Annotated in this window: 53 protein-coding genes, 1 tRNA gene, 1 other RNA gene and 3 pseudogenes (2 of these 58 running past the window's edge); 38 read left to right on the plus strand and 20 right to left on the minus strand. The window is 38.5% G+C overall.

Translation table 11 applies throughout. The features are described from left to right. The 11 genes and pseudogenes from surE to PSF67_RS00830 form a co-directional block, all read left to right on the plus strand. A protein-coding gene (surE, locus tag PSF67_RS00780) for a 5'/3'-nucleotidase SurE (RefSeq protein WP_272676386.1) crosses the window boundary here: on the plus strand, window positions 1-62 show its end. 820 nt of this gene lie to the left of the window's left edge; only the last 62 of its 882 coding nucleotides appear in the window; its start codon lies off the left edge, out of view; the stop codon is at window positions 60-62. 476 nt (window positions 63-538) lie between these two features. Next, window positions 539-943: pseudogene (locus PSF67_RS00785) on the plus strand (thiamine pyrophosphate-dependent enzyme); the annotation flags it as partial. Between the two features lie 1,150 nt (window positions 944-2,093). Further along, window positions 2,094-2,675, plus strand: coding sequence for a fimbrial protein (locus tag PSF67_RS00790; protein ID WP_272676390.1), 582 nt, complete (start codon window positions 2,094-2,096; stop codon window positions 2,673-2,675). A 65-nt stretch (window positions 2,676-2,740) separates the two neighbouring features. After that, window positions 2,741-3,424 carry a fimbrial biogenesis chaperone gene (locus tag PSF67_RS00795; RefSeq protein ID WP_272676391.1) on the plus strand — a complete coding sequence of 228 codons (684 nt, stop codon included), beginning with the start codon at window positions 2,741-2,743 and terminating at the stop codon, window positions 3,422-3,424. 105 nt (window positions 3,425-3,529) lie between these two features. Next, window positions 3,530-5,607, plus strand: a pseudogene (locus tag PSF67_RS00800) (fimbria/pilus outer membrane usher protein); the annotation flags it as partial. Window positions 5,608-5,721: 114 nt separating this feature from the next. Continuing rightward, window positions 5,722-5,928, plus strand: coding sequence for a FimD/PapC C-terminal domain-containing protein (locus tag PSF67_RS00805; protein WP_272676418.1), 207 nt, complete (start codon window positions 5,722-5,724; stop codon window positions 5,926-5,928). A 14-nt stretch (window positions 5,929-5,942) separates the two neighbouring features. Beyond that, window positions 5,943-6,473, plus strand: a complete 531-nt coding sequence (locus tag PSF67_RS00810; protein WP_272676392.1) for a fimbrial protein — start codon at window positions 5,943-5,945, stop codon at window positions 6,471-6,473. Next, the gene (locus PSF67_RS00815) at window positions 6,466-6,990 is read left to right on the plus strand and encodes a fimbrial protein (RefSeq protein WP_272676393.1); all 525 of its coding nucleotides are present in this window, start codon (window positions 6,466-6,468) and stop codon (window positions 6,988-6,990) included. Before PSF67_RS00810 ends, PSF67_RS00815 begins: the two co-directional genes overlap by 8 nt. After that, a complete protein-coding gene (locus PSF67_RS00820; RefSeq protein ID WP_272676394.1) occupies window positions 6,983-7,390 on the plus strand; it encodes a fimbria/pilus periplasmic chaperone in 408 nt (135 codons plus the stop codon). The genes PSF67_RS00815 and PSF67_RS00820 overlap by 8 nt, the downstream gene beginning before the upstream one ends. Before the next feature lie 367 nt (window positions 7,391-7,757). Beyond that, entirely contained in the window at window positions 7,758-8,849 is a 1,092-nt protein-coding gene (locus PSF67_RS00825; protein WP_272676395.1) for a fimbrial protein, read from the plus strand. 479 nt (window positions 8,850-9,328) lie between these two features. Then, window positions 9,329-9,835: a YagU family protein gene (locus PSF67_RS00830; protein ID WP_272676396.1), complete on the plus strand. Its 507-nt coding sequence runs from the start codon at window positions 9,329-9,331 to the stop codon at window positions 9,833-9,835. 918 nt (window positions 9,836-10,753) lie between these two features. On the opposite strand, the gene PSF67_RS00835 is transcribed toward PSF67_RS00830, so the two are convergent. Further along, window positions 10,754-11,068, minus strand: a complete 315-nt coding sequence (locus PSF67_RS00835; RefSeq protein WP_272676397.1) for a helix-turn-helix domain-containing protein — start codon at window positions 11,066-11,068, stop codon at window positions 10,754-10,756. 595 nt (window positions 11,069-11,663) lie between these two features. Between PSF67_RS00835 and PSF67_RS00840 the strand changes: the two genes are divergently transcribed. Beyond that, window positions 11,664-12,065: a hypothetical protein gene (locus PSF67_RS00840; RefSeq protein ID WP_272676398.1), complete on the plus strand. Its 402-nt coding sequence runs from the start codon at window positions 11,664-11,666 to the stop codon at window positions 12,063-12,065. A gap of 717 nt (window positions 12,066-12,782) precedes the next feature. Beyond that, window positions 12,783-13,887 (plus strand): annotated as a pseudogene (locus tag PSF67_RS00845) (IS3 family transposase). A 1,316-nt stretch (window positions 13,888-15,203) separates the two neighbouring features. Here the strand turns inward: PSF67_RS00845 and PSF67_RS00850 are convergent. Next, a tRNA-Ile gene (locus tag PSF67_RS00850) sits at window positions 15,204-15,280 on the minus strand. A gap of 359 nt (window positions 15,281-15,639) precedes the next feature. On the opposite strand from PSF67_RS00850, the gene PSF67_RS00855 reads away from it, so the two are divergent. Continuing rightward, on the plus strand, window positions 15,640-16,713 hold the full coding sequence (locus tag PSF67_RS00855) for an NAD(P)H-dependent amine dehydrogenase family protein (RefSeq protein ID WP_272676399.1): 1,074 nt from the start codon (window positions 15,640-15,642) through the stop codon (window positions 16,711-16,713). Window positions 16,714-16,758: 45 nt separating this feature from the next. Here PSF67_RS00855 and PSF67_RS00860 read toward each other — a convergent pair whose 3' ends face one another. Then, on the minus strand, window positions 16,759-17,355 hold the full coding sequence (locus PSF67_RS00860) for a GNAT family N-acetyltransferase (protein WP_272676419.1): 597 nt from the start codon (window positions 17,353-17,355) through the stop codon (window positions 16,759-16,761). A gap of 223 nt (window positions 17,356-17,578) precedes the next feature. On the opposite strand from PSF67_RS00860, the gene PSF67_RS00865 reads away from it, so the two are divergent. Continuing rightward, complete coding sequence (locus PSF67_RS00865) at window positions 17,579-19,600, plus strand: NADPH-dependent 2,4-dienoyl-CoA reductase (RefSeq protein WP_272676400.1); 2,022 nt, start codon at window positions 17,579-17,581, stop codon at window positions 19,598-19,600. A 105-nt stretch (window positions 19,601-19,705) separates the two neighbouring features. Here PSF67_RS00865 and sstT read toward each other — a convergent pair whose 3' ends face one another. Beyond that, window positions 19,706-20,959 carry a serine/threonine transporter SstT gene (sstT, locus tag PSF67_RS00870; protein WP_102137892.1) on the minus strand — a complete coding sequence of 418 codons (1,254 nt, stop codon included), beginning with the start codon at window positions 20,957-20,959 and terminating at the stop codon, window positions 19,706-19,708. Window positions 20,960-21,232: 273 nt separating this feature from the next. Then, the gene (locus PSF67_RS00875) at window positions 21,233-22,192 is read right to left on the minus strand and encodes a TerC family protein (protein ID WP_102137893.1); all 960 of its coding nucleotides are present in this window, start codon (window positions 22,190-22,192) and stop codon (window positions 21,233-21,235) included. A gap of 614 nt (window positions 22,193-22,806) precedes the next feature. Here PSF67_RS00875 and PSF67_RS00880 point away from each other — a divergent pair. From PSF67_RS00880 to PSF67_RS00900, 5 genes are all read left to right on the plus strand, one after another. Continuing rightward, entirely contained in the window at window positions 22,807-23,475 is a 669-nt protein-coding gene (locus PSF67_RS00880) for a DedA family protein (RefSeq protein WP_102137894.1), read from the plus strand. Between the two features lie 236 nt (window positions 23,476-23,711). Then, the gene (locus PSF67_RS00885; protein WP_102137895.1) at window positions 23,712-24,017 is read left to right on the plus strand and encodes a DUF883 family protein; all 306 of its coding nucleotides are present in this window, start codon (window positions 23,712-23,714) and stop codon (window positions 24,015-24,017) included. A 6-nt stretch (window positions 24,018-24,023) separates the two neighbouring features. Beyond that, a complete protein-coding gene (locus PSF67_RS00890; RefSeq protein WP_166264347.1) occupies window positions 24,024-24,431 on the plus strand; it encodes a phage holin family protein in 408 nt (135 codons plus the stop codon). Continuing rightward, window positions 24,418-24,717 carry a YqjK-like family protein gene (locus tag PSF67_RS00895; RefSeq protein ID WP_102137897.1) on the plus strand — a complete coding sequence of 100 codons (300 nt, stop codon included), beginning with the start codon at window positions 24,418-24,420 and terminating at the stop codon, window positions 24,715-24,717. The genes PSF67_RS00890 and PSF67_RS00895 overlap by 14 nt, the downstream gene beginning before the upstream one ends. Window positions 24,718-24,955: 238 nt before the next feature. Further along, window positions 24,956-25,351 (plus strand): DoxX family protein, encoded by a 396-nt coding sequence (locus PSF67_RS00900; RefSeq protein WP_102137898.1) that lies wholly within the window; start codon window positions 24,956-24,958, stop codon window positions 25,349-25,351. Between the two features lie 296 nt (window positions 25,352-25,647). Here the strand turns inward: PSF67_RS00900 and PSF67_RS00905 are convergent, their stop codons facing one another. Continuing rightward, window positions 25,648-26,541 carry a LysR family transcriptional regulator gene (locus PSF67_RS00905; protein WP_102137899.1) on the minus strand — a complete coding sequence of 298 codons (894 nt, stop codon included), beginning with the start codon at window positions 26,539-26,541 and terminating at the stop codon, window positions 25,648-25,650. Between the two features lie 124 nt (window positions 26,542-26,665). On the opposite strand from PSF67_RS00905, the gene PSF67_RS00910 reads away from it, so the two are divergent. The 10 genes from PSF67_RS00910 to dagF all read left to right on the plus strand — a co-directional run bounded on the left by PSF67_RS00910 (window position 26,666) and on the right by dagF (window position 35,570). Further along, entirely contained in the window at window positions 26,666-27,367 is a 702-nt protein-coding gene (locus PSF67_RS00910) for a pirin family protein (RefSeq protein WP_166264343.1), read from the plus strand. 141 nt (window positions 27,368-27,508) lie between these two features. After that, entirely contained in the window at window positions 27,509-29,479 is a 1,971-nt protein-coding gene (locus tag PSF67_RS00915) for a BglG family transcription antiterminator (RefSeq protein WP_210848197.1), read from the plus strand. Between the two features lie 481 nt (window positions 29,480-29,960). After that, window positions 29,961-30,299, plus strand: a complete 339-nt coding sequence (locus tag PSF67_RS00920; protein WP_102137902.1) for a transcriptional antiterminator — start codon at window positions 29,961-29,963, stop codon at window positions 30,297-30,299. 32 nt (window positions 30,300-30,331) lie between these two features. After that, window positions 30,332-30,697 (plus strand): SFCGS family glycine-rich protein, encoded by a 366-nt coding sequence (locus PSF67_RS00925; protein ID WP_004258177.1) that lies wholly within the window; start codon window positions 30,332-30,334, stop codon window positions 30,695-30,697. Then, entirely contained in the window at window positions 30,697-30,993 is a 297-nt protein-coding gene (locus PSF67_RS00930) for a DUF4312 family protein (protein ID WP_004258180.1), read from the plus strand. The genes PSF67_RS00925 and PSF67_RS00930 overlap by 1 nt, the downstream gene beginning before the upstream one ends. A 26-nt stretch (window positions 30,994-31,019) precedes the next feature. Continuing rightward, complete coding sequence (locus PSF67_RS00935) at window positions 31,020-31,811, plus strand: DUF4311 domain-containing protein (RefSeq protein ID WP_102137903.1); 792 nt, start codon at window positions 31,020-31,022, stop codon at window positions 31,809-31,811. A gap of 2 nt (window positions 31,812-31,813) precedes the next feature. Then, window positions 31,814-32,464 (plus strand): DUF4310 family protein, encoded by a 651-nt coding sequence (locus tag PSF67_RS00940; RefSeq protein ID WP_206276423.1) that lies wholly within the window; start codon window positions 31,814-31,816, stop codon window positions 32,462-32,464. Between the two features lie 128 nt (window positions 32,465-32,592). Then, complete coding sequence (locus PSF67_RS00945) at window positions 32,593-33,732, plus strand: amidohydrolase/deacetylase family metallohydrolase (protein WP_195697711.1); 1,140 nt, start codon at window positions 32,593-32,595, stop codon at window positions 33,730-33,732. Then, the gene (locus tag PSF67_RS00950; protein WP_239979028.1) at window positions 33,716-34,828 is read left to right on the plus strand and encodes a DgaE family pyridoxal phosphate-dependent ammonia lyase; all 1,113 of its coding nucleotides are present in this window, start codon (window positions 33,716-33,718) and stop codon (window positions 34,826-34,828) included. The genes PSF67_RS00945 and PSF67_RS00950 overlap by 17 nt, the downstream gene beginning before the upstream one ends. 1 nt (window position 34,829) lies before the next feature. Further along, window positions 34,830-35,570 (plus strand): 2-dehydro-3-deoxy-phosphogluconate aldolase, encoded by a 741-nt coding sequence (dagF, locus tag PSF67_RS00955; RefSeq protein ID WP_102137907.1) that lies wholly within the window; start codon window positions 34,830-34,832, stop codon window positions 35,568-35,570. A 126-nt stretch (window positions 35,571-35,696) separates the two neighbouring features. Here dagF and PSF67_RS00960 read toward each other — a convergent pair whose 3' ends face one another. The 3 genes from PSF67_RS00960 to rsmI all read right to left on the minus strand — a co-directional run bounded on the left by PSF67_RS00960 (window position 35,697) and on the right by rsmI (window position 38,522). Then, on the minus strand, window positions 35,697-36,773 hold the full coding sequence (locus PSF67_RS00960) for a 4Fe-4S binding protein (RefSeq protein ID WP_272676401.1): 1,077 nt from the start codon (window positions 36,771-36,773) through the stop codon (window positions 35,697-35,699). A gap of 408 nt (window positions 36,774-37,181) precedes the next feature. Further along, window positions 37,182-37,555, minus strand: an RNA gene (gene rnpB, locus PSF67_RS00965) — RNase P RNA component class A. A 94-nt stretch (window positions 37,556-37,649) separates the two neighbouring features. Beyond that, window positions 37,650-38,522 carry a 16S rRNA (cytidine(1402)-2'-O)-methyltransferase gene (rsmI, locus tag PSF67_RS00970; RefSeq protein WP_272676402.1) on the minus strand — a complete coding sequence of 291 codons (873 nt, stop codon included), beginning with the start codon at window positions 38,520-38,522 and terminating at the stop codon, window positions 37,650-37,652. 61 nt (window positions 38,523-38,583) lie between these two features. Here rsmI and PSF67_RS00975 point away from each other — a divergent pair, with 61 nt between their 5' ends. The 4 genes from PSF67_RS00975 (at window position 38,584) to dolP (ending at window position 42,007) form a co-directional block, all read left to right on the plus strand. Beyond that, complete coding sequence (locus PSF67_RS00975) at window positions 38,584-40,296, plus strand: penicillin-binding protein activator (RefSeq protein WP_272676403.1); 1,713 nt, start codon at window positions 38,584-38,586, stop codon at window positions 40,294-40,296. Window positions 40,297-40,335: 39 nt separating this feature from the next. Beyond that, complete coding sequence (locus PSF67_RS00980) at window positions 40,336-40,716, plus strand: YraN family protein (RefSeq protein ID WP_195697715.1); 381 nt, start codon at window positions 40,336-40,338, stop codon at window positions 40,714-40,716. 115 nt (window positions 40,717-40,831) lie between these two features. Then, complete coding sequence (diaA, locus tag PSF67_RS00985; protein WP_004908326.1) at window positions 40,832-41,422, plus strand: DnaA initiator-associating protein DiaA; 591 nt, start codon at window positions 40,832-40,834, stop codon at window positions 41,420-41,422. A 9-nt stretch (window positions 41,423-41,431) separates the two neighbouring features. Then, window positions 41,432-42,007 (plus strand): division/outer membrane stress-associated lipid-binding lipoprotein, encoded by a 576-nt coding sequence (gene dolP / locus PSF67_RS00990; RefSeq protein WP_102137912.1) that lies wholly within the window; start codon window positions 41,432-41,434, stop codon window positions 42,005-42,007. A 63-nt stretch (window positions 42,008-42,070) separates the two neighbouring features. On the opposite strand, the gene mtgA is transcribed toward dolP, so the two are convergent. The 3 genes from mtgA to arcB all read right to left on the minus strand — a co-directional run bounded on the left by mtgA (window position 42,071) and on the right by arcB (window position 46,030). Then, entirely contained in the window at window positions 42,071-42,793 is a 723-nt protein-coding gene (gene mtgA / locus PSF67_RS00995) for a monofunctional biosynthetic peptidoglycan transglycosylase (protein WP_102137913.1), read from the minus strand. An 8-nt stretch (window positions 42,794-42,801) separates the two neighbouring features. After that, the gene (gene elbB / locus PSF67_RS01000; protein ID WP_102137914.1) at window positions 42,802-43,452 is read right to left on the minus strand and encodes an isoprenoid biosynthesis glyoxalase ElbB; all 651 of its coding nucleotides are present in this window, start codon (window positions 43,450-43,452) and stop codon (window positions 42,802-42,804) included. 232 nt (window positions 43,453-43,684) lie between these two features. Next, complete coding sequence (gene arcB / locus PSF67_RS01005) at window positions 43,685-46,030, minus strand: aerobic respiration two-component sensor histidine kinase ArcB (protein WP_102137915.1); 2,346 nt, start codon at window positions 46,028-46,030, stop codon at window positions 43,685-43,687. 300 nt (window positions 46,031-46,330) lie between these two features. Here arcB and PSF67_RS01010 point away from each other — a divergent pair, with 300 nt between their 5' ends. Further along, window positions 46,331-47,737 carry an FAD-dependent oxidoreductase gene (locus PSF67_RS01010; protein WP_272676404.1) on the plus strand — a complete coding sequence of 469 codons (1,407 nt, stop codon included), beginning with the start codon at window positions 46,331-46,333 and terminating at the stop codon, window positions 47,735-47,737. Window positions 47,738-47,822: 85 nt separating this feature from the next. Here PSF67_RS01010 and sspB read toward each other — a convergent pair whose 3' ends face one another. From sspB to zapE, 5 genes are all read right to left on the minus strand, one after another. Next, window positions 47,823-48,314 (minus strand): ClpXP protease specificity-enhancing factor, encoded by a 492-nt coding sequence (gene sspB, locus PSF67_RS01015; RefSeq protein WP_442959142.1) that lies wholly within the window; start codon window positions 48,312-48,314, stop codon window positions 47,823-47,825. Between the two features lie 7 nt (window positions 48,315-48,321). Next, on the minus strand, window positions 48,322-48,963 hold the full coding sequence (gene sspA, locus PSF67_RS01020; RefSeq protein WP_004258227.1) for a stringent starvation protein SspA: 642 nt from the start codon (window positions 48,961-48,963) through the stop codon (window positions 48,322-48,324). Window positions 48,964-49,509: 546 nt separating this feature from the next. After that, complete coding sequence (rpsI, locus tag PSF67_RS01025; RefSeq protein ID WP_004258235.1) at window positions 49,510-49,902, minus strand: 30S ribosomal protein S9; 393 nt, start codon at window positions 49,900-49,902, stop codon at window positions 49,510-49,512. A gap of 14 nt (window positions 49,903-49,916) precedes the next feature. Further along, window positions 49,917-50,345, minus strand: a complete 429-nt coding sequence (gene rplM / locus PSF67_RS01030; protein ID WP_004258237.1) for a 50S ribosomal protein L13 — start codon at window positions 50,343-50,345, stop codon at window positions 49,917-49,919. 304 nt (window positions 50,346-50,649) lie between these two features. Next, complete coding sequence (gene zapE, locus PSF67_RS01035) at window positions 50,650-51,780, minus strand: cell division protein ZapE (protein ID WP_210843468.1); 1,131 nt, start codon at window positions 51,778-51,780, stop codon at window positions 50,650-50,652. Window positions 51,781-52,126: 346 nt separating this feature from the next. Between zapE and zapG the strand changes: the two genes are divergently transcribed. The 3 genes from zapG (at window position 52,127) to degS (ending at window position 55,483) form a co-directional block, all read left to right on the plus strand. Beyond that, complete coding sequence (gene zapG / locus PSF67_RS01040; protein ID WP_004908297.1) at window positions 52,127-52,531, plus strand: Z-ring associated protein ZapG; 405 nt, start codon at window positions 52,127-52,129, stop codon at window positions 52,529-52,531. Window positions 52,532-52,909: 378 nt separating this feature from the next. Then, on the plus strand, window positions 52,910-54,304 hold the full coding sequence (locus PSF67_RS01045) for a Do family serine endopeptidase (RefSeq protein ID WP_102137919.1): 1,395 nt from the start codon (window positions 52,910-52,912) through the stop codon (window positions 54,302-54,304). A gap of 114 nt (window positions 54,305-54,418) precedes the next feature. Continuing rightward, window positions 54,419-55,483: an outer membrane-stress sensor serine endopeptidase DegS gene (gene degS, locus PSF67_RS01050; RefSeq protein WP_272676406.1), complete on the plus strand. Its 1,065-nt coding sequence runs from the start codon at window positions 54,419-54,421 to the stop codon at window positions 55,481-55,483. Window positions 55,484-55,591: 108 nt separating this feature from the next. Here the strand turns inward: degS and murA are convergent, their stop codons facing one another. From murA to mlaB, 3 genes are all read right to left on the minus strand, one after another. Then, the gene (gene murA, locus PSF67_RS01055) at window positions 55,592-56,854 is read right to left on the minus strand and encodes a UDP-N-acetylglucosamine 1-carboxyvinyltransferase (protein WP_102137921.1); all 1,263 of its coding nucleotides are present in this window, start codon (window positions 56,852-56,854) and stop codon (window positions 55,592-55,594) included. Between the two features lie 52 nt (window positions 56,855-56,906). Further along, complete coding sequence (gene ibaG / locus PSF67_RS01060; protein WP_004258269.1) at window positions 56,907-57,161, minus strand: BolA family iron metabolism protein IbaG; 255 nt, start codon at window positions 57,159-57,161, stop codon at window positions 56,907-56,909. A 222-nt stretch (window positions 57,162-57,383) separates the two neighbouring features. After that, a protein-coding gene (mlaB, locus tag PSF67_RS01065; RefSeq protein WP_102137922.1) for a lipid asymmetry maintenance protein MlaB crosses the window boundary here: on the minus strand, window positions 57,384-57,671 show its 3' portion. 3 nt of this gene lie beyond the right edge of the window; the window shows 288 of its 291 coding nt (coding positions 4-291); the start codon falls outside the window, past its right edge — the gene reads right to left on this strand; its stop codon occupies window positions 57,384-57,386.

Here is a 57,671-nt window from a genome sequence, read left to right on the forward strand (position 1 = left end):
GTGATTGGAATGCTCCTGAAGAAAAAGTAAAAGAATATAAAAATGATTTCAACACAAAATAACCTTATCATTTTAATAAATAGAGGCGTAAGGCATGAGCAATGCAAATCGAAAATTCCAATTAATGGCTAACCCCTCCGGTTCAGTGTGCAATATTGATTGTTCTTATTGCTTCTATTTAGAAAAATCAAAGCGTTACCCTAATAGAAAAAACAATGGCGAATGAATGATGATGTTCTAGAAAAGTATATTCTCACCAATATAGAGCAGTAACCTGCTGATGTAATTGACTTTATTTGGTAAGGAGGCGAGCCAACCCTGCTTGGACTCGGCTTCTACAAAAAAGCGGTTGCGTTTCAGCAAAAATATGCAGGTAAGAAAAGGATCAATAATTCATTTCAAACAAATGCATTAAATCTTGATAATGACTGGTGCCAATTCTTTAAGCAGCATAATTTCTTATTAGGGATTTCCATCGATGGCGATCAATCTTGCAACGATCAATACCGACTAACACGATCAGCAAAAAGCACTTTTGATCGCTATGGCAATTGGTAGCGCCAAAGCAAACCCGAATGTACCCGTTATTGACTTAGTGGGTGATGGCGGGTTGATGTTAGGCGTCTGTGAATTGGCCACTATGACACAAGAGCAGCTCCCTATTGTTCTGGTTATTATGAATGACCAGGGCTATGGCGTAATGCGAGGTATTAAGGAAAAATATTTCTCAGGCCGCCAATTCTATAATGAGTTACTCACTCTTTCATTTAGCCAGCTAGCTCAATCTATGGGAATTCAATCATTTACAATAGATAAAGCCACCGATTTCCAATCAACGCTACGTCAAGCAGTCGATTTGAAGCAACCGGTTGTCGTTGAAGTATTAATGAATAGCATTGGCAAAATGAATTTCTCAGGCCCCCCACAGAAAAAACTGTTTTAACTTTCAAACTGATATGGGTGGCACAAGCCACCCTACTTTATTGATAGATAATGATACAAGTGATTAAAGCCATCGACTTTTTAAATTATTATAGTTAGGGACTAGAGCACCCTACTAAGGTTATAAATAAAAGTTCGCCTCCAGAAATGAGAGGTGGGACAGATCGCCATCGCAATTACAGTATCTGATTCAACTGAAATATAGTATCTAGCAATTTCTGGCAAGATATTTTTCTGTTCCAAGCAATGGAACCATCAATCATCCAAATACATACTTGAAAAACAGATTTGGCGATATAATTCTCACCTTATCCCATGCGCCGTAAAGTCCCGAACTTCAGCGCGGGGAGGATGTCAGCTTTAAAGGTGAATATATATTGAGGCACGATAGGATAAGCATCGGAAATATAGGATTAAATATAAATTGACATCATGCCATGACATCTACAACGTCGAGCACTGAATAATTGTAAAATTTTTATTATAATCCCCACAAAATATCTCTCGTTTACTTATCAGTTTAGTCATATTGTTTATAATTTTCAGATAAAATTAACTACAATCATTTATACCGATCAAATTTCCACAACATAAATTGTGTCAAATTGTAAAATTATTGCAATCACCCTACTAAATAATATAAATTCACTTAACCTATAACTCCCAAACAGTGTACTCACAGTAAAAGTATTAATGCAACGCCATGTTTTTATTGAAAATAACAAAAACAAGAAAATACTCACCCTTTAATAAAAAATTAGCACTACTTACTTAATAATTATTGCCTATCAATAAGCCACGATATGTTCGAAATAAACAATTGTAGTTTATAATTAAAAACCCTTTTAATTAGTAACGTTAAATTTGATTCTATTATAGCAAATAGTTATATTCTAAATTAACTTGAGGTTACATTTAATAAATAATACTAAATAATTAGCCACCAATATCCCTTACTATAAATTAAAGGATATAGAATCCACTAAACTGAGTTCCATATAAATAATATATGCACATTCCTTTAGATGCGCAAAAATTATAAAAAATTAAAATAACCATTTTATATAAATAGTTATTTTAATGTATTAATAATATATATCACTAACTAAAGATAAATGAGCAACTATTGCTCTTAATTAAGGAGGTCTCTAATGAGAAAGATGAATAAAAAGTTAATTGCAATATCCTTAGCAAGTTCTTCGCTTATATGCGGTACAGCACTTGCTGAAGGTGAGGTTGTAAATCCAGCCCCGACCCCAATAACTCCAATTTCTGTAAATGGAGGTAAAGTTACTTTTAATGGAGAAGTGACAGCTGGTGCATGCGCCGTATCCGGTAGTGATACTGATAAAATTGTTACTCTAGATACTGTTCGCGCAAATTCCTTTACTGCCGCAAATCAATTGGGTAATGCTAAAAAAGCATTCGATATTAGCCTAGTAGATTGTGATACTTCAATTCGTAAAACTGTACAAATTTCATTTAATGGACAAACTATCGAAGGAAACCCAAATCTATTAGAAAATACTGCTGGTGCAGGCTCAGCGACTAATGTTGGTTTACAATTATTTGGCCCTGATGGCGCAGCGTTAGATATCGGTGCAATGAGCTCCACAGTTACCCTAGCAGATAGCACTACTATTCCATTATCTGTTGATTACAAATCTACTGCAGCTAATGTAACAGCAGGTAAAGTGCAATCAATAGCTAATTTCCAATTAACGTATAATTAATAGTGTTCTAATTATTGATTGGCCATTCTTATGGTCAATCATTTTAATTTATGTGGTTATATATCATGTTCAGAAAATATTTTTTAATTTCATTGTTTCTATTACATTGCCAGCAAACTTATGCTGGGGGGGTTGCTCTTGGTGCAACTCGACTAGTTTATCCTAGAGACCAAGGCCAAGCAACGCTAAAAATATATAATAGTGATGAGACAAGTAATTATCTTGTCCAATCATGGATTTCTGATGATCAGGGTAGAAAAATAAATGACTTTATTGTTACCCCTCCTCTTTTTGTGATCAAGGCAAATACTGATAATATAATAAAAGTTGTTTATACAGGTAATAAAGAAAACCTACCAAATAACAAGGAAAAATTGTACTTTTTAAATGCTAAAGTTATTCCTTCTTTAACAGAAGAAGAGCAAAGCATCAGTAATGCATTACTAATATCTACAACAACTAAAATAAAATTATTTGTTAGACCAAGTTCTATAAGTGATAATCCATTAGAAGCTTATAAAAATATGGAATGTAGTTATTCTAATAGCACAGTAAAAATAAATAACCCTACACCTTTTTATCTTAATTTAGTTTCATTGAAAATTGATGGTAAAGATGTTTCAAATTCTGAAACTATCTCTCCAAAATCATCAATATTTCTAAAAAACAAATTAAATGGTAAGGTCTTAACATATAACTTTATTAATGACTATGGAGTTCAAATAAAAGATAGACAATGTAATTTATAGCAGATTTTAACCTGAAGTATTTTTATGCGAATATCTAAAATTACTTATTTAATTATTTTATACCTTAATGTACAACCTACATATTCGCAGGATTATTTCAACCCTATGTTTTTAGGTAAAGATGTTGCATCAATTGATGGATTATCATATATAGCATCAGGAAATGACATTCCTCCAGGAAGTTATTACCTAACGGTCTATGTCGGAAATGATTTAATCAAAAATGTTAACGTTGATTTCAAACAATCAAAAATAGATGATAAGGTCGACGCTTGTTTAACAAAAGAAATCATTGACCTAATTCCTTTTAATGAGAAAACAAAAAATGAATTTAAATTTTCTGATGCTAATAAAAATCAATGTATAGATATAAAAAGTCATATTAAGAATTTTACCTATGATGTTGAGTTATCGAAATTAATTCTTAGACTATCAATCCCTCAAATATACTTGGATTCAACAAGAACAACCTTAGCAGCGGAAGATAGTTGGGATGATGGAATTCCATTTTTTTTGATTAATTATAATTTCAATGGTTCAAATTCAAAAATTAAGAATATGAAAGGGTATTCATCATACTACTTGAACCTTAATAATAGAGTTAACTTGGGTCCTTGGAGATTAAACTCCAATGTGTATTTCAATCAAAATAAATCGGGTTCTCAAACAAATACAAATATAAAAATGAATAATAATTATCTTTCTAGGAATATAAATTCAATAAAAAGTTTTCTAGTTTTAGGCCAAAGCACAATAGGATCCAATTTATTTGATCAAATACCTTATATAGGTTTGACATTGGCCACTTCTGAAGAAATGTTGCCTGACAGTGATAAAGGATATAGCCCTTCTATTCGGGGTATTGCTGATACTAGATCTAAGCTTACAATAAAACAAAATGATAATATCATTTATCAAACTTATGTAAGTCCTGGTCCTTATGATATTAGTAACCTAAATTCTGTCGGTACTAGTGGTGATTATGAAGTTGAACTCACTTCGGTTGATGGTGAGGTAAAAAAATACACTGTTCCTTATTCATCATTACCCAATTTGCTTAGAACAGGAAAATATAACTACTCTGTTACAGCAGGTAAGCTAGATTTAAGCTCAGCGAAAAATAATAATTTTTTCCAAAGCACTTTTGCTATGGGAATGCCATTAGAATCGACATTTTTTATCGGTACACAACTTGCAATTGATTATAAGTCAATTGCATTAGGTGTTGGTAAAGATTTAGGGTACTTTGGTGCTTTATCATTAGATACAACCCACTCTAATGCAAAAATTAATAATTATGTGCAAACTGGTGAATCTTATAGAATACTTTATTCTAAAGCATTCAGTGATACAGGGACAAATATTCAACTGACTGGTTTTCGTTATTCAACATCGAACTTCTATTCTTTCAGTGAAGCAAGTTATAGAAATAATACAATGAATGACAACATTATGTATTTATATAGTGGCCGTAGAAAAGATAGTTTTCAAATAAACCTATCACAAAGGTTGAATGATTATGGTAATTTATATATTTGGGGTAATGTAAATTCCTACTGGGGACAAGAAAAAAATCCAGAAATATCCAGATTGGTTGGAACAAAACAATTAGACAGCTGAATAACGTTGTTGTTTCAGCAAGTTATAATAAAAACAACAATGGTAACATTAATGATGATGTATTTTATTTATCGTTAAGTTTACCCTTAACTAATGGAATGGATAAAAATTCAATATATTTATCCAATAATACAAGTTATAATAAATCAGGATATAACAATCTAACAAGCATGTCTGGTCGATTATTAGACAATAAGTTAGACTATAATGTATATCAAGTGATAAATAAAGACTCAGATAATAACAACACTAGCTTAAATATTAATTACAAAGCTAACTCAATAAATTTAAATGCAGGAACTTCATATTCAGCCAGTACAAAACAAATTAATTATGGAGCAAGTGGTGGTATTTTATTTCATCACGATGGTATTCTATTCACTAAGGAAGCAAATGATACTGCTATATTGGTTGAAGCTGAAGGTGCAACAGGTGCTAAAATTAACAAGTCAGGTGAGAATATTATTATTAATAATAGTGGCTATGCATTAATACCATACGCCACACCTTATCATTATAATGATGTCGAGCTTGACTCTTCAACATTTAATAATAGTTATGATATTGAAAATAAAATATTAAAAGTTTCACCAACTAGAGGAGCAATTAGCAAAGCCACCTTTGACGTTAGAAAAGGATTTAATTTTTTAGTTAAAGTAAAATATAAAGGAAAAATTATTAAATTTGGCTCATTAGTCAAAAATAATAAAGACAAAACGATTTATATTGCAAATGATGATGGTACTGTTTATTTGACTGGAGTTACTAACAAGTCAAATTATAGTGTTGACTGGGGAGATGGAATAACGTGCAAATTCACAGTGAATTATGATGAAAATTCAATTTTAGATATCGTTAATAAAACAGAAACCGATTGTGTATAAAACTTGGAGAAACAATGAAATTAATACATAGTTATTTATTTTTTGCTTATTTTTTTTGTTACTCAGAAAATGCAGCAGATGTTCAAGTTCAAATAAATGGTTCAATATTATCTCAAAGTTGCAATGTTAAAAGTACCGATTTAACTAAAAATGTTATTTTCAATGATCTTAATTTAGGCGAATTTCCTTATACAGGTTCTGTTAGCGAACCAGAGGAAGTTAATATTAGATTAGAGAACTGCACTGGGAATGTAGAGCAAATTTATTACATATTTTCCGGAGAACAGGACTTAAATGCTCCTAATTTACTTAAAATCACTGGCCAATCAGGCAGTTCATATGATGATTTAGCTAAAGGCATTGCAATAGAGATACTTGATGAAAACAAAAAAGCTGTACCACTAAATGAGAAAATAAATCTCAACAAGGCAATAACGGAAAAGACATATGATTTTAAATTTTTTTTAAGGTATAAATCAACAAGTCCTACAGTTACCTCTGGAGATGCTTCATCTTTACTTTACTTGGATTTTTATTATGAATAAAATTTCAATACTTTGTTTTTCTTTACTATATCTATTTACGTCATTTTTTTCGTATTCTGATCAAGTAAGCATTAATATAAAATCTAAGGTGGTTGAGTCAACTTGTATTATTTCAAGTGACTCAACTGATTTTGTAGTTAATATGGTAAGTACTAATTTAAGAGGACAAGACACAAACATTCCTTTTGGTAAATCCCCGTTTTCTATTACTCTTGATAATTGTCCTAATAGTATTAATATTGCTAATATTAAGTTCATTGGAGATCCTGACCATGTCATGCCTAATCTATTGAAAATATTAGATAATAACGAGTCAAGCGCTAAGGGAATTGCAATTGGGTTATATGACGAAAATAATAACATTATTAATATATCAAATAATAATATGAGTTATTCAATAAATCATGATGCAAATAAATACACTTTTCACTTCTCAGCAGCTTATGTAAAAACAAGAGAAGATGCAGTTCCCGGTCAAGTTCAAGCTATTTCTTATTTTGATATATATTATGATTAAAATTTTATTTACTATGCTATTCTTTATTTCACTAAGTTCATTTTCAGGCACTTCAGTTGTAGGCACTCGATTTTTTATCTCACCTGATACAAAAGTGTTAAATATTAAGATAATGAATGATAACGAAAGTGATTACTTAATAAAATCATCAATAAATAGCAATGAATTTATTGTAGCCCGGCCTTTATTTATTTTACCTAAAAACAAAAGTAACATCATAACAATAATTCCGAATAATATAAAATCAGTTAATAAAGATAAAATTTATAAACTAGTCATCACGGCCATCCCTAAGTCAAATAAAAATAGCGAGGGAAATATTATATCACTAGCAACAAGATCTCACTTTAATATTATCTATCAATATAAAAAAATAATGATAGCGATTTTAATGGCGTAAAATTAATAAGAGATAGCGATAAAAAATATTGGTTAAAAAATTATACCAATAGAATTTTCAATCTTGAAATATTAAACAATGAAAATTTAAAAAAATATCAAAGATACACATTAAGTCCAGAAAATAAAATTTACATTAAAAATTGTCAATCAGAAACCAGTTGTCAAGTATGGGTTAATTTTTTAACAAATAACGATATGATCATAAAAAAAATTAGGGTAGATTTTAATAAGTGATATTATATATCAGTAAGGATAATCTAAAATTCATGTGCTCATTAAAATAATTTAATAGTAATAAACTATATCAATTTAACTCCTATAATTGATTTAATATTTTGAATAAATAAACATATTAGAGGCTCATTATGAAATTAGTTTTATTATATTGTATTTTCCCACTAGTTATTTTTTTAACAATCCCTAGCGTTTGGTCACTTCCTAATAAAGATATTTTTATGAACACAAGTGGTATTCTTACCCTATCAGGTCCCGCTGATAGTGCAGCTTATTCATTTAGACAATTACTTACAACAATATCTTCCGGTACTCCAGCGAATCAAATTTCATTATGTAATAATGGAACCAAAACTTATGACCTAGCCAAGATTGAGTACTCCCCTATGCTGAATTTTTCTGGGTATTACGCTTCTAGCCCCTGGAAGTCCACCTTATTCGAAACTAACACTAGCGGAATATTACTATCAGCAACAATATGGTCGAGGGGGTCAATAACATTTCCATCTAATATCGATAACTCCAGCATACCAAATGAAACAAAAGTATTCTGGACTGGTACCGTTTCAAATACTGCTAGAATTGCGGGGGCATTTAAATTTGATACTTCAGGTAATTTATATCGAGGAGTCGGAATATTAGAAAACACATCAGTTATACCGAATCAACCCTTATATAGGTTTACTTGTTTTGATGCGAATAATGTAGCCCAAGAAACAGCAACTATCATACTTAGAGAAACAGTTGTTAGTTTTAATTTTACAACCTGTACACCTGATGCTAATACAAATATTATTAATATGGATGCAATTCCAGTTTCAACTATTGAAAATACAGATGCATCTACTTTAATCGCAACTAAAATACAAAAATTTTCACTTAAATGTGACCCTAATATTTACGTACAATATTCCATCGTTGATTTAAATGATCCAACAAATACGACATCTATATCAACGCTAACTGATGACTCAACCGCAACTGGTGTTGGCTATGGGGTCACCTCTTCAAATGGAGCTAGGCTATTATTTGGTCCTGATGGTTCAGCGCTAGGCATTCCTAACCAAACCAAATACCCTATAGGTTCATCTGGAACGATAGAGGGAAACAAAAACAATCCATTATCATTTCAATTAGGATTTAGTTATGTTCGAAAATCAGAAGAACCAATAGGAACAGGTTCAGCTAAATCATTGATTGCTATAACTTACTCATACCAATAAAATCACATGGATTGTTTTAATTCGCTAACTGATAAAATTCAAGGAATACATAAAATGAGTTCAAGGTTGCGCGATCTTAAAACAAAGAACCATTTAATTTTGATAAGGTGTCATATATTTCCTTACCTAACACCTATTAACCACGACACAAAAATCCTATATCATCTTGAACAATAGTATTTTTTTCAATATTTCGTATTTTTTGTGGTACAGGCGGACAGAGCAACATTTGAGATCCTTATAATCTATATTCGAAGTCAGTTTACGCACTACTGATTTTGAAAGTCCTTTAAACATTTTGTCTTAAATCACCTAACCAAGGATGAAAAATTACAATACAGATTACTAAACTGGATTTATAATTAACCAATTAGTGAACCATATTTTTATACACAGAATATCAACAAAATGATTTTTAATTTTGTTTTTAATTAAATAATCAGTATTATTAGTTTTTAAATTTATCAGTGAATTTTACAATGATTAATCTTTTTGAATTAAGAATTAAAACTGACAGGCATATAAGTACAGCAGTTTTAATAGGAATTATTGCCGGAGTATTCTCTGCTTTAGTAAAATCAGGCTTTGAAACACTCCTGCCCCCAAGAACATTAGATACAACGCCACCTCCGATTATATTATTGGAGAAATTAGGAATAAACGTTGATTCAATGAATTATCACTGGATGGGATATAGTATTAATTGGGGAGGGAATGGTGTACACATCTTATTCTCTATCGTTATCGCCATTCTTTATTGTCTTATTACTGAATATTTACCTCGTGCAAAATTACTGCACGGTATCGTATTCGGTATCGGCGTTTCCATCCTCGCACATGGTCTGATAGTTCCTTTATTAGGGCTATCTGGATGGTTATGGTCCGCAGGGCCAGAGGCAATGATCTCTGAGTTTGTTGGAACAGCCTTCTGGATATGGTCAATAGAAGCGATAAGACAAGATCTACGACCATTATTGATTAGATAAAAGCATGAACCTTTTTGCATTAACTGTAAATTTAACTTACAGTTAATGCAAACAATCATAAAATTAAATATGTTCTAATAAATGATTAACTTAATATTATTCATCTAGAAATCTAATAAATTAAAAAAATAAAAGCCAATATTAGTTTAAATATACATCGTGATAATGAAAATTAATAATGATAAATATATTCTTTACTTATGATATATTTATCATAAGATTCAGTTACCCAATAAATAATTAAGAAGATTGCTCTAGAGTTGGAGTAAGACTACTATCTCAAGTTGCAGCAAGCTGAACTTTTACATCACCCCCCAATGTACCGTCAGATTCAGATAGAGAATTAAAATCTGTTGCTACACCACTATAATAACAAAGGTGAATTCACTATGCTCTGTGGCATGATCAGAACCATTATAAATGCCATCCGCTGCTAAATTATCTAAGCCTGAAGTTAAATCTCTATATGTATCATTAAATACGTATTCTTTATTAGAACTTACCTAAACTACTTAACGCCAACGGTTAATTTAGAATCATCCGTTGTTCTTGCTAACGCACAGAAAATAATTTTTGATACTAATTTAAAATCTGTTTCCCCTGATTGTCCTTGAGTCTAAATATCAAATACCCTATTCTGTTGGTTAAAGATTTTTTGCATTCTGCATAATTAAAAGTTAACCTCTTTAAAGCTGTAAAAATTGACATACTTACTGTATATTTTATTGCTTTTGCTTGCCACGCAGCTGTCGATTGTGCTATACGAGCATTAGCAATAATAGAAAAAAATCGATAACTTTGGTAATAGAATAGATGCCATTTTTTATTTAAAATATTACTTCCCCTATTTTAGATATAATCTAAAATCACATCGTATAAAAGATATTTAACTCGTGTTTTTATAAGGCCCAATATAAATTAGATTTTATTTTTATGAGAGCCATTATCAATTTTATGTTCATCGTAGATATTAATACTATCTATCATATTTTTCATTCTTGATTCCCTCTCTATATATTTAAGTAAATCACTCCATTTTTTGTCTAGGACAATTAAATATTTTTCTAATTGCTCTAGAGTGATCGGTGTATTACCTAGCTCATAACGAGACACCTGTTGTTGGCTAACGTGTATTAATTTAGCCAATTCCTTTCCTGTTAAATTTTTATCTTTACGTGCCGCCTTTAAAAAAAGGCCAATACTTCTGCTCAGGGTATTCTTTCTAATATTCATAAAAATCCTAATAAAAATAAAAATAAAAATAAATTTATGATTACTTGCTCACTTATTCATTTCATCTACAATAATAAATATATTAAAAAAAGAGTAAAAACGTTTTTGGCAATCAAAAAACAGAAAACAATAGGTTCACCTTATCAATATGATGTCTTAACTAAAAATAAAGGTGTTATATACCAATATTACGCGTATTCCGGGTATTATTGGCTTTTACAAGTGTATGATTAGTAAATTGAATTAGTGCTTTCATTTACTAACCTTTCCTTTTTTTATTATTATTCATTATTTATTATACCTAGTTATCCTAGTAAGAATAAAATGAAATAAAATATTACATTTTATTACACTTAAATATTGGCACGCTTATACTTGAACAAAGAACAAACAAAGAGAGTAAAGAGAACGACGCTAAAAAAGTATCTAAAATTTCAGTTGATTAATAATATAATCTCGAAATCTAGTGATTAATGATATATAATAAATTTTATTACGCCTGTATTTTTATCCTATTCATTAAGACTATAAATTAAAAATATACATCATAATTTAAAGTGTTTGTTTACATAATAGCGAGAGTAAGATGTTTTATATGAAGCGCATAAATATGCTTTTAATTGTTGTTTTAATTACTCTATTCTCATATATTGGAGGCTTATTATCACATATTTTTTCGAGTGATAAAGTTGATCCGGAAACTAAGATTAAAGAGTATATGCTTGACTTACTGGCGTATCCATCAGCAGCTAGCTTTAAAAATATAAATTATCATTACTTAAGAAAAGATAACCGTGGCCGTGAAATCGGCTTTTATTGTGGTGAAGTATTTGGATTCGAAAATGAGCTACCTTACGGTTATAAACGTTTCTTTGTTAAATCTATAAAACAGCCTAATGGAGATGTTAACATATCAATCCCATCAGCTGAAAAAATAGAAAATTTTCTATCACAGAAAGAATTTGACAAATTATGGGAAAATTTTTGCTCAAAATAACAAATAACAAATAACATTAACCATATGTATATATAGTTACTACAGCGGCATTAATCTAACACTACGTAAAAAATGTAAAACAAGGTTGTTTTTATCTAATCCGTATACATTTGTAGCAAAAATTGAGATTTTCAGAGTATAAGTTAACAATTAGTCTTCCCTAACTGATTTTTAGTAGCCTTCAATTTTTTTGCTTTAATATCCCGCTAGTCTCGGGCTAAGCCCAGCGTATTTTTACTAAAAATCAAATTAAACTATTAATTAGTCTATATAATAGAGTAAGTTAGTTATTACTTTAGATAAATAAAATTCCTAAAAATACAACTAAAGGTATAATAATGAAAAGTGTCAGGCAAGAGAATGGTTAGGAGGAACAACTGATATTCATAAAAATTGACTTTAAGTGTAAATGGTGACAAGGAAATACTCGTAGCTTACGTTTCTAATCATAGGTGCACAATGCCTACTTTTTATCCCGTATCTAAATTAATCGGTAAAAAAATAAATTACTACAGAAAAATTAATGAATTAACTTTAATACAGCTTGGGAAAATAGTTGGCTCAGTAAACAACAATCAAGATATGAAAATGGAATTAACCGAACAAATATTGTTCTCTTAAATAAATATGCGATGGTGTTCAATTTGAAGTGTCCACTTCCCCTAAAATAAGACAGCTATAATTAGATTTTCTGCTCTAACCATTGCAGAGGTCATGATGAAAAAAGCCCGTTTTACTGAAACTCAAATCGTTAATATTTTAAAACTCGCTGATTCAAGTATGAAAGTGAAAGATATTTGCCATCAAAATGGGATCAGCAACGCCATTTACTATAATTGGGAATCAAAGTATGGTGGCATGGAAGCTAATGATGTTAAACGACTAAAAGAGATTGAATATGAAAACGTGAAACTGAAAAAGCTATTTGCGGAAATTAGCCTTGAAAATCATGCAATGAAGGAGCTTTTCGCAAAAAAGGGTTGGTAGTGGCTGAGAAAAGATCCTGTACTCAATCATTAAAAGAGGCTGGTTTATCAGTTAGTAAGGTTTGTATGCTGACATCGTTGTCACGAGCCACGTTTTACCGTCAGCAAGTAGATTCGCGTAAAAAAGGCCGTGTGGTAATTGATACCATACAATCCGTTTTAGCTAAATCACCACAATCGGGATTTTGGAAATGCTATTTCCGACTGAGATTTCAAGGCTATCCATTTAATCATAAACGAGTTTATCACATTTATTGTCGATTAGGATTGAACCGGAAACGACGGGTTAAGAAAGTACTTCCGAAACGGAAAAAAACATTAATAATAGAGAAAGTCCCGAACATTCAATGGCATTGAATTCTATGTACGACAATTTATATTGCGCTAAGCGCTTCAGAACCCTCAATATTATTGATGAAGGAACGCGTGAATGCTTAGCAACCGAGGTTGATACATCATTACCGGCTGAACGTGTCATCAGGATGCTTGAACGTTTAAAAGCCGAAAGAGGGTTACCGAAACAGATCCGAGTCGACAATGACCCTGAACTCTTTTTAGTTAACTTATTGAATTATTGTGAAGATAACCAAGTTTTGCAGTGCCATATTCAACCGAAAAAACCACAATAAAATGGGTTTATCGAGCGTTTTAATGGTTCGTTCCGTCGTGAATTTTTAAATGCGTATTTATTTGAATCGTTGAGCCAAGTTCGAGAATTAGCATGGTTTTGGCTGCAAGGTTATAACCAAAATCGAACACATGAAAGTTTAAATCACCTCCCATCGGAGGTCTATCGTAAACAGTTAGAAAACTCTAATTTGGTGAGTCTCAATTAAAGAGGAGTGGACACAATAAAAAACAAAAAAACCACCAAAGAATTTCAATAAATATTATTATAAAGATAATTATATTTTTACAATTGAAGAAATAAAGACAAAACGAATAGAACTCATGTATATTGAAAACATTAAAATATCAATTTAATATATTATCATATAAACAAATAGCACAATTTATTTTTTAAAGTTAAATTGAATTTTTCTTCAGACTAATTTAGTCCATATTTTATCCATAATTCTAATTCCGAATAAACCATTATCTAACAGCTTTATCTATTCCTCTATAAATAACCGAAATTCGATTCTGATTTTTTTAAATGACGTACTACTTTAGGTTGAATGGTTTGCTATAATGATGACAGCTTTATTGTAAAAAATTCTAGTGAATACATATACTTCTCCCTATACAAATATCAATTCATGAACTAATTTATCAAAAGCGACAAGCTAATAGGATAATACAAGAAAAAGAGTGGAAGTTAAAAAGAAAAATAACTAGATTTAAAAGAAGCTAAATGCAAATTAATACAAACGCAAGATGACCATAATCGATTGCACAAGTCAGTTTAGCAGTTCTTTAATTGAGGAATTTATAGAGTATTATGGAGCCTGTATATAATTTATGATAAATAGTCCTCCATCAAAATTGCTAATAAACCATTTTATTGCTGAAAATAGCGTGAACGCCCTCTTATTCATTAAAGTTAAGTCTGCATAAAATTAACACCCTTCCCTTGTATGCCCCCTTATGACAGATAAACTCGCCAGTAAGTGGTTAACAATTGAAAAGGTCGATTTATGAGTTCCATCTCATTTACTGTAAATTTCGTTGTTATTCACTATATGATTAAAAGAAATATGTAAAAGCCGAGAATGTTTGGCATCCCCCCCTCGGAAAATACCCTACAAAGGGAGTGCGATAGTGAGATGTCAATAAACAGTAGCTATAAGGCTACTTTATGTAAGGTATATATATTTTTTAGAGAATGCAACGATAGCTGCTTTACAAATATGATTAATTTAAAAACCTTTTTACCCACCAATTAGTTAAATAGTCAATCATTCATTATAGTGATTATCACTTTATAAATTAAAATCATATATGAGCTCAAATATGATTAGCAAGCGCTATCAATTTATCCAAAAATGACAGGTGTACTGGTAATTTCTAGAGAAGGCGAAACCTATCGTATCATGTCTGATGAAGAGGTCAGCATGGATGTGTTGAATTAGGTAACTTGAATCATTCTAACCCAAAATCAGGTAAAAACAAAAAGGAGTTAGATGATAATCATCTAACTCCTTGATAAATTTGGTGGCCCCTACTGGACTTGAACCAGTGACCAATCGATTATGAGTCGACTGCTCTAACCAACTGAGCTAAGGGGCCAAAGTGGAGAGGATTATACGTGTAGTTTTAGCTTAGGTCTAGTGTTTCGAAACCGTATGATGAAATTGTGTTCAACCTAGTTACCTTTCTTATAATTCAATGCGATAGCACAGGCTATTACTATCATTCGAATGTCGTTTTTTGCAATTTTAATGAGCCCTGCTATTTTTTATTTAAATCACTTTCTCGCACTTTATCTATATTTAACTCTCACCAATATCAAATTAACAATAAAAACAACATCATAATTGCAATCAATTTTATTAAAAATTCTTTATTCAAATAATTGATATAGAACAATATTTTTTATATTCAAATCTCACAATATGGTCTATAGATAATTCGCATATAGGACAATAATGATGAAAAAAGTACGTGCAGTTCAATATGGTTGCGGAAAAATGGGTAAATTTTTGATCCGTTACTTGCAAGAGCATGGTGCTGAAGTTGTGGCGGCTTTTGATATCAATGAAGCCGTTATTGGCAAAGATATAGGTGAAATTGCAGGAACGACGCCAACAGGGGTAAAAGTACAACCGCTACATGAAGCGGATAAAACTCTCGAAACCTTAAAGCCTGATGTTGGCATCATCGCAACATTGAGTACCATGGCTGATTTAGAAGATGCATTATCCCTATTTGCTCGTCATGGTGTAAACGCCATTTCAACCGGAGAAGAAGCCCTTTACCCATGGAATTCATCACCTGAAATTACACAAAAGCTTGATGCATTAGCCAAAGAAAACAATTGTACCCTTGCGGGCAGTGGCTACCCTGATATGTATTGGGGCGTACTCATTGACACCTTAGCAGGCTCCATGCACAAATTGGTGAAAATTAAAGGTTCTAGCTGCTATAACGTTGAAGATTACGGTATCGCTCTTGCTGTCGGTCACGGTGCGGGTTTAACTGTTGATGAGTTCGACAAACAAATTGGTAACTATAATGACTTACCTTACGATGTTATTTCGCAGAAAATCGAAAGCGGTGAATATGCACCACCGTATATGTGGACACAAAACGGCTGGCTATGTAGCCGCCTTGGGTTAACGATCACCAGCCAAACTCAGCGCTGTGTACCGCAAATTGCCCAGCAAGATATTTACTCCGAAACGCTCAAAATGACCGTTAAAAAAGGCGATGTCTTAGGCTTATCTGCAGTGGTGATCACCGAAACCGCAGAAGGTATTACCCTCGAAACAGAGTGTATTGGGAAAATCTTAACAGCGGGTGAGTGTGATAAAAATAGCTGGCAGTTAATTGGTGAACCCGACACCTCAATTGAGGTGAATAACCCAGCAACCGTAGAATTAACCTGTGCAAATTTAGTGAACCGCATTCCTGCACTGATTAATAGCCCTGCTGGCTATACCACCACAGAAAAAATGCCAAATAATGTATTTATGACCAAACCAATGCATGAGTATTTATAGCTAACATTGCCCACCTTCCGGTGGGCTATTTCCCCACACCTAGCCTTAGCGCGGTTTTACCATCTGCCATTCTAAGTGGTGTTTTATCGACGGCCATTCTGACTCGATAATGCTATATACGCAGCTATCACGCAGTTCACCCGTTTTAGTTTTCATATGATTACGCAAGATACCATCGAGCTTAGCCCCTAAACGTTCAATGGCACGGCGACTTTGGCTATTTAAAAAATGTGTACGAAACTCCACTGCAACGCAGTCTAATTCCTCAAAGGCATGTTTTAACAGCAAATATTTAGCCTCTGTATTTAATGCGGTACGTTGCACCTCTATTCCATACCAAGTGGCCCCAATTTCAACCCGCCTTACTGCATGGTCCACACGGTTATAAGAAGTAATACCCACTGGTTTATCGCTTCGTTTATCGATCACCACAAAAGGTAAGCATTCCTTTTTCTTGAAATTTTCCAGGCGCTTTTCCACATCTTGAGAGAAATATTCAGGCTCAGGCACTAAGGCATACCACAAATTATGCAGCCCATCTCGCCGAATGATATCTGCCAGTTCGACGTCATATTGGTGAGATAGAGGTTCAAGGCGAACGTATTCACCTTCTAAAGTAATAGCTTGGCAAATCTCTTTCATCATGGTTTCCCTATATTGCTCTTTATGCTGTGTGTTTCTTTTTTTAATCTCTTTTTATGACATAAAAACAAAAAAACACCTATTTTTTTATGACACTCAGCTATTTAACCGAAAACATATGATAAAAATCACAAAATTTTAACATCTTTACCAAATTACCCCTTCATTACGCTACAGTTAACTCATCTGACCTGTTAATGAAATCCCGAATGGGAGTATAATAATGAGCAATTTCCCACACCTTTTTACCCCACTTGATTTAGGCCATACCGTCCTAAAAAATCGCATCTTGATGGGTTCAATGCATACTGGGCTTGAAGAACACCCACAAGGCAGTGAGCGGCTAGCACATTTTTACCGCCTACGCGCTGAAAATGGTGTCAGCCTCATCATTACCGGTGGTATCGCCCCCAATCCAGAAGGGGCGCTTACCGCTCATGGCGCGGTATTAAACGATAAAAACCAGCTTTCATTTCATCAACAAATCACGGATGCCGTCCACCAAGCAGATGGTAAAATCGCCTTACAAATCTTGCATGCAGGGCGTTATGGGCTGCACCCTAAATTAGTTGCGCCAAGCCCTATTCAAGCAGAAATTATTCCTTTCGCCCCTCGAGAACTTTCAACTGATGAAGTTGAAAAAACGATTGATGACTTCGTGACAACAGCCAAGCTAGCTCAGCAAGCTGGGTATGATGGTGTTGAAATTATGGGTTCCGAAGGTTATTTAATTAACCAATTCATTACCAAGCGTACCAACCATAGAACTGATGAATGGGGTGGGAGTTACATAAACCGAATTCGCTTTCCCATTGAAATCGTGCGACAAATACGGAAAGCCGTTGGGGAAAACTTTATCATTATTTATCGACTTTCCATGTTGGATTTAGTCGAAGAAGGCTCAACATGGGAAGAAGTTGAATTTCTTGCCAAACAAATTGAAAACGCAGGTGCCAGTATGATCAACACGGGTATTGGTTGGCACGAAGCTCGAGTACCTACGATAGCAACACAAGTTCCCCGTAGTGCGTTTAGTTGGGTTACGCAAAAATTAATGGGAAAAGTGAATATTCCGCTGATAACCACAAATCGCATCAATGACCCCTTTGTTGCAGAACATATTATTGCCAATCATCAAGCAGATATGGTTTCAATGGCTCGGCCGTTTCTTGCTGATGAAGCATTTGTCCGTAAAGCAGCAGAAAATCGAGCTGATGAAATCAATACCTGCATTGGTTGTAATCAAGCCTGTCTCGACCTTATCTTTAGTGGAAAACTCGCCAGTTGTTTGGTTAACCCACAAGCCGTTAGGGAAATGGATTACCCTAACGAAAAAGCCCCACAGAGCAAATCTGTCGCAATTGTTGGCGCAGGGCCTGCCGGGTTATCTTGTGCAATTTATGCAGCAAAACGTGGGCATCGCGTCACTTTGTTTGAAAAGTCTAACCACATAGGTGGGCAATTTAACCTCGCGAAGCAAATCCCCGGTAAAGAAGAATTCCATGAAACTATTCGTTACTTCTGCCGACAACTGGAACTATTAAATGTTGATGTGCGCCTTGAACAACAAGCCGATGTTGACTGTTTATCTGGATTTGATGAGGTCATTATTGCAACGGGTGTCGTTCCACGAAAGATCCAGCTCGAAGGGGTTGACCACCATAAAGTCATTTCTTATATCGATGTCATCACCAAACAACGTTCAGTGGGGAAAAGTGCCGCCATTATTGGGGCTGGGGGGATTGGTTTTGATGTTGCCGAGTTGCTAACCCAAGAAGGAAAAAGTAGCAGTTTAGATTCATCACTATTTAATAAAGAGTGGAATATTGACACCACAATCCATTCAAAAGGTGGCGTATTTCCCCCACAAAAATCCCTTATGGCATCAGCTCGCCAATTGTACTTATTACAGCGTAAAAACAGTAAAGTCGGGGCGGGTCTTGGTAAAACAACCGGTTGGGTGCATCGCTTATCCCTAATGAAGCGGGGTGTGCAGATGCTAAATGGTGTTGAATATATGCGAGTTGATAACGAAGGGCTACATATTCGTTATCAAAATGAAATCCAGTGCCTTCCCGTTGATAATGTGATTTTATGTGCAGGGCAAGAGCCTTACCGCCCATTAAAAGTACAATTAGCAGAACGTGGGATTAATGCCTATGTTATTGGTGGTGCTGATGTTGCCGCAGAGCTGGATGCGCGCCGCGCTATCGAGCAAGGTATGAAAATTGCGTATCAGCTTTAATTTTTCTGCTCCGTTGTTCGGGATTTTCGCTAGGGTTTATCACATATCCCAAAAAAAAGGCAGAGATTGCTTTCACAGTCCCTGCCCTTCTTTTGGTTCACACAATTAATCGCGGTGAGATAACCGTGCTTCAGCGTTAGCCAGTTTTTCATCTTCCGCTATGCACACAGCCGCAGTAAATAACACGTCAGTTGAAGAGTTAAGCGCTGTTTCGACTGAATCCTGTAACACGCCAATCATCACACCAACCGCAACCACTTGCATCGCAATCTCATTTGAAATACCAAACATGTTACAAGCTAATGGGATCAATAACAGTGAGCCGCCCGCAACCCCAGAAGCGCCACACGCACAGACTGCGGCCACTACACTTAATAGTAATGCTGTTGGGATATCAACAGGAATACCTAAAGTGTGTACCGCGGCTAACGTCAGCACTGTAATCGTTACCGCTGCGCCTGCCATATTGATGGTTGCGCCTAATGGGATAGAAACAGAGTAGGTATCTTCGTGCAGATTCATACGACGGCACATCCCCATATTCACAGGAATATTCGCTGCGGAACTACGCGTAAAGAATGCCGTTACCCCGCTTTCACGTAAGCAAGCTAAAACTAATGGGTATGGGTTGCGCTTCATTTTCCAATAGACAATCAGTGGGTTAACAACCAAAGCAACAATCAACATACAGCCAATTAAAACTGCGAGAACGTGGATATAACCTTTTAAGGTTGAAAAACCTGTCGTTGCGATAGTTGAAGCAACCAAGCCAAAAATCCCTAAAGGCGCTAAGCGGATCACAACACGTACCAGCTGTGTTACTGCATTAGAAAAATCATGAACTAAATTTTTTGTGGTTTCATTTGCATGGCGCAGTGCAATACCCAACCCAATCGCCCACGCTAAAATACCAATATAATTGCCCTTAATCAGTGCATCGATAGGGTTCGCAAATATATTGATTAGCAAACCTTTTAACACTTCAGCAATATTTCCCGGAGGATTTAGCTGTGTATCACCGACCACTAACACTAAATTTGATGGAAATAGGAAAGAACCAATAACAGCGACAACCGCGGCAAAAAATGTTCCCAAAATATATAAGACCAGTATGGGTTTGATATTGGTTTTTTGCCCTTGGCGGTGGTTAGCAATGGATGACATCACTAACACCCATACTAATACAGGCGCAACAGCCTTTAATGCACTAACGAATAAATCCCCTAACAACCCGACATTTTTTGCAGCAGATGGCCATAACCATGCAAGCAAAATACCTGCTATCAAGCCAACCAGTATCTGCTTGACTAGACTACCTTGGCTAATAACTCGCCATAACCCTGTTTTATTTGTATCCATAATAGACCTATATTATTTATCTTTATTAGGAATTAAATGTGTTTGCACAGCAAGTATAAGGAATAATAGTCGCCTGAAAAGGCAATTATTCAAAATATACACAATGATTGATTTTGTTTAACAAACATTTTACATAACTGTGATCTCAATAGAGTTTTGTTTCTTATAGTAGAATGGCATGAACAAAATGGTTGAGTGTTTTCAGAGGGTTAAAAAAAATCCCCTGCTTTTACAGCAGAGGATTTAAAAAATGAAAAAAATGAAAAAGGTAAATTAATTTTTTGCTTCGTTGCGTTTATTAACAATAGCATTAATAACTAGCGTTACGACTAAGATTGACGCAATCACGCCCAATGAAATCGGTGTTGGGATGTGGAAAATATCAATCAATAGCATTTTTATACCGATAAAGCTTAAAATCACCGCTAAACCGTATTTTAGCATTGAGAATTTCTCAGCAACCCCAGACAACAAGAAGTACATGGCTCGCAGGCCTAAAATAGCAAATAAATTCGATGTTAAAACAATGAATGGGTCAGTTGTTACCGCAAAAATAGCGGGTATGCTGTCCACTGCAAATATCACATCACTAATCTCAACTAAGATCAGTACTAAAATAAGTGGGGTCGCAAATAAAATGCCATTACGTTTAATGAAGAATTTTTCACCATGTAATTCATCTGTCATGCGTAAATGAGAACGAACCCATTTGACTAACGGTTTATCTGTAATTGGCGAGTCATCTTCTTTAGCAAAAGCCATTTTCAAACCCGTAAATAGCAAGAACAAGCCAAATACATATAAAATCCAGCTAAATTGTGTGACTAACCAACTACCTGCAAAAATCATAATCGTACGAAGTACGATAGCGCCCAATACTCCATAAACCAACACGCGACGCTGTAAATTGGCTGGGATCGCGAAATAACTAAATAACATTAACCAGACGAATACGTTATCGACAGCTAATGCTTTTTCTAATAAATAACCCGTTAAGAACGCCATGGTTTGGCTATCGGCAAACTCACGTCCTACGTTCTCATTAAGATACCACCAAAAGCCTGCTGCAAAGAGCAGTGAAAGCGTTACCCACACGATACTCCAAGCCGCAGCTTGTTTCATCGACATTGCTTGGCCTTTGTGTTTCCCTTGCCAGAACAAATCAATGAGTAACATAAGTAAAATAATAACGGCAAAACTACCCCATAAAATTGGGTTACCAACTGAGTGCATTTTCCTTTCCCTTAAAAACAAAAAACGGCTGATATCCAGAAGACATCAGCCGCTTAAAATTCGTTAACCACAAGTTATTTCTTTTGGTTGTAAATTATGAGCAAACCCCGCCTTCTGGCAAGGTCTCACTTACAACACAAACACCCCAAAAATAGGGAACTGTGGTGCTCGGCTACCGGGTGTAATATGTACACCGTAATGACGATAAACCGACAAGAAGAAGTTACTCCCCTTTGCTATGGCGATAAGATACGGTAAATAGTCTTAAAATGCAATAATTAGCCGTTATTGTTTTATCGTTATTTTTTTACATTAAAAGATAAATTAACCAGTATATTTCGCATACTCTGAGAAAAAAAACAGGCTAAACGCCGTTTTTAAGCACTTTACATCGTTACATACCACACGATAAATTGTAAAAATAAACCAAAACTTAAATGAATTCTAAAAATAAGCTTAAAATTTGCTGTTTAGTTATTTTCTGTTTTGTTAAAGTGAGCGTGCTTTACACTAACAGCCTGAGGAAACACTACTTTCACTTTGGCATTCACTTAATCCATTTCTCCCTGCCCAACAACAAGTTTGTTGCTGTTATTGCCGTTTAGGAAACATTAATGGAATTAGTTAAAGAACTTTTTTTCGCCCTTTGGCACCAAGATTATGTCACCTTATCTAACCCTGCGTTAGTGTGGTCGATTTACTTCATGCTGTTCGCTATCTTGTTTCTTGAAAACGGGGTATTGCCTGCAGCGTTTTTACCTGGTGATAGCTTATTGATTTTAGTTGGTGTACTCATCGCTAAAGGCGCGTTAAGTTATCCGCTCACCATCGTCATTTTAACCGCTGGTGCCAGTTTAGGCTGCTGGGTTGGTTATATACAAGGGCGATGGCTGGGTAACACACGAATTGTTAAAGGCTGGCTAGCGCACTTACCTGAACACTACCACCAACGCGCTTATGGCTTGTTCCACCGTCATGGCCTCGCTGCCTTATTAATTGGCCGTTTTTTAGCTTTTGTCAGAACACTACTTCCAACTATCGCAGGCCTTGCAGGCTTGCAAAATGGTCGTTTCCAAGTATTTAATTGGTTAAGTGGCTTACTGTGGGTGTTAATTTTGACTGCGATTGGTTATGGCTTTGGTAAAAGCCCGATTTTCCTACAATATGAACATCATATTATGAATATTTTGATGTTGATCCCTGTAGGGCTACTGATCCTTGGCCTAATAGGTAGCATTGCCGTTGTCGTCAAGAAAAAGTTTTCAAATAAAAAAGTAAATTAATCCTCCGTGCGGGAACGCCCTGTTCTCGCACTTTCATTTTTACTTAATTTTACCTCTCAATATTTCGGCTCACCCCAACAAAGATAAACCACTGAAAATAAAAATATTTTCCTTAATACTGTTTTTTACATTTTTTCTGAGCCCACAATTTATTGTTGAATAACTCATTGCACTTAATGTAAAAACGGTTATTGTTAATACAGTGAAGTTTCTTTTCTATTGATAGGAGGTTCTACATGTCATCAAATCATTCATCAGAAGACCTACGCGCAGAACTCAAAGCGTTAGCTGACTCTCTTGAAGCTGTATTGAATGATACAGGCGAGAAATCGAAAGAAGAGATTGAAAGCTTGAAATCCAAAGCGAAAGACGCACTTTGCTCATCTCGCGCTAAACTCGGTCAAACGACTGAAAGGATCACTGAACAAACTAAAGAAATTGCGGGCCGTGCAGACAACTATGTCAAAGAAAACCCATGGACTGGTATCGGTATCGGTGCTGCTGTTGGTGTGGTTCTTGGCGTACTTCTCGCGAAACGTTAATGACTTATGGAACAAAATCAACAACGTCAGGGCCCCGGTAAAGGGGTCCTTGAAATACTGCAGCGTATCGCGAGTATCACCGTTAATATTGTTGAAACTCGCCTTCAGCTCATTGCTGTTGAGCTTGAAGAAGAAAAAGTTAATTTTATCCAACTGCTATTGTTAGTTGGGCTAGCGCTTCTTTTTACTGCTTTTGGTCTAATGTGTCTAATTGGACTCATTTTTTGGTCTGTAGACCCTGTTTATCGTTATCAAGCACTGGCGATAACAACAGGATGTTTAGTTCTACTCGCCATTATTTTTGCTATTTGGGCCCTCAAAAAAGCGAAGCAATCTACCTTATTGAGCTCCACACGGGAGCAATTAAGCCAAGATGCAAGTGCATTAGCAGGTAAGGATAATGACCAGAAATAAACGCCAATTACTTGCCGCAAAAAAACAGCGATTACTCAACAGAATTGAGCAGCAACGGAGCGACCTTGCTGCAAGTTCTGAAGATTGGCTACATGTGACAGCCCCTTATGACCGCACATGGAAAACCTTGGTTACCTTCCGCCCTTTATTTATTGCGGCAACAGGCCTGCTTTCAATTTATTCACTGAAAAGACCACAGCGCATACTCCAATTAGGGAAAAAAGCCTTCACGATGTGGGGCATAGCAAGAACAATTCAAAGTACGATCAATGCAGGAAAGAAATAGTTTCAATTAAAATCAATATGTTAAATTGAACCTCTTCACTTTAGCTAGTTCCTCCTCCATCTCCATTCAATTTTTTTGACTATCTTTGTTAATAAGCTTTGCTTTTTATTGAAAAAGCAAATGACTACTATAAGCCCATCAAATGTTTTCTTGCCTATTTGTGCTGAAAACAACATTACAAAGCGACACATATCGCAAATAATTTATATTTAATGGCTTATTAGTCTGGAGAATCTTAATGAAAAATTTAGAAAGTGGTGCGGTATTGTTAGCTCGTATTATGATGCCAATTCTGTTCATTGTTGCTGGGTATGGAAAACTGGGAGATGCATACGCAGGAACACAGCAATACATGCAAGCAATGGGTGTTCCAGGCTTTTTATTACCGCTAACCATTTTATTAGAACTTGGTGGTGGCCTAGCCATTCTGTTCGGTTTCTTAACTCGAACTGTGGCCCTATTTACTGCAGGCTTTACCGTATTAACGGCGCTACTGTTCCATATCGACTTTAGCGTGGCACCAAATAGCTTAATGTTTATGAAAAACTTTACTATTGCAGGCGGTTTCTTACTGTTAGCTGTGACTGGCCCAGGGAAATTTAGTATTGACCATTTATTAAATAAAAAATGGTAACTCCGATTTCATTATCACCCTTATTGATTTAGTTTATTTTTGTCCAATTTGTACCTCCTTCGGGAGGTATTTTTTTGCCTAAAATAAAGGTTTTGGCTCAGCTAAAGGAAATTTATTTGGGTAAGGAGTTTTCAGTTATTGTTTTAGGGGGCTGCATAATCAAACCCTACTCGTAAACTCTAAATAGTTTGAGTTGTAGGTAGGCGGCAAATTGAGTCATCCCGTGAGCATACATAAGTATGTGACTCGGGTGACTCAATGAAGCCAACACCCCTACGGCTCAAAATATAACGAGTTTACACTCTAAATAATTTGGGGATTTCTCGGAGACACCACGACTTAGCCTCCCCCATACTATCCCGCCGCCACGCCATAATAATATTCGTCTCATGGCTAAACTCTGCGCCAACCACCTTCAAACGCCCTTCACGAATATCTTGCTCAACCATTGGGTACGGCATCGTCGCAACACCAAGACCGGCCAACAGTGCATTGTGTTTATCTTCAATCGTCGACACCGTTAATCGTTGTTGCTTATCCAACAACTGCACCGTTATCACAGGCCGCTCACGTGCGGTATCAGCCACTGCGATCCCTCGGTACTTCACTCGAGTCGCATCAGATAACGGTTCTGGCTCTTGGTGAATGGGATGATCCGGGCTCGCCACGTAAATATGATTAATGGTATATAACGATTTAGAGTTAATCTCTGAAGATGATCGGAAATGCATATCAGGGGCAATCACGATGTCCGCTTTACCACTTTCAAGGCGCTCCCATGCGCCCGCTAAAACCTCAGTAATTAAAGATAACTGTGTTTCTGATTTTTCCGCCAATCGTTCCACCAGCGGAAAAAGAGAATGAGCAGGAACTAGCGCCTCGCACACGATGGTTAAATGCGTTTCCCATCCTTTTGCCAGGGCTTCTGCATCAGATGTTAGCTTATCAGCGGCTTCAAGTAGGATCCTCCCTCTATCAAGTAACATCCTACCGACATTAGTAAACTTAGTTCTATGCCCTGAACGGTCAAATAAAATGACATCGAGCTCTTCTTCTAATTTTTGCATGGTATAACTCAGCGCAGAAGGAACTCGCCCCAATTCTTCAGCGGCTGCAGCAAAACTACCACGGCGGTCGATTGCATCCATAACCCTTAATGATTCAAGTGTTAATGCTCTCTCTTTACTCATGAAGCTTCTCTTTCAGGAAATTTGAATAAGGGAAACAGATTAACTGGCTAACAATTCAACGTCCAGCTATTTATTATAACAATAGATTATTAACTTATTTATTTTCGATAGGGGGTTAACCATTATGATGATACTAAGACCCGCTAATCATTGCGGCAAAGCTGATTATGGTTGGCTACAAGCGCGTTATTCCTTTTCATTTGGTCATTATTTTGACCCAGACTTTATGGGTTTTAAAACACTCAGAGTGCTGAATCAAGAAGTTATCGCGCCACAAAATGCATTACAGCCAAGAACCTACCCACATGTCGATATCTTAAATATCATCCTAAAAGGGCATGCGGAGTATCGTGATAGCTCAGGTAATACTATCCAAGCGAATGAAGGTGAATGTGTGCGTTTTTCACCGCGCCCAGACCTCAGCTACAGTGAACAAAATGTGTGTCCCAAAACACCGCTAACGCGTTTACAGCTCTGGCTAAATGCTTGCCCACAGCAAGAATCGTTACCTTTGCAAAAAATAACCATTAATGAAAATGAGAACAAACTTATCGCATCTCCTGATGGGGAGGAGGAAAGTATTCAATTACGTCAACAAATTTGGATCACCCAAATTCATTTGGCGGCCAATGAATCATCAGCGATAACGCTAAAAGGAAGAAACTCATTCCTTCAATCTATACATGGTGGAGCAACATTGCGTACACCAAAAGGCGAGCAGTTAGGAATGAATTGCAATGACGGGGCGTTTATCCAAGACGATAATCAAGTCATCATTAGTGCAGATAAACCGTTTAGAGGCCTGTTAATCGACCTTGGGGAATAAAAACTCCCCCCTTCCAGCTATAACAGCATGAATTTTGCGAACGGATTCGCAAATTTCATGATTTACATATCCTACATATTGACACGCTTGTGTTAGAGTCCTGCCATTAGCGAGCAAAAAACACGTAATTTTCTTGCTCAAATGCTTTTTTGTTTTGATTTTAAAGGTGTTTCCGTGGCTCTATTCACTCAACAGCGACATAATCAAATTTTTGCTCAAATTCTTAATGAGGTTGTGCCTCAAGACGAATTAGCAAAAAACTTTTCGGTTTCTACTCGAACTATTCGTTCTGATATCAATGAAATCAATGAATTGATACAGCCATATAGTGCACATATTGTGTATGAGCGAGGTCGTGGTTACCGATTGAAAATTGAAGATGAAGCCCTATTTGCCACTTTTACGCAGCAAAATGATGAAGACAATCATATTCCTCGTACGAGCAAAGAGCGCATTGATGCGCTGCTATTAAAGCTCTTAATGCTATCACTCCCCGTAAAGCTTGATGATATCGCTGAAGAGTGGTTTATCAGCCGCGGTACATTACAGCAAGATATGGGTGCGGTGCGAGAACAGCTTCAGAAATACCAAATTGCGTTAGAAAGTATTCCTCATCAAGGCATTCGTTTAAACGGTAGCGAGTGGGCGGTTCGAGCTTGTATGACCGAAACTTTATGGCGTCGTTATTCCGCACAGATAACGCCTGATTTATCCACTTTCCGTCCTGATTGCCTTGATAATTTAGACCTGACATACATCGATAAAGTTTTGCATAACAGTATGAATCGCTTTGATATTCGTATTAGTAATGAAGGGCATTTGTACTTGGTTTTTAATTGTGCAGTCACTATTTTACGCATCACTCGCGGCCATGAACTCACCACTGCTGTCAAAGATGATGACAGTGAAGAAGCAATCCGCAAAGCCTGTGGTGAAATATCTAAAGGATTGATCTACTTCCTTGGCAATGACCTTTCAGGGGCAGAACTTAGCTATTTACATGACCAAATTATCGCCCAACGCATTAGTCACCAAGACTCTAGCACGCAAAAAAATGGAACGCATAATGAGCTATGCGAATATATTTTAAATTATATTAATGAATTATATAATTATGATTTGCGTAACGATGAAAAGCTCAAAAAAGATCTCAATACGCATCTCGCTGCGTTGATCACTCGCTTGCAATACCATATTTCCACACCAAATCCATTACTTTCTGATATTAAACAATATTATCCTTTTGCCTATGACGTCACACTGAGCGCATTGACCAGTGCCAGCAAGCAGTTACTCCCTCATCCAATCAGCGAGGACGAATTAGGTTATTTAGCGGTGCATATCGGTGTCAGTCTTGAAAGAAATTATGGCGCAGGCTCAATACGACAAACGGAAGTACTGGTGGTAACAGATGCAGGAAACTCCACGTTTCGCGTGGTTGAATCTAAAATCATGCGTGAATTTCCACAGCTCAAATTTAGCCGAGGGTTAACGTTACAAGAGTACGAGTCCTTGGATGAAGTCTCTGAAGATTTCGTCATTACCACGGTGCGAATTTCAGAGAAAAACAAGCCTGTCATTAAAATCGCGCCTTTTCCGACCCCCTATCAGCTAGAGCAAGTTGGCCGCCTAGCGATGGTTGACCAAACCCGCCCTTACATTATTGAGCGTTTTTTTGATGAACGGTTCTTCATGGTCATTAATGAAAAAATTAGCCAAGAAGCGCTCTTTCAAATGGTTTGCCATAAATTACAGCAAGAAGGCTATGTCACACCCGATTTTTACCCTTCACTGCAAGAGCGTGAGTCAATTGTTTCCACATTGCTCGGGGAAGGCATTGCATTGCCCCACTCTTTAGGGCTACTTGCCAATAAAACGGTAGTTGCAACCGTTGTCGCCCCCAAAGGCATTGAGTGGAATAAAGAAACCAAAGAGAACGCTTATGTCATTTTCTTACTCGCGATAAGTAAAACAGACTATGAAGAAGCAATGGCTATTTATGATTTATTCGTTACCTTTGTAAAAGAAAAAACGACTCGTCGCTTAGTCAGTGTCAAAAATTTCAATGAATTCCAGGTGATAGCTAAAGATAGCTTGGCGCGTATCCTTTAATTTGATAGCAACTTCCACTTTTTAGCGGAAAAGAGGAGGTTGCTGATTTTTACGTGATCCTAACCACAACTCTCGCAAATATTTTCCTATCCTAAACGGCCTGTTTTACACACAAAACGACTAAGTGGAAGCAATTACAACTAATGTAAAATAATTTCCATTTATAATTTCCACTTTCCTTTCCAGTTCATTTTTTTATTTCCATTTTTTAGTTAAAAAAATAATCAATTGATAAATAACATATTTTATTCACAGTATTGTTATTTTATCCTTTTTAGAGAGTTGATTAATGTCAATTTTTCCACTTAATTTCCAAATAGAACAAAAAACACACCAAATATACACTCATTAGCTTCCAAAAAATTTCCACTTACAAGTGGAAATTCCCTGCCTGCAAAAAATACGAATAAGCGTCTAATGTATAAGACATGAAGGAACAGAGTAGTCTAACTTGCAATATTACTTTGGATTTTAAATAGTTATGAGTGAATCAGTTGTCGTTTTTAAAATGTTAGAACATAACCTTGATATTGATGAGGTGACACAAAAACTGCTAGCAGTGATTACTGACTGGCTCAAGCAGGAGGGCTGCTATACCACAGATGTACAACAACAAATGTTGGAGTCTCATTTACGTGCCATGGTCGGTAGAGCAAAAACGGGTGAAGCCTTACCAGAAGTCGATATCAGCCTATTCGATGAAATTTCTGAACATTCGATTACGCTCGCACAACGGGTCGTTGACACACTTCCCGGTTTAGCACCTGAAGAGACCTATTTACTCTCTGTTCACTTTGAAGTCGCACGTTCAAATGATTAATTACTAATTTTGTAGGATTTGGAGAATATTTTATGAAACAGATAGTTGTTGTTATCGGTGACCGTTTAGGTAAAGGCCAAAAAGTGGCTGCAGGTGTTGAAGCTGCCGGTGGTAAAGCTGTTGTTGTTCCGGGTGTCGCTGCTGACATGAAACTCGGTGATGTCATGAACGCAGAGCAAGCTGATTTAGGTATCTCATTTTGTGGTAGTGGTGGCGCTGGCGCAATTACCGCTCAAACGAAATATGGCTATAAAGCTCGCTATGGGATGCGCTCTATTGAAGAGGGAGAAACCGCGATTGCAGACGGTTGCAATGTATTAGGTTTCGGTTTTATGGACAAGGAAGAGTTAGGCGAGCGCTTGGTAAAAGCATTCAATAAAAAATACGGCAACGCTTAATGAAAAAATCTATCGAAACGGTTGTGCGGGTAACAGGGCAAGGCGACACTAAGCAAAAAGCGATAGCTGACGCCTTAAATTCAATTCAAAAAACCGTACTTAAAAACAGCACAGACATCATCCTACGGATAGAACCAAAGGATGTTGAAGTGATTAGTGCTCACTCTCATTCGCGGACAGAAAAATTTCTCTTTCTCTTTTTGCCACGCAAACGTGAACATTTTCGTGTTGTACTCGACGTTTCGCTGGATGTCACTTTACTTTCTGTCAACGAAATACCATTTACAGAACAATAATAGCAATCAGGTCTGGAGTTAATTCCATGAGTGAAACTGCATCTTTTTTAGAAATATTGGGTATGTCCCTAATCATCGGTGGGCTCTGCGGCTTTGGCTTAGGCGCAGGGGCTGCGCGTATGTTCCACGCGCCAACCATACAGGGCATGGGGGCATTCCGTACATTGGGTGAGCTGAACGCTTGTGAAGGCGATCCCGCATCTCACTTTTCTTTCGGCTTAGGGTTCTTCTTTAACGCATGGGCATCGTCAGTTGCTGCAGGGGCATTTACACAAGACGTTGACCACCGCATCATCCCAAACTGGGGGGCCGCAGCGTTACTAACCAAAAACCGTAGCGTTGCTGACACACTGCATAACCCGAAAAAAATGGCTATCGCTTGTGCCATCATCGGGGCACTCGTTGTTGCCTTCTTGAACACTACCGCTTCTGCAGTTCCGGCTGCTCTGCAAACAACAGCCATTAATGTACTAGTGCCTGCCGCAAACTTGCTCGTTAACACAGTGATGCCTGTTATCTTCTGGTTAGCCGCTATGGATGCAGGCCGCCGTTCAGGTTTCTGGGCAACGCTATTTGGTGGTTGTGCCCAATTAATCATGGGTAATGCCATCCCTGGTTTAGTTTTAGGTATCTTGATCGGTAAAGGCGTTGATGACAACGGCTGGAACCGTATCACTCGCACAATGATGGTAACAGTCGTTCTGCTGTTTGTTCTTAGCGGCTTCTTCCGTGAATTCGACCTGAAGATGATCACCTCTTTCAACCTAGATAAACCATTGTGGCTTGAATACGTCCACGGTCTGCTGAGCGGGAAATAATCATGACAACTGAAATTAACAAACAAGATTTTTGGTATGCAGAGTGGTCCTTCCCGATTTTTGTTGGGCTGTTATCAGCGGGGATCTTCGCAGGTACCCACATGTATGTCGTCTACGGCTTTGGAGCATTTAACGAAGTGGCGTTCGTCGCCATGTTACGTGCGGGCTTAGATACCGGAGTTTATGGTGCGGTTGCCGCATTTGGTGCAAGTTTCCTATTTGCTCGGATTATCGAAGGCTCACTGGTAGGTATTTTAGATATCGGTGGCGCGCTACAAACCGGTATTGGCCTCGGTGTTCCCGCCTTATTTTTAGCCGCGGGTTGGGATTTTTTAGTCACTAACTTCTGGATGTCGTTAATAACTGGCTTATTCCTTGGCGTATTAATCGGCTTACTGATTGTATTTGCACGCAAATTCACGATTGCTCAGGCTAACTCAACCTTTGGTGCTGACGTCATGATGGGCGCGGGTAATACCTCCGGCCGTTTCTTAGGTCCACTAATTATTTTAGCCGCGATGGCCGCATCCATTCCAATCGGAATTGGCTCTTTAATTGGCGCATTGATTTTCTATGTATGGCAAAAACCCGTTGCCGGCGGGGCAATTTTAGGGGCGATGTTGTTCGGTTATTTCTTCCCAATCGTCGCCTAACTCGTATCCTCCCGGAGCATCTGCTCCGGGTTACTAAATAACATCATTAAAAACAGGCTCGAAATAGTTCAAAAAGTAGCATAAGAGTAACCAACAACGCTGCGGTTGACATCATAAAGAGGACAACTATGTACACCCTAATCATCAAGCATGGCAAATGTATCGATGGCACCATAATCGACATTCTTATTAGAGATGGAAAAATCGAAGCGGCAGGCCCTGAATTAGCGAATAATCAGCAAGCCGAAAAAGTCATTGACCTACAAGGAAAAACTTATGTCAGTGCTGGGTGGATTGACTCTCATGCTCATTGCTTTGTTGAGTCACCTATTTACTTCGATGACCCTGATTTAGCAGGAGCCGCTGGCGGAGTTACCTCACTGGTTGATGCAGGTAGTGTCGGTGCTGATGATATTGATAAATTTTATCAGCTCACCCAGAAATCAAAAACGAATGTCTTTTCTCTACTGAATATTTCGCGTATTGGCATCATTGCACAAAATGAACTGTCCGATATGAACAACATCAATGAAACCTGCTTTCAAGACGCTATCGAACGCCACTCAGGCTTTGTCGTTGGTATGAAAGCCCGTATGAGTAAAAGCGTGGTGGGTAAAAATGGCATTGCCCCACTGGTTAAAGCCAAAGAAATGCAAAAAAAACATCATCTTCCACTCATGGTACACATTGGCAACAACCCACCGGATATCGATGAAGTCGCTGACTTACTGACGCGCGGCGATATCATCACTCACTGCTTTAACGGTAAACCCAATAAAATTTTAGGCGAAGATGGCTATCTAAAACCGTCAATTGCTCGCGCTTTAGCGCGCGGTGTCATATTGGATGTTGGCCATGGTGGTGAAAGTTTCAGCTTTAAAGTTGCCGAACAAGCAATGCGTATCGGCACTTACCCTGACATCATCAGTTCAGATATTTACCACCGCAACCGCGTTAATGGCCCAGTTTATAGTCTCGCTTTTGTGATGACTAAATTCCTGTGTATGGGTTTTAGTGCGGAACAAGTGCTTCGCTGTGTGACCGAAAAAGCGGCCAATTTCTTATCTTTGCCAGCGAAAGGGTATTTAAGGCCAGGCTTTGATGCCGACATTACCCTTTTTGACCTCAAAGAAGAGCAAACTGAGCTCACCGATGCAGAAGGCGAACAGCGTATAGGCACACACCGCTTCGTACCGCTGGCCGCTATTGTCGGTGGAAAACACATTATTCATGCACAAGGTGAATCCGAACATGCAATCGATTTATGATAAATATCAGTTAAAACACGTTATTAATGCTTCTGGCCGCATGACAATCCTTGGTGTTTCAACGCCAACGCCAGAAGTTGTCGAACGTGTTGCTTACGGCCTAAATAATTATTTTGAAATTAAAGACTTAGTTAACAAAACTGGCGAATACATTGCTAGTCTATTAAACGTTGAAGCTGCAGTTGTTGTTTCCTGTGCATCTGCTGGTATTGCACAAGCGGTTGCGGCAGTCATTGTACAAGATGACGAAGATTTACTGCTCAATTTGCATTCATCCGACAAAGTGGTTCCACGTGAAATTATTTTACCTAAAGGCCATAACGTTAACTTTGGAGCCCCTGTCGACACAATGGTGAGCTTAGGTGGTGGTAAAGTGGTAGAAGCGGGTTTTGCTAATGAGTGCAACGCTGCTCAATTAGCTGCAAAAATCACCCCCAATACCGCTGCTATTTTGTATATCAAATCGCACCATACCGTACAAAAAAGCATGTTGACGGTTGAACAAGCCGCCAAAGTGGCTCATGACCACCAGCTCCCTCTGATTGTTGATGCTGCTGCTGAAGAAGAGCTCACGGCTTACTACCAAGCTGGTGGTGATATTGTGATTTACAGTGGCGCAAAAGCGATTGAAGGCCCAACAAGCGGCCTTGTTATCGGTAAAAAACAGTATGTTGAGTGGGTAAAACGCCAAAGCCAAGGTATTGGCCGTGCGATGAAAGTGGGCAAAGAAGGTATTTTGGGCCTCACCCTTGCTATCGAACAGTATCTCACTGCGACAAAAGAGACGGGCGCAGAGATGGTCAATCGAATGAGTCAATTCATCAGCGATTTGAATGCAATTAAAGGTATCTCCGCCCAAATCGTCTGGGATGCTGCGGGACGTGATATTGCTCGCACTGAAATTAGCTTTGATGAAAAAACGATAGGCAAAACCACTTACCAAATCATGGCTGAATTAAAGCAAGGTGATACCGCGATTTACTTCCGTGAATACAAAGCCAACGAAGGAAAAGTAGAAGCTGACATTCGTAGTGTCAGTACTGAGCAACTTAATGTTATTTCAAAGAATATTCGTTTGTTAGTAGAAGGAATTTAAGATGAAATTGTCACCGAATTTTTATCGTGACCGTGTCTGTTTAAACGTTTTGGCGGGCAGCCATCAAAATGCAAAAGATATCTATGCCGCAGCAGAAACCTTTGTTGTTGTTGGTGTTTTATCTAAAAATTACCCTGATTTAGAAAGCGCGATTGCTGATATGCGCATTTATGCACAAGAAACGGATAATGCGTTATCTGTTGGCCTTGGTGCTGGCGATCCAAACCAATCCACTATGGTATCGTTGATTTCAAAAGAAGTTCAGCCACAGCACGTAAACCAAGTCTTTACTGGTGCACCGATTAGCCGTGCATTGTTAGGCCAAAATGAAACCTTCGTTAACGCATTGATTTCACCGACAGGTACCGTTGGTATGGTTAAAATTTCAACTGGCCCACTAAGTTCTCAAGCGCCAGATGGCATTGTGCCGATTGAAACTGCCATTATGATGCTTAAAGACATGGGAGCTGACTCTGTTAAATTCTTTAATATGAAAGGGCTAACTTATATTGAAGAATATAAAGCCATCGCCAAAGCGTGTGCTGAATTTGATTTTTCTTTAGAGCCTACAGGCGGTATTGATTTAGATAATTTTGCCGAAATTTTGCAAATTGCCCTCGATGCTGGCGTGAAGAAAATCATTCCTCATATTTATAGTTCAATCATTGATAAAGAATCGGGCAATACTCGTCCAGAAGATGTGCGTCAATTATTGCAGATGGTTAAGCAAGCGGTTAATTGATGCGGTAGTGAGTAGTAAGTAAGAAAATAAATATAAGCGAGACGTTATAATATAAGTCATTGTCACAATGACGAAACAATAAATCCCCCACTCATCAAATATGAGCGGGGGATTTTTTACTATGAGTTAATGACCTATCGTTCTTGCATTCGGTATAATATGAAACCAATAATTATCAGGCACTGGGCTACCCCAAACGCCAAAATACATGGCAATTCCAATGGTTATAAATAAAATTGCTAAGGTTAAAATGGCCATCAGCATACCCGATAACCGAAACTGACGTTTTTTTGTTGGCACTTGCAATGAAAAATCTAGCGTTGATGCAACAGGGCAAGATTCCACGCACGTCATACATCCCGTGCACTCCACTGTTCTTACCGTAATTAACTTGTCGACAGGGATCCGTGACGGGCAATTTTTCGCACATTTTCCACAATCAATGCAGCTTTCCATATTTCTGCGAATTTTAAACGGTGAAAATAACGAAAATAGCCCTAATAATGCACCATAAGGACATAAATAACGGCACCAAGCGTTACGAATAAACAAGCTTGCCACCACTAAAACGACCACAGTGATAAGCGCAAATAAGCTAATATAGCGAAAGAAATCCAACATTTTTACGTCAATAATGATCCCATAAGGGGACATCATAAAATATTGGATCATCTGCGCAGACATGGAAAATGCAATATAAAGAAAGAAACCTAATAATAAATATTTTAGGCCTCTTAAAGGGATATCGAGCCATTTAGGTAAACTGATTTGGTTTTGATAACGAAAGAGTTTTTTCCCTAACTTACCTGTGTACTCTGATATTGTGCCAATCGGGCACATCCATGAACAGAATGCTTTTTTGAACAGCAAGCTAATCACGATAAAAGAAACTAAAAGAAACATTGAGGCCGCATGAATGACAGGAAAGCTGCCCGTTTCCAACGTATATTTTAAATTCATTAGCCCAGCAATCGGCAGCCAGCCTTCAATTCCACCAGGGCGAGGAAGATAAAGGGTTGCCCCACCCGTTTCGTAGTAACGAACCCAGTAATAGAAAGTAATACCGATATAAAGGTTAATTGCTAACAGTGTTACCTGTACAAATTTACGCCAAGTTGACGCGTTTCGCCAATCATTCCAAGGAAGCTTTCCTCCTGTTGTACCGGGGCGACGTTGGTACCTTATACGTGGTTTTTCTATCATGTCCGCACATCTCTTTAACATGCATTATAAATACCACTATTCTATTTACATATTCAGAGAGCGTATTGATTTGCATCAGAGGGTTATGATCTTGATGATTTGATGATTTGATACTTTGATACTTTGATACTTTGATACTTTGATACTTTGATACTTTGATACTTTGATACTTTGATACTTTGATACTTTGATACTTTGATACTTTGATACTTTGATACTTTGATACAGCGAATGGTGAAGACAAACAAGATAAGTATTTTGATATTAAATAAAAAGATTATGATTTTTTCTAAATAATTCGAGTTGTGCCACGGCGGCAAAATGAGGAAATCCCTAGGAGCATACACCAGTATGTGACTCGAGTTGCTAAATGCAGCCAACAAAGGTACAGCGCGAAATATGAAGAAAAAAGGGAGTTGGCCGATAAGCCGGGTTCTGTCATGGACAACCATTCATCTAGGCCAGCACTTGCGCACTGGCTCCAGCAACCTACCCGAGTTCAATGCGGGCCGCACCATATGAACCCCTATTTGGTCTTGCTCCGGGTGGAGTTTACCGTGCCACGAACTGTTACCAGTCGCGCGGTGCGCTCTTACCGCACCCTTTCACCCTTACCTGATCCTGTAAACAGGCCATCGGCGGTTTGCTCTCTGTTGCACTAGTCGTAGGCTCGCGCCTCCCAGACGTTATCTGGCACCCTGCCCTATGGAGCCCGGACTTTCCTCCCCTCTACCCGTCTCCCGAAGGGACTACGATAAAGCAGCGGTTGTCTGGCCAACTCCGCGGCGAATTATAGGCACTTTACTGTGTCTTGTACAGACTCTAACGACTTTCATTTACCACTTATATAAATGAACTCGTCTATTTGCTCAAGAATCATTCATCGGTTTGATTATCAAGCATCAATTTATACAACATATTTTTCTTAAGGCCATAAATTTCAGCCGTGATTGCAGCCGCTTTTTTCGGTGGTAACTCTTTTTGTAATAAATTCAAGGTACGAACCACATCCGGTGAAATTGCAGAATCATCTTCAGGCTTCTTATACCCTTCAACAATTAACACCATTTCGCCGCGGTGACGATTCTCATCTTCTTTTACCCAAGCGAGCAACTCCCCTACGGGGCGGCCTTCAATGGACTCCCACGTCTTAGTGATTTCTCGCGCTAAAACAACATGGCGCTCCGGTCCCCAGACTTCCACCATATCTGCTAAACTGTCTAACAAACGGTGGGTTGATTCATAGAAAATCAGCGTGCGAGTTTCTTGTTCGAGTGATTGTAAAACATCTTTACGGCCTTTTGTTTTTGCGGGTAAAAATCCTTCATAACAAAAACGGTCTGAGGGCAAACCTGCGGCAGATAACGCAGTGATAGCGGCACAAGGCCCCGGTAAAGGTACAACACGAATACCCGCTTCGCGGCAACGATTGACGAGATGATAACCCGGATCATTAATTAAAGGTGTACCAGCATCGGAGACTAATGCGATACTATCGCCTTGTTGAAGTCGACTAATTAATTGATCTGCCTTTTGCTGTTCATTATGATCATGCAGAGCAAACAACCGTGCATTTATCGCAAAATTCTGTAATAGAATGCCTGAATGCCGAGTGTCCTCTGCAGCAATAAGGTCAACATGTTTAAGAACATCCAACGCGCGTTGCGTGATATCCTTCATATTACCAATTGGGGTAGGAACGATATACAGCGTGGATGCCATAACCACAGCTTGATTAGGTTGGTTCATTGTTTCATCCAAATAGCCGGTTTAAAATTAAGCAATTGAAAAATACACCATTGGATACAGTATGCGTCCTTCAATTTTTTTGCATTTGAAAAAAGGGTTAATGTGCACAGCAATGCTGTCCACATTTGCACTGTCAGGGTGCCAAATTGTCTCGGAATATTTTCCGTCAACCCAAAAAACGCCTGAGCAAAGCACATCTGATAATGCTAGCCATTACCAAGCAATCATCGATGCTGCACAAGGTAAGCCTTCAATGGAGGCGATACGCGCCTACATTAGCCAAGAACCTTTATTAAAAACAGCCGCTGAACGCCAAGCTAATATTGATGGGTTATGGCAGATGTTAACACAGTTAACGCCAGAACAAATTCATGGCGTTGGTGCCGATGAAAATATTCTCCAAGGCTGGGTCGATCTTTTAGATATTTATCAAAATAACCGAGATGACACAGATGCCTTACTCGCTGGCTATAACGATTGGAAAATGCGTTATTCAAATAACCCAGCAGTGACGACAACGCCGACTCTTTTGCAGCAAGCCATGATACCTCAAGTGGGTAAAACCCCTAAGATTGCTTTATTTTTACCCATGAGTGGCCAAGGGCAAGTATTTGGCCAAGCGATCATGCAAGGCTTTATGGATGCGCAAAAAGGCCTACCGCAAGGGTCTGCCCCTCAAGCTGCCGTAACACCAGCGAGTAGTGGAAATGATGTCCTCGACCAAATCTATGAACAAGTTGCGGCAACCACAGGTAATGCCCCTACTACTAGCGATAGCGATGTAGTGACATCCGCTTTGCGTATCGATGCCGCCCCTGTGAACACCCAAAGCGTCAAGGTGTTTGATACGACAAACAAGCAAATGCCTGAGCTTATTGAACAAGCAAAAAATGAAGGCTTTAATCTCATTGTTGGGCCATTATTAAAAAGTGATGTTCAAACCATTACCCAAATGGGGACACCTGTCAGTGTGCTCGCGCTCAATGAACTTGATGCGAACCAATTACAGCCTCGACCAAATCTTTGCTATTTTTCATTATCGCCAGAAGATGAAGCACAAAATGCAGCGGCTTACATGAAAGCTGAGGGCAAGCAAATGCCATTGGTATTAGTTCCCGCTAATGCTTTCGGTGATAGGATAGCCAAAGCCTTTGCCCAAGGGTGGCAAGAAAAAGGCGGCGGGACAGTTCTAATGCAAACCTTTGGCTCAGTCCCTTCTTTAAAAGAGTCAATTAATCGTGGTGCAGGGATCCGTATGACTGGAACGCCAGTGAATGTGGGTACACAGTCGATAGATACACAATCAATAGACCCACAATATATCGATTCAACAGGGGCGATTGACAGCGTTTATATTGTTGCTACTCGTGATGAGCTCACCTTAATCAAGCCAATGATTGAAATGGCGATTAGCTCCCGCTCTCGTCCTGCGCTTTATACAAGCTCCCGTAGTAACCAAGCAGGGTCTGGTGCAGACTATCGCTTTGAAATGGATGGCGTTAAATTTAGCGAAATCCCTTTACTCGCAGGCGCAAACAATAACTTACGTAAACAAGCTCAACAAAAGCTGAGTAATGATTACTCTTTATTCCGTTTATATGCCATGGGTATTGATGCATGGTCTTTAGCCAACAATTACGACAAGCTGCAACAATCTGGGCAATTTCGTATCAATGGCGCATCCGGGACCTTAAGCACAACACCAAACTGTGTGGTGTACCGAGAATTACCTTGGCTGCAATTTAAACAAGGTAAAGTGGTTTCGGCGCAATAGCATCATTCAATACTTCACTTTTTTTCAGACAAGGACGTCATGAAAATTATGCCAAAAGCCATACAATGGTTAACAGGCCGGTACTATGAGAACCAAGTACTCGCTTTCCTGCAACAACAGGGATTAACATTTGTCGAACGTAATGCAAGGAACCGAGGCGGAGAAATCGACCTCATCATGCGAGATAATACAGGTTGGGTATTTGTTGAAGTTCGTTTTCGCAAAAATTGTGACTATGGAGATGCACTTTTATCAGTAAACTGGCACAAACGTCGAAAACTATTAGCTGCTGCTAAAATTTGGCTCTCAAAAAGACAAGAAAGTTTTGAAACTAGCGCATGCCGTTTTGATATCTGTGCCATCACGGGAAACCGATTTGACTGGATACAAAATGCATTCAACGAAAATGATGTTTATTAACAGATAAGATAGTCAGCTTTATACACTGTTCATGCAGTCAACAACGCTATAATTCAAATATAATGGTAATACACAAAATGATTTGAATTATATCGAGGCGACAAAGGAAAAACTCGTGCTAGACCGAATAAAAGTTTGCTTTACTGAAAGCATCCAAACTCAAATAGCAGCCGCTGAAGCGCTGCCTGATGCCATTTCAAGAGCCGCGATGATGATGGTTCAGTCTTTACTCAATGGCAACAAAATTTTATGTTGTGGTAATGGCGCTTCCGCTGCTACCGCACAACGTTTTGCTGCGAGTATGATCCATCGCTTTGAAACCGAGCGCCCTAGCTTACCCGCTTTAGCACTTAATACCGATAATGCCGTGTTAACTGCCATTTCGGGTAGTAAGCAACCTTCTGAAATTTATGCGAAACAAGTTAGAGCATTAGGCCAGCATGGCGATGTTTTGATGGCAATTTCAACCCATGGTAATAGCAGTGATATTATTAAAGCTGTTGAAGCTGCAGTCACTAGAGACATGACAATTGTCGCCTTAACAGGCTATGACGGAGGGGAACTCGCGGGTTTACTTGGCCCCCAAGATGTTGAAATTCGTATTCCATCCCAACGAAGTGTTCGAATTCAAGAAGTTCATCTTCTTACTGTAAATTGTCTGTGTGACCTCATAGATAATACTCTTTTCCCACATCAGGACGATTAAGGAGACAAAATGCGATTAATACCAATTTTTGCCATAGTCATCAGTACTGTTCTATTACAAGGCTGTATAGGGGCTGCCGTCGTAGGTTCTGCGGCCGTTGCAACGAAAAGTGCCACAGACCCTCGTACAGTTGGTCAACAAGTTGACGATGGGACCTTAGAAGCTAGGGTTAGTGGACAACTGAATAAAGATAAGGATATCACAGGTAAGGCTCGTATCATTGCGACCGCTTATAAAGGTAATGTGCTGTTAACTGGCCAAAGCCCTGATATGGCTTGGGCTGAACGAGCAAAACAAATAGCCTCTAACGTTGATGGCACCATCGCAGTTTATAATGAAGTCCGTAGTGGAGAGCCCGTTGATTTGGGTACTGCTTCAAAAGACACTTGGTTAACAACCAAAGTGAAATCTAAAATCCTTGCTAGTGATAGTGTTAAATCTGGTAGTGTAAAAGTTATTACTGAAAATGGTGAGGTTTTCTTGCTAGGTGTTTTAACAAGGCAAGAAGGTGATGCGGCGGCTAAAATCGCCAGTGAAACAGATGGTGTTCGTCGAGTAACGACTGCTTTCACTTATCTTAATTAATCATAAACAATAATATATTGTTATAAATACAAAAGCCGTGAGAGAAAAACCATGGCTTTTTTCTTATTCATCCATCAACTGGTTTATTTTCAGATAATTCTTACCTCCTAATAAGTGCATTTGATTCAAGATCCAAGCTTGCCTTTTGAGGACGTAAGAGGATGGGTTTTTTACGCTATATCTATGAGGATTAGGAAGAACCGCAGCTAATAGCGCAGCCTCACTCATTGAGAGCTTGCTAGCAGGCTTATTAAAGAATTTATTTGCAGCCTCTTCAACCCCAAAAACCCCATCACCAAACTCAACTATATTAAGATAAACAGTCAAAACCCTTTGCTTTGACCACAACAGCTCCATAATAGGAGTCATTACTGTCTCTAGGCCCTTTCTTAGCCAGCTTCTCCCATCCCATAACCACAAGTTTTTTACTGTTTGCTGGGAGATAGTTGAAGCCCCTCTAATTGTTTGTTTATTGCTCAAGTTGTGTTTATAAGCACGCTCGATTGCATCAAGGTCGAAACCCCAGTGATGAGGAAAATTTTGATCTTCCGCAGCAATTACCGCTAAATAAACATACGGAGAAATGTGATTTTCGTCTACCCATTCAGAACGAGATACGTAAGAAAAATTTAAGTTTACCCATGCGGTAATTTGTCGTTCGATCATCACCGCAGAAAAAGGCACTGGTATGTATTTAAATAAAACGACTGAACAAATCCACACCACAAGTAATGAAAATGTGATCTTCTTTAACCAGTGCCATAATTTAGAAACAATAGTTCGCATTCAAATAATCACGCCATTTCCAATACTTTCTTAACAAGCTTATTAATGCCCGTATTTGCTTCAGAAATTGATTGAGCCAGCATATAAGCAGGTGTTGTAACAACTCGGTTAACTTCATCAATTACAATGTCATCAACAGCACATTCAATATGCTTTCCTCCCATAATTTCTATTTGAGCAATCGTTTCACTATCATTACCAATAGTTAGTACTACTGATGTATTTAACATTTTAGGAAGCATCACAGGAGCAATACACATCAGCCCTAGCGGCTTTTTCTGTTGGTGCATTTGGCGTACTAAACTTAATAGTTCTTTATTAATTACACACTCACTTCCTTTAACTGCAAAATCACATAAATTTTTTGCGGCACCAAAACCACCAGGAATTATGAGGGCATCTAGCGTTGAAGCATCAGCTGATGACAAAGGCGATATTTTCCCACGTGTAATACGTGAAGATTCTTCCATTTGATTGCGTTTTTCTGATTTAGACTCCCCAGTCATATGATTAATAACAGTAGGTTGTAGCTCATCAGGTGCAAAAAAGTGAATTTCAGCATTATTTTGACTCAAAGCTAACATAGTTAGCACTGACTCATGGATCTCACTTCCATCAAAAACACCACAGCCACTTAAAATAACCGCAATTGATTTCATATCTTCCTCCATTTGTAGTAAATTATCTCTCAAGCGCTAAGGTGCATAAACATCAATCTTCATCACAGATTTTAATGAATCTTGTAACAGATTCGCTAAATTTTGGTATCTTGATGTTGCCCTTTACAGTGATATACCTAATTTAATGATTTGCAAAAAACAAAAAACACATGCAGATCAACGATTTCCCTGGTGTTGGCGCAGTATTCGCGCACCCCAACTTCGGTTGGGGTTATTTTTTTGTACGTTCATCAACCCAGTTTCTCAAAGTTTCTATATCTGCTTTCCAATCTTGTTTTAGTTCATCCACCCATTCCTGTACATTGTCCCACCATGCTGGTAATTCAGGAGATTGAATCTGTTGTGCTATTTTCTGTAAGTTCTTTAAGCCAACAGAACCTGCCGCTCCTTTGATTTTGTGGGCTTCCTCAACAATGCCTTTTTGGTCTTTAGCCACCATGTTCGAGTCAAGAATAGCTAAGTAGCCTGGAAGCATTTTTTCAAAGACATCTAGCCCATCATAAATAAGCTTAGGGCCAACTAATTCAATATACTGCTCTAGCATATCGCAATCTAATATTGACTCATCAACACTTGAAGCCTCACGGTCATTCGATGCTTCTTCAGGTTGAACAGATTGCTCACCCCAAAATTGCTCAATAACTTGGGTCAATGCAGGAACTGATAATGGTTTACTCAATACGCCATCCATACCTGCATCAAAGTATTCTTTCTTATCTTTGAGAACATTTGCAGTTAATGCAATTAATGGTGGCAGGTCTTGCTTATCATACTGCTGTTTTAGTTGCCTTGAGATATCTAAGCCTGTCATATCAGGTAATTGAATATCCAATAAAACTAAGTCATATTCCCCAGGGGCAAACATCTCGAGGGCATCTTTACCATTCATTGCCACGTCGACCGTGTTGCCTAAATTTTCTAATACAGAACAAGCAACAACAATATTCAGTTCAATATCTTCTACGAGTAGAATATGCAATGCTGGCAATGGGTAATCGTCTTCAGGATCTTGCTGTTCAATAACATTATTTTCAACAACTGGCGCTGTAATGGATAAAGTAAAAGTGGAACCTTGGCCTATTTCACTTTCAACTTGTATATCGCCTCCCATATTTTGTGCTAAGCGACGAGATACAGAAAGCCCAATCCCCGTCCCCGTAGCGGGTTTACCACCAGCAGAATCTGTTACTTGATAATACATTGCAAAGATTTTATCTAACTCATCTTTCGGTATGCCTATGCCGCTATCCTGAACTCTAAAAAACAATTTATTTTCAGCTTCTTGCCAAATACTAAGCTTCACTTCACCTTTCTGCGTGAACTTAACTGCATTACCAATTAAATTCCATAGGACTTGCCGTAAACGAGTCCCATCGGTTAAAACCGTTTTGGGTAATGCAGGCGCAACGTCCATGACAAATTTAAGCCCTTTTGGCTGTACCAATAACCCACTTAAATTCTCTAAGTCATTCACAAATTCAGATAATGTGATTGGCTGGTTATCTAACTGAACTTTACGGCGTTCAATTTTATCCATCTCAATAATATCATTGAATATATTACCCAAAGTGACGGCACTAACATGAATAGTTTTTAAATAGCTAGATTGTTCCGAAGTTAAATCGGTGTCTAATAAAATTCGACTCAAACCAACAATGCCGTTAAGGGGTGTACGAAGCTCGTGGCTGATTGTAGAAATAAAGGTGGTTTTCTCCCTACTCGCGTTCTCTAACGCTTCCTGATAGCGTTTACGCTCCGTTATGTCACGCCCAAAGCCCATCAGGCCATGTCGTTTGCCAACTCGGTCATAAAAAGGCACTTTACGGAGCTCAAAACAGGCTTTACGGCCATCTGGATATACCAGCCATTGTTCATAAGTGAGAGAAACATTATGACGAAAAACTTTTTCATCGGTTTCCATAACCTTGGAGGCAATTTCAACATCATAAATATCTAATGGCGTTAACCCAACTAAGTGTTTTTCACTTTTCCCAGTCAACAGTTCCATTGCTCTGTTACATCCCGAAAACTCATTATTTTCATTGCGGTAATAGACTAAGTCAGGAGAAGCATCTAAGAATGAACGAAGTAATACAGATTGCTGCTCAAGTTCAATCTGTGTCTGCTCACGGTATTTCATTTCTTGTTTTAATTGCTCAAGGAGCTCTAAGTGAGCGCGCTCGGCTTTTTCTCGTTCGAGAATCTCAAGGTTAAGTTGTTCAATATTTCCCTGCAATTGAATGTTTAAATCCGCATCACGCTTTCGCATAACTTCAAGTTTATCAACCATTCGTGATAAACGCTGCCGAGACTCTTCAAGTTGCTCAACCACCACCGACAAAAAATAGACGGCCAATGGAGTAATGATTAATCCAAAGAAAATTGACCCCACCATGTCGAGGCTATCAACATGCCCTCTTAAAACAATTGTCACTGCCATTTGCATTATCATGGCGAGAACAACCAATGCAGCTGCAAGTAACAGAGAAAAACGCACTAGACCGAGCTTCATCATTAAATCGACATAGTATTGCGCCAGGCCGCGAAGTACTTTCATAACCACCCCTTAGTTAAATTCTCTTTGAATCATATATCAAACAAGGCAGTTTCGGATGATTATTCACTCGAAATGTCGATCCTGCTCATTCAATAGCCATTTTTTACGATTAATGATAAAAAACAATCAGGTATTTTCTTTCTATTAGATAAAGTAAAAGTTCATTTCGGATAACTTTTAATCATAATCACATAAAAATCAAAATAATAGCACTATTGTTCCTTGGGTAAGGCCGCTAAAATCACAGAAAAAGCCCAAGCTATCTCAAGTAAAATCAGACAAAATTCAGTAAGGAATACCATGAGTTCGAATATTTTCGGTCACCAACGTCGCGAACCGCTCAAAAAAGCGCTGGCAATCCGCAAAATAGCGTTTACTGAAATCTATGAGTCCGATAATGCCGTTGATGTACAACAGCAAGCGAGCCGCTGCCTCTCTTGTGGTAGCCCTTTTTGTGAATGGAAGTGCCCGTTACATAACCCAATATCAAAGTGGCTCAAACTTGCTGCTGAAGGAAAAATAATTGAAGCGGCTGAATTATCTCATCATACCAATAGCTTACCTGAGATCTGTGGGCGCGTTTGCCCACAAGAAAAACTCTGCGAATTAGCATGTGTACTTCATGATACAACAGGTTCTGTCACTATCGGTCATATTGAACGATATGTTAATGATACCGCCTTTGAGATGGGATGGCGTCCAACCTCTTCCCCTATTCGCTCTGTAAACAAACGTGTCGCCATTGTTGGTGCAGGCCCTGCAGGCCTTTCTTGCGCTGATGTACTTATTCGAAATGGTGTAAATGTCGTCGTTTTTGATAAACACCCTGAGATAGGGGGATTACTAACTTTTGGCATTCCCTCATTTAAGTTAGAAAAGAAATTAATGGTCCAAAGACGAGAAATATTTACAGAAATGGGCATTCAGTTTCAATTGAATACCGAGGTGGGTACAGATATCTCTCTAGATGAGCTTCTTTGCACTTATGACGCTATTTTTATTGGTACTGGTACTTACCAAGCAATTCGAGGCAACGTGCCTAAAAAACCGATTCAAGGCGTTTTTGAATCACTCCCCTACCTAATCGCAAATACGCGCCATTTAATGCAACTTCCTATTCCTAATGATGAGCCCTATATCAATTTACACTCAAAAAGCGTTATCGTATTAGGAGGTGGAGATACCGCGATGGATTGTGTTCGTAGCGCTATTCGCCAAGGAGCGAAGCAAGTTAGTTGTCTCTATCGTAGAGATGAACAAAGTCTGCCAGCCTCACGAAAAGAAGTCGCCAATGCATTAGATGAAGGCGCTCAGTTCCACTTTAATTTGCAAGTCACTCAGTTTGTCGTTAATGAGCAACAACAGCTTACAGGGGTTTACGCCACTCGCACACAAAATGGCAAATTAGAAAATGGCCGCTATCAATTAGAACTCATTGATGATTCAACATTTTTTATCGAAGCCGATGCCGTAATTGTGGCTTATGGATTTGCACCTCATGACCAAGTTTGGTTGAATAACGCGTTAATCAAGCGTGATAAGTATGGTCATATTTTAGCAAACCGTAATAGTCCCATCCCTTTTCAAACTTCACATGAAAAAGTGTTTGCTGGTGGAGATATAATAAGAGGTTCAGATCTTGTTGTGACTGCGATTGATGATGGGCGTAATGCTGCTGAAGGTATTTTGTTATTTCTAGGGGTTTAGTTATCCATTTATTTGAACATAGAGGGAATATAAAAACAGAGGGTTTCCCCCCTGTTCTTAATTTGCTGCTAACCCGCCTAATGAGTTATTTAACAACCCTTAAAGAAGGCCTACCTTTTGGTGGTCGTGGTGGTTCATCCCCTGATGGCTCATGTGACTTTTCATCCACAGATTCAGCTTCATGAACTAGAGTAATGTTGTCTTCAGGTTCTTCAACGTGTTCAAAACCTGCTGATAACTCTGCATCATAAGCAGCTTCAGGCTCAAACATCATTCCAGCCCCATTTTCACGTGCATATACCGCCATAATTGCGGCCATAGGAACATAAACTTGGCGAGGTATTCCACCAAAACGAGCATTAAAACGCACTTCATCATTGGTTATTTCAAAATTACCAACAGCTCTTGGCGCAACATTCAACACAATTTGCCCATCACGGGCAAATTCCATAGGAACGTTAACAGCAGGAACGGTGACATCAACCACCAAATGCGGAGTCATATCGTTATCAAGCAACCACTCATAGTGGGCACGTAACAAATAAGAGCGACGTGGTGACATTGCTGTCATTTCCATCATTCTTTTAGCCTCTTGTAGACAAACGCATTTCGCGCTCAGATTCAGTCAACGATGCTAAGAATGCGTCACGTGCAAACACACGTTGCATATATAACTGCAAGTATTTGCTGCTAGATGGGTTCAATTCAATACCAAGAACAGGTAAACGCCATAATAATGGTGCTAAATAGCAATCTACGAGACTGAATTCTTCACTCATAAAGAATTCCATTTCAGCAAAAACAGGAGAAACAGCGATCAACTCTTCAGACAGCTGACGACGAGCATTAGCGGCTTCTTGCGCACTGCCGTTCTCTATTTTACTCATTAATGAATACCAATCATTTTGAATGCGGTGCATCAATTGACGGCTAGTACCACGCGCAACAGGGTAAACTGGCATTAATGGCGGATGAGGAAAACGCTCATCAAGGTATTCCATGATAATGTGTGGGTCATAGAGAGTCAGGTCACGGTCAACTAATGTTGGAACGCTCTGATATGGGTTGAGATCGATCAGATCTTGAGGCAGATGACCGGGTTCGACATGTTCAATTTCAACACTTACCCCTTTTTCAGCCAGCACGATACGTACCTGATGGCTAAAAATGTCAGTAGGGCCAGAGAACAATGTCATTACCGAACGTTTATTAGGAGCGACAGCCATTAAAACCTCCAAAATACAAAATGGACGAAATGTAATTAATTTTTAATTACCCATTACCCATTTTAAAATCCCCTGTGTTTAACTTTCATTTATCCATATTGAAAGTCAACACAACCCTCCCGCACAGTAAAGGCGAGAAATGTGAAATAAAAAAACAGGGGCATATTCTAACAGATTTTGTACAACTTAGGGGCGGCACATCGAAAAAATCATAGATTTATTTCATAACAAGAAAAAAACAGGAAGAAAACTAGAATTTAATTAAATATTAAATCAAAAATAAAGAACAAAAACCCTAAAGTTAACTCCATGGTTTGAGTCGTATTCATTAAAGATATGCCAATTCAGTTAACTAATAATTATTTTTAATTTTAGGCTAAAATATTATTTTCTCTTTAAACTATATATTCGTTCTTTTATAAAGCATCATGATTAGACGCAGTTATTCTATCATTAATAATAAAAATATAAGTAAAACAATAGACAATAAAAAACCCGTCATTAAGACGGGTTTTTTCATCAATTTTATACCCAAAGGGTAATAAATTAACGTTTGGAGAACTGTGGACGACGACGTGCTTTGCGCAGACCCACTTTTTTACGTTCAACAGAACGCGCATCACGGGTAACGAAACCAGCTTTACGCAGATCAGAACGAAGAGTCTCATCATAAGCCATCAGTGCACGTGTAATACCGTGACGGATTGCGCCTGCCTGACCTGAAATACCACCACCTTTAACAGTGATGTACAGATCCAATTTTTCCAACATTTCAACCAATTCTAACGGCTGACGAACTACCATGCGCGCAGTTTCGCGACCAAAGTATTGTTCCAGTGTACGTTGATTGATTGTGATGTTACCGCTACCCGGCTTAATAAAGACACGAGCAGATGAGCTTTTGCGGCGACCAGTGCCGTAGTATTGATTTTCAGCCATTGCTATAATCCCGATTAAATGTCAAGAACTTGCGGTTGTTGAGCCGCGTGGTTGTGCTCATTACCTGCGTAAACTTTCAGTTTACGGTACATTGCACGACCCAGAGGTCCTTTTGGCAACATGCCTTTAACCGCGATTTCAAGCACACGCTCAGGACTGCGAGCAATCATTTCTTCGAAAGTTGCTTGCTTGATTCCACCTACATGGCCAGTGTGGCGATAGTAGATTTTGTCTTCGCGTTTATTGCCGGTAACAGCAATTTTTTCTGCATTCAGAACGATGATGTAATCACCAGTATCCACGTGCGGAGTGTATTCCGCTTTATGCTTACCGCGCAGACGGCTAGCAATTTCAGTTGCAAGACGGCCTAAAGTTTTGCCATCTGCATCAACAACGTACCAGTCGCGTTTTACGGTCTCTGGTTTAGCTGTAAAAGTTTTCATTAAAACTTACCCAATATTGAAGTTACACGTTGGTGAACACTCATGTTCATAAGCTTTCTGAGGTTCACACGACTCTTTGTCCAGTAAACCTACCCCTTCGAGCAGCCTAACTGGCATTTATGCGTTATTTTTTGGGAAATAAAAAATAACGCTGTAACGTGGGGTCGCAAGATTATAGAGAAGTCAGAAACAAAAATCGACCCCAAATGCATTTTTTTTACGTTTGCTCGAATAAACATCGCATTTTGTACTTAAATTATGCAATCCAGGTAACTTTTGCTAACAACCCTGTTTGATTACTCCCTTAAGTTAAATGCGGTATTTTCAAGTACTCTTCACTTTGCATTTCTTGTAATCGAGACAAGCAACGCTGGTACTCGAAAGCCAAAAGTTTCCCTTGATACAGCGATTCCATTGGCACTTCCGCATTAATAACCAATTTAACTTTTCGTTCGTAAAACTCATCAATTAATGCCAAAAAACGACGTGCTGGGTTTTCATCTGTTGTTCCCATCACGGGCACATTGTACAACAACACGGTGTGGTAGCAATTTGATAGGTAAATATAATCATTTTGACTACGAGGCTCTTCACACAACACTTTAAACTCGATGGCTAACACCCCTTCCGCTGCATGAATAGCTTGCATCTTACGATGGTTAACCTCTAAGACGGGATGTTGTTCTCCTTTCTTACCTGCCAATTTGATGAAAACCTCATCCAAATGCTGGCGGTTTTGAGAATTAATCGGGGATAAAAAAAGATGTGCTTGAGTTAAAGTCCTTAAGCGGTAATCAATGCCTGCATCGACATTCATCACATCACAGTATTTTTTAATTTGCTCAATAGCAGGCAGGAAACGCGCTCGCTGCAAACCGTTACGATAGAGATTATCAGGGATGATATTTGAGGTAGCGACCAGTGTAATGCCTCGAGCAAAGAGCCCTTCAAGCAAAGTGCCAAGGATCATAGCGTCGGTAATGTCTGACACAAAAAACTCATCAAAACACAACACATCTGTTTGTTTTTTAAACTCATCCGCAATAATATCTAGCGGGTTCTCTTGCCCTTGCAATGCTATCAAATCTTCTTGTACTTTTTTCATGAAGCGATGAAAATGTAAGCGAAGTTTACGAGTACCTGGTAAACTTTCGTAAAACATATCCATTAGCCATGTTTTCCCACGCCCAACCCCGCCCCACATATAGAGCCCTTGCACCGGAATAATCGGTGCTGTTGACGTTTTACCTAAAAGACGACTAAAGCGTTGCTTTAAACCTGAAGGCTTATCTTGTAAAGTGGAAGAAGTTGCATTAACAAGCTGCTGATATATTTTATCCAAGCGTTCCACAGCGAGCCTTTGAACGTCATCTGGCTGATAGTTACCATCAGCAAGCGCTTGTTGATAACGCATTGTAGGGGTCATCGGCGACATTAACTGAATAATCCTTAAAAATTTTTCGGTTTTTTTACCGTTATTTGATATACACTGCCTTTATTATAACCAGATTCAGTTATCATTTAACTTTCGGTTAACGAGCCGCTATAGAGTAAGGAAATTCGATTTAAGATTCCACTCTTAATAAGTTGTTGGCTAATTTAACCTGTCGACTTCAAGGCTTGTAGATTTTGTCATCACTTAACTAGTCAGATTACAATATGTTAAGGTGCTTTACTTGACGCTTACATGCAACTTGAATTATTTAAGGTATAGTAACGGTAACAACACTAGTTTCTGCGAACATTGAATCTGTGAACATTGAAGTAATGAAGGAGTCAGCATGACCTGGGAGTATGCATTAATCGGATTGATTGTGGGTTTTATCATCGGTGCATTAGTTGTGCGCTATGGCAACCCAAAGCTTCGCCAACAAAAAACAGCGCAAGCTGAGCTAGACAAAAAAAGTACTGAACTCGAAGAGTACCGTAAAGAACTTGTTAGTCATTTTGCTCGTAGCGCAGAATTATTGGATAAAATGGCGCGTGACTACCGTCAGCTATATCAACACATGGCACAAAGTTCATCTGAATTAATGCCTGATATGCCAGCACAAGACAACCCATTTAACTATCGTTTAACCGAATCTGAAGCGGATAACGACCAAGCGCCAGTTAAAATGCCACCAAGAGATTACTCAGATGGTGCTTCGGGTCTTTTCCGTCCTATCGAAGAGAAAGAAAAGTAAATTTTTATCTTTTATCACCAGTAAGCACCACTTACTGGTGATTTTCTATAAAACGCACTAAATTTAGTCACTTTCCGTATGTCTTCCATTATTAAATTTTTATTTAATAATTCTGAACAAGATTTCCATCCAAATATAATTTAACAATTCATTTATATAGTGTATAGAAGTTAAAGTTTCACTTAAAGCACATGTAAATAGATGTAAAAGAGTAGATATTCGCTACCCGTCATGGGAACTTTTGCGCATAATCGGTAGTCATAGTCATCAGTAAAATTGAATCTGATACCAACCAATATTATATCAACGCATTGTGTTTCTTCTAAAATTGCATTCACAGTGAGTTAATAATTTATTCTTGAGAGAATCGACTGAATTATGAAAAGAAAAAACTTTTTTCTTACCGCAGTAGCAATGAGTTTAGGGTTATCTTTAGCGGCTATTCCTGCTGTTAGCAGTGCAGCATTACCCGCCACTTTACCGGCTACAGCACAAAGCCAGAACATGCCTAGCTTGGCCCCTATGCTTGAAAAAGTATTGCCTGCTGTAGTGAATATTCATGTGTCTGGTACTCGCGTACAGAACCAACAAATTCCAGAAGAGCTTAAATTCTTTTTTGGCCCAAATATACCACAGCAACAACAAAGCGTGCGTCCATTTGAAGGCTTGGGCTCTGGTGTCATTATTGACGCCCAGCAAGGTTATATTTTAACTAACAATCATGTAATTGATGGTGCTGACAAAATTCAAATTCAATTAAATGATGGCCGTGAAATTGCGGTTAACTTAATTGGCAAAGACCCACAAACTGATATCGCGTTATTGAAAATAAGCAATGCAAAAGATATCAAAAACTTAACTGCGGTTAGTATTGCAGACTCCGACAAATTACGTGTTGGTGACTTCGCTGTTGCGGTTGGTAACCCATTTGGCCTAGGTCAAACAGCTACATCAGGGATTATCTCAGCATTAGGTCGTAGTGGCTTAAACCTTGAAGGGTTAGAAAACTTTATCCAAACCGATGCTTCCATTAACCGTGGTAACTCTGGTGGTGCACTCGTTAACTTAAATGGTGAATTAATCGGTATTAATACCGCTATTTTGGCACCAGGTGGCGGTAATATCGGTATCGGTTTTGCGATCCCAAGTAATATGGCTAAAAACCTTAGCGAGCAGTTAATTAAGCATGGTGAAGTAAAACGCGGGATCTTAGGTATCAAAGGTACTGAGATGAACTCCGATATCGCTAAAGCATTTAATATTGATGCACAGCGTGGTGCTTTCGTAAGTGAAGTTTTACCTAAATCATCGGCTGCTAAAGCAGGTATTAAATCCGGTGACGTTTTAGTCTCTGTTGATGGTAAACGCATTAATAGCTTTGCTGAGTTAAGAGCTAAAATCGGTACTAGCCAAATTGGTAAAGAGATCACTATTGGTTTAATTCGCTCAGGCAAACCGATGGAAGTCAAAGTGGTTCTTGAGAACGACGAAGGCTCAGCAACAAAAGCAGAAAAACTGAGTGAATCGTTATTAGGTGCAACAATTTCTAATGCAACCGTTAGCAACACTAAAGGTGTACAAGTTGACAGCGTGGCGCCAAAATCGCCAGCCGCAGCCATTGGCCTCGTAAAAGGTGATTTAATCTTTGGTGTCAATGACGCTCGTGTTGAGACTATTGAGCAATTCCGTAAGATTATCGACGCTAAACCTCCGGTGTTAGCAATGAAAGTATTACGTGATGGTGAAACCTTATATTTACTGATGAAAAATTAATTCATCAAAAACCCTCTGAAAATCAATAAACGGGTACAGTATCACTCTGCTGTACCCTTTTTTTTGTGTTATGCTCAGAACATGTTTAAGCAATAACTAAATATTCTATATCCTATGGTGAAGAAGCTAACTTTATCTGTCATGCTTGGCCTGTTGACTGCATTGATTATTATCGTTGCGGTTCCTTCTTTGCGCCCTCAAGGTTTAGCCGATTTACTATATGGTAAAACAAGCAGTGAACCCGTCAGTTATAACAAAGCTGTACGTCGTGCTGCACCTGCAGTGGTCTATGTTTACAGCAGTTCAAAAGGAAGCTTCTCCCAGTCAGGACGTGAATTAAAGTCTCTCGGTTCAGGTGTGATCATGGGCCAAAATGGCTACATTATCACGAATAAACATGTCGTTGATAACCCAGACCAAATCTTAGTGGCTTTACAAGATGGTGCTATTTTTGATGCCCTATTGGTTGGTTCTGATCCATTAACTGATCTCGCCGTACTGAAAATTGACGCTGATAACCTACCTGTTATTCCAATTAATACACAACGAGTCACTCATGTTGGTGATGTCGTACTTGCAATCGGTAACCCTTACAATATAGGTCAAACTGTTACTCAGGGGATTATCAGTGCAACAGGTCGCGTAGGGCTAAGCTCTACTCGCCGGCAAAATTTCCTGCAAACAGATGCCTCAATCAACTCGGGTAACTCTGGTGGGGCATTAATTAATACCGAAGGTGAGTTAGTCGGAATCAACACGCTTTCTTTCACTGCTGGCCAGGGCATTAGCTCTGAAGGTTTAAGCTTTGCCATTCCTACTGCCCTTGCGACTAAAATCATGGATAAACTAATTCGTGATGGTCGAGTTATCCGTGGTTATATTGGTATTACAGCACGCGAACTGCCTCAAATTAGGTCAAATAACAATAATATTAACCAAATACAAGGGTTACGGGTTTTCCAGGTTGCCCCAAACGGGCCCGCAGCCAAAGCGGGGATATTGCAAGGAGACATCATTTTATCCGTTGATGGCAAACCGGCTATTTCAGCCGCAGAAACCATGGACTTAGTTGCAGAAATCCGCCCTGGAAGCAAAACCGCAGTACAGATTTTACGAGATGGCGAAATTAAAAATATTGATGTGATTATCGAAGAAATTCCTGATGAACAGGCAGGATAATCATTTTAAAACGGTCTTTCGTAAAAAAGGTTGTTCGATATCGAACAACCTTTTTTGATTTATCAAATAGGTGAATGAAGCCAACACTTCATTCACCTTTTCAAAGCATTAATCATCTGAATGCACGCGCTGAATATCAGCACCTAAGCCACGTAGTTTATCTTCGATATGCTCATAACCACGGTCAATATGATAAATACGGTCAACTGTTGTTGTCCCTTCAGCAATACAGCCAGCAATAACTAAACTCGCAGAAGCGCGTAAATCTGTTGCCATTACCTGTGCGCTGGTTAATTTTTCAACACCGTGACATAACACAGTATTGCTTTCAATCTCAGCGTGAGCCCCCATACGAATTAGCTCAGGGATATGCATGAAACGATTTTCAAAAATGGTTTCAGTGATCATCCCCGCCCCATCAGCAACAAGATTGAGTAAACTAAACTGTGCTTGCATATCAGTTGGGAACCCAGGGTGTGGTGCTGTACGTAATGTCACTGCTTTTGGACGCTTGCCTTCCATATCTAAGCTAATCCAGTCATCACCGATTTCAATTTTAGCCCCTGCTTCACGTAGTTTAGCTAACACTGCATCGAGTGTATCTGGACGTGCATTACGGCAGATGACTTTGCCACGTGAAACCGCTGCAGCAATTAAAAATGTTCCTGTTTCAATACGGTCAGGCAGTACTTTATAGACACCCCCACCTAAACGTTCAACACCTTCTATAACAATACGGTCAGTACCTGCGCCTGTGATTTTTGCGCCAAGAGTATTTAAGAAGTTGGCTGTATCTTCAATTTCAGGTTCACGTGCCGCATTTTCGATGATTGTGGTTCCTTCAGCTAAGGTCGCAGCCGTCATAATAGAGACTGTCGCGCCCACACTGACTTTATCCATCACAATGCAAGCACCTTTCAAGCGACCATCAACCGTGGCTTTCACATAACCATCTTCTAAAACAATTTTTGCGCCTAATTGCTCTAAACCAGAAATATGTAAATCAACTGGGCGAGCACCAATAGCACAGCCTCCAGGTAAAGAAACTTCACCGTGGCCAAAACGAGCGACCAATGGCGCTAAAGCCCAGATGGATGCACGCATGGTTTTAACGAGGTCATAAGGCGCACAGTATGTCGTTACAGTGCTTGCATCGACGTAAACTGAGCCATTGCGTTTAACTTTAGTACCTAGTTGATTCAATAATTTAATCGTTGTGTCAATGTCCCTCAAATGAGGGACATTCTGTATTTCTACTGGCTTTTCAGCCAATAGAGCAGCGAACAGGATTGGTAATGCCGCATTTTTTGCGCCAGATATAGTGACCTCACCCTGTAAGCGGGTTGGTCCTTTAACTAAAAACTTATCCATTCAAGTATTCTCGTATGTCGAATTTTACAGTCTGTTCGCTTAGGCTTTGAAATCAAAGACCACTAAGTTTACGATCGCGCTCCCATTGCGCAGGGGTGTACGCTTTAATAGACAGAGCATGAATGCGGTTATCCGCAATATACTCCATTAAAGGCGCATAAATTGCTTGCTGTTGCTTAACACGGCTCATACCGTCAAACATGTCACCGACAGCAATAACCTGAAAGTGGCTACCATCACCAGTAACAATAGCCTCATTCAGAGACAGTTTTTCCATCAATACTTGCTTAATTTCGTTGGTATCCATAATGACTCAATTTATTAATTATTTGTGATTTATAATTTTACTCTAAATAGTGCAAATTGCATGCATAGCGTACAGAAGCATCCCAATAAGAATACTCAGAGCTTAATCCCCTATCCTAAAGGATTAGGCTCAACACTTAAACCAAAGAAAACGCCTCTCGTGCCGAAAAGCACATAGAGGCGCTTATTTTTACATAACTTGACCCAATTTAGGATGTTTAACCTAATTGAGGATAATCGCTTGAACCCCATATAGTTCAATCAATGTATTCAAGTTATCACTGACACCGATAATATTCAGTGAACGGTTTTTAGCTTGGAGTTCACTTTTTAAGCGAACCAGCATCGCTAACCCTGTTGAGTCCACGTGCTTAAGACCAGAAACATCTATATTTTCAACCTGTTCCAGCGATGAGTTTTTTTTATCCCAAAACGACATTAACGAATCACGGTCTAATGTCCCGGTGAGATACAGTGTTGTTTCATTGAGTTCCCATGCTAACAACTGACT

The sequence above is a fragment of the Providencia sp. PROV076 genome (assembly GCF_028483405.1).
GTDB lineage: Bacteria > Pseudomonadota > Gammaproteobacteria > Enterobacterales > Enterobacteriaceae > Providencia > Providencia huaxiensis.

Bases quoted from the DNA above. Each gene is read 5' to 3' on its own strand.
- PSF67_RS00980 (WP_195697715.1), top strand. From the start codon at position 40,336: ATGAAAATTATGCCAAAAGCCATACAATGGTTAACAGGCCGGTACTAT.
- PSF67_RS00900 (WP_102137898.1), top strand. From the start codon at position 24,956: ATGAAAAATTTAGAAAGTGGTGCGGTATTGTTAGCTCGTATTATGATG.
- PSF67_RS01045 (WP_102137919.1), top strand. From the start codon at position 52,910: ATGAAAAGAAAAAACTTTTTTCTTACCGCAGTAGCAATGAGTTTAGGG.
- PSF67_RS00875 (WP_102137893.1), bottom strand. From the start codon at position 22,192: ATGCACTCAGTTGGTAACCCAATTTTATGGGGTAGTTTTGCCGTTATT.
- PSF67_RS00885 (WP_102137895.1), top strand. From the start codon at position 23,712: ATGTCATCAAATCATTCATCAGAAGACCTACGCGCAGAACTCAAAGCG.
- sspA (WP_004258227.1), bottom strand. From the start codon at position 48,963: ATGGCTGTCGCTCCTAATAAACGTTCGGTAATGACATTGTTCTCTGGC.
- PSF67_RS01010 (WP_272676404.1), top strand. From the start codon at position 46,331: ATGAGTTCGAATATTTTCGGTCACCAACGTCGCGAACCGCTCAAAAAA.
- PSF67_RS00920 (WP_102137902.1), top strand. From the start codon at position 29,961: ATGAGTGAATCAGTTGTCGTTTTTAAAATGTTAGAACATAACCTTGAT.
- PSF67_RS00865 (WP_272676400.1), top strand. From the start codon at position 17,579: ATGAGCAATTTCCCACACCTTTTTACCCCACTTGATTTAGGCCATACC.
- rpsI (WP_004258235.1), bottom strand. From the start codon at position 49,902: ATGGCTGAAAATCAATACTACGGCACTGGTCGCCGCAAAAGCTCATCT.
- dagF (WP_102137907.1), top strand. From the start codon at position 34,830: ATGAAATTGTCACCGAATTTTTATCGTGACCGTGTCTGTTTAAACGTT.
- sspB (WP_442959142.1), bottom strand. From the start codon at position 48,314: ATGGAAATGACAGCAATGTCACCACGTCGCTCTTATTTGTTACGTGCC.
- PSF67_RS00975 (WP_272676403.1), top strand. From the start codon at position 38,584: ATGCGTCCTTCAATTTTTTTGCATTTGAAAAAAGGGTTAATGTGCACA.
- PSF67_RS00825 (WP_272676395.1), top strand. From the start codon at position 7,758: ATGAAATTAGTTTTATTATATTGTATTTTCCCACTAGTTATTTTTTTA.
- rplM (WP_004258237.1), bottom strand. From the start codon at position 50,345: ATGAAAACTTTTACAGCTAAACCAGAGACCGTAAAACGCGACTGGTAC.
- PSF67_RS00930 (WP_004258180.1), top strand. From the start codon at position 30,697: ATGAAAAAATCTATCGAAACGGTTGTGCGGGTAACAGGGCAAGGCGAC.
- PSF67_RS00915 (WP_210848197.1), top strand. From the start codon at position 27,509: ATGCTTTTTTGTTTTGATTTTAAAGGTGTTTCCGTGGCTCTATTCACT.
- PSF67_RS00790 (WP_272676390.1), top strand. From the start codon at position 2,094: ATGAGAAAGATGAATAAAAAGTTAATTGCAATATCCTTAGCAAGTTCT.
- PSF67_RS00890 (WP_166264347.1), top strand. From the start codon at position 24,024: ATGGAACAAAATCAACAACGTCAGGGCCCCGGTAAAGGGGTCCTTGAA.
- PSF67_RS00835 (WP_272676397.1), bottom strand. From the start codon at position 11,068: ATGAATATTAGAAAGAATACCCTGAGCAGAAGTATTGGCCTTTTTTTA.
- murA (WP_102137921.1), bottom strand. From the start codon at position 56,854: ATGGATAAGTTTTTAGTTAAAGGACCAACCCGCTTACAGGGTGAGGTC.
- PSF67_RS00815 (WP_272676393.1), top strand. From the start codon at position 6,466: ATGAATAAAATTTCAATACTTTGTTTTTCTTTACTATATCTATTTACG.
- PSF67_RS00925 (WP_004258177.1), top strand. From the start codon at position 30,332: ATGAAACAGATAGTTGTTGTTATCGGTGACCGTTTAGGTAAAGGCCAA.
- PSF67_RS00810 (WP_272676392.1), top strand. From the start codon at position 5,943: ATGAAATTAATACATAGTTATTTATTTTTTGCTTATTTTTTTTGTTAC.
- zapG (WP_004908297.1), top strand. From the start codon at position 52,127: ATGACCTGGGAGTATGCATTAATCGGATTGATTGTGGGTTTTATCATC.
- PSF67_RS00935 (WP_102137903.1), top strand. From the start codon at position 31,020: ATGAGTGAAACTGCATCTTTTTTAGAAATATTGGGTATGTCCCTAATC.
- PSF67_RS00860 (WP_272676419.1), bottom strand. From the start codon at position 17,355: ATGAAAGAGATTTGCCAAGCTATTACTTTAGAAGGTGAATACGTTCGC.
- PSF67_RS00895 (WP_102137897.1), top strand. From the start codon at position 24,418: ATGACCAGAAATAAACGCCAATTACTTGCCGCAAAAAAACAGCGATTA.
- elbB (WP_102137914.1), bottom strand. From the start codon at position 43,452: ATGAAATCAATTGCGGTTATTTTAAGTGGCTGTGGTGTTTTTGATGGA.
- PSF67_RS00820 (WP_272676394.1), top strand. From the start codon at position 6,983: ATGATTAAAATTTTATTTACTATGCTATTCTTTATTTCACTAAGTTCA.
- PSF67_RS00910 (WP_166264343.1), top strand. From the start codon at position 26,666: ATGATGATACTAAGACCCGCTAATCATTGCGGCAAAGCTGATTATGGT.
- PSF67_RS00880 (WP_102137894.1), top strand. From the start codon at position 22,807: ATGGAATTAGTTAAAGAACTTTTTTTCGCCCTTTGGCACCAAGATTAT.
- dolP (WP_102137912.1), top strand. From the start codon at position 41,432: ATGCGATTAATACCAATTTTTGCCATAGTCATCAGTACTGTTCTATTA.
- PSF67_RS00905 (WP_102137899.1), bottom strand. From the start codon at position 26,541: ATGAGTAAAGAGAGAGCATTAACACTTGAATCATTAAGGGTTATGGAT.
- degS (WP_272676406.1), top strand. From the start codon at position 54,419: ATGGTGAAGAAGCTAACTTTATCTGTCATGCTTGGCCTGTTGACTGCA.
- PSF67_RS00945 (WP_195697711.1), top strand. From the start codon at position 32,593: ATGTACACCCTAATCATCAAGCATGGCAAATGTATCGATGGCACCATA.
- PSF67_RS00840 (WP_272676398.1), top strand. From the start codon at position 11,664: ATGAAGCGCATAAATATGCTTTTAATTGTTGTTTTAATTACTCTATTC.
- zapE (WP_210843468.1), bottom strand. From the start codon at position 51,780: ATGTCGCCGATGACCCCTACAATGCGTTATCAACAAGCGCTTGCTGAT.
- PSF67_RS00855 (WP_272676399.1), top strand. From the start codon at position 15,640: ATGATGAAAAAAGTACGTGCAGTTCAATATGGTTGCGGAAAAATGGGT.
- PSF67_RS00830 (WP_272676396.1), top strand. From the start codon at position 9,329: ATGATTAATCTTTTTGAATTAAGAATTAAAACTGACAGGCATATAAGT.
- PSF67_RS00950 (WP_239979028.1), top strand. From the start codon at position 33,716: ATGCAATCGATTTATGATAAATATCAGTTAAAACACGTTATTAATGCT.
- PSF67_RS00960 (WP_272676401.1), bottom strand. From the start codon at position 36,773: ATGATAGAAAAACCACGTATAAGGTACCAACGTCGCCCCGGTACAACA.
- PSF67_RS00940 (WP_206276423.1), top strand. From the start codon at position 31,814: ATGACAACTGAAATTAACAAACAAGATTTTTGGTATGCAGAGTGGTCC.
- sstT (WP_102137892.1), bottom strand. From the start codon at position 20,959: ATGGATACAAATAAAACAGGGTTATGGCGAGTTATTAGCCAAGGTAGT.
- PSF67_RS00795 (WP_272676391.1), top strand. From the start codon at position 2,741: ATGTTCAGAAAATATTTTTTAATTTCATTGTTTCTATTACATTGCCAG.
- rsmI (WP_272676402.1), bottom strand. From the start codon at position 38,522: ATGAACCAACCTAATCAAGCTGTGGTTATGGCATCCACGCTGTATATC.
- arcB (WP_102137915.1), bottom strand. From the start codon at position 46,030: ATGAAAGTACTTCGCGGCCTGGCGCAATACTATGTCGATTTAATGATG.
- mtgA (WP_102137913.1), bottom strand. From the start codon at position 42,793: ATGCGAACTATTGTTTCTAAATTATGGCACTGGTTAAAGAAGATCACA.
- ibaG (WP_004258269.1), bottom strand. From the start codon at position 57,161: ATGGATACCAACGAAATTAAGCAAGTATTGATGGAAAAACTGTCTCTG.